This window comes from Pigmentiphaga sp. GD03639 (assembly GCF_029845405.1).
In the GTDB taxonomy this organism is placed as follows: domain Bacteria; phylum Pseudomonadota; class Gammaproteobacteria; order Burkholderiales; family Burkholderiaceae_B; genus Pigmentiphaga; species Pigmentiphaga daeguensis.
Map to the genome: position 1 here is coordinate 53,874 of NZ_JAOCLR010000013.1, position 56,093 is coordinate 109,966.

53 protein-coding genes (2 of these 53 cut by a window edge) are annotated in these 56,093 nt (G+C 68.2%); 13 read left to right on the plus strand and 40 right to left on the minus strand.

What is annotated here, in order from left to right:
* The 4 genes from N5K27_RS15435 to N5K27_RS15450 all read right to left on the minus strand — a co-directional run.
* Positions 1-39: the 5' portion of a TRAP transporter large permease gene (locus tag N5K27_RS15435; protein WP_243724428.1), read on the minus strand. It extends 1,275 nt beyond the left edge of the window; 39 of the gene's 1,314 nt are visible here — the first part of the coding sequence; its start codon is at positions 37-39; its stop codon lies beyond the left edge, outside the window.
* The gene (locus N5K27_RS15440) at positions 36-608 is read right to left on the minus strand and encodes a TRAP transporter small permease (RefSeq protein WP_279817414.1); all 573 of its coding nucleotides are present in this window, start codon (positions 606-608) and stop codon (positions 36-38) included. Before N5K27_RS15440 ends, N5K27_RS15435 begins: the two co-directional genes overlap by 4 nt.
* Before the next feature lie 20 nt (positions 609-628).
* Positions 629-1,684, minus strand: coding sequence for a C4-dicarboxylate TRAP transporter substrate-binding protein (locus N5K27_RS15445; RefSeq protein WP_087839578.1), 1,056 nt, complete (start codon positions 1,682-1,684; stop codon positions 629-631).
* Between the two features lie 71 nt (positions 1,685-1,755).
* On the minus strand, positions 1,756-2,454 hold the full coding sequence (locus N5K27_RS15450; RefSeq protein ID WP_087839579.1) for a TetR/AcrR family transcriptional regulator: 699 nt from the start codon (positions 2,452-2,454) through the stop codon (positions 1,756-1,758).
* A 457-nt stretch (positions 2,455-2,911) separates the two neighbouring features.
* Here N5K27_RS15450 and rpmB point away from each other — a divergent pair, with 457 nt between their 5' ends.
* Both rpmB and rpmG read left to right on the plus strand, forming a co-directional pair.
* Positions 2,912-3,148 carry a 50S ribosomal protein L28 gene (gene rpmB / locus N5K27_RS15455; protein ID WP_087839580.1) on the plus strand — a complete coding sequence of 79 codons (237 nt, stop codon included), beginning with the start codon at positions 2,912-2,914 and terminating at the stop codon, positions 3,146-3,148.
* Positions 3,149-3,172: 24 nt separating this feature from the next.
* Positions 3,173-3,343, plus strand: coding sequence for a 50S ribosomal protein L33 (gene rpmG / locus N5K27_RS15460; RefSeq protein ID WP_087839581.1), 171 nt, complete (start codon positions 3,173-3,175; stop codon positions 3,341-3,343).
* A 67-nt stretch (positions 3,344-3,410) separates the two neighbouring features.
* On the opposite strand, the gene N5K27_RS15465 is transcribed toward rpmG, so the two are convergent.
* The 7 genes from N5K27_RS15465 to N5K27_RS15495 form a co-directional block, all read right to left on the minus strand.
* Entirely contained in the window at positions 3,411-4,226 is an 816-nt protein-coding gene (locus N5K27_RS15465; RefSeq protein WP_279817415.1) for a CoA ester lyase, read from the minus strand.
* The gene (locus tag N5K27_RS15470; protein ID WP_165963074.1) at positions 4,223-5,176 is read right to left on the minus strand and encodes a fumarylacetoacetate hydrolase family protein; all 954 of its coding nucleotides are present in this window, start codon (positions 5,174-5,176) and stop codon (positions 4,223-4,225) included. Before N5K27_RS15470 ends, N5K27_RS15465 begins: the two co-directional genes overlap by 4 nt.
* A 23-nt stretch (positions 5,177-5,199) precedes the next feature.
* On the minus strand, positions 5,200-6,165 hold the full coding sequence (locus N5K27_RS15475; protein ID WP_279817416.1) for a tripartite tricarboxylate transporter substrate binding protein: 966 nt from the start codon (positions 6,163-6,165) through the stop codon (positions 5,200-5,202).
* A 210-nt stretch (positions 6,166-6,375) separates the two neighbouring features.
* Positions 6,376-7,599 (minus strand): CaiB/BaiF CoA-transferase family protein, encoded by a 1,224-nt coding sequence (locus N5K27_RS15480; RefSeq protein WP_279817417.1) that lies wholly within the window; start codon positions 7,597-7,599, stop codon positions 6,376-6,378.
* A gap of 77 nt (positions 7,600-7,676) precedes the next feature.
* Complete coding sequence (locus N5K27_RS15485; RefSeq protein WP_087839586.1) at positions 7,677-9,062, minus strand: MmgE/PrpD family protein; 1,386 nt, start codon at positions 9,060-9,062, stop codon at positions 7,677-7,679.
* Between the two features lie 9 nt (positions 9,063-9,071).
* A complete protein-coding gene (locus tag N5K27_RS15490) occupies positions 9,072-10,220 on the minus strand; it encodes an acyl-CoA dehydrogenase family protein (protein ID WP_087839587.1) in 1,149 nt (382 codons plus the stop codon).
* 51 nt (positions 10,221-10,271) lie between these two features.
* Complete coding sequence (locus N5K27_RS15495; RefSeq protein WP_279817418.1) at positions 10,272-11,114, minus strand: MaoC family dehydratase N-terminal domain-containing protein; 843 nt, start codon at positions 11,112-11,114, stop codon at positions 10,272-10,274.
* Positions 11,115-11,272: 158 nt separating this feature from the next.
* Between N5K27_RS15495 and N5K27_RS15500 the strand changes: the two genes are divergently transcribed.
* On the plus strand, positions 11,273-12,211 hold the full coding sequence (locus tag N5K27_RS15500) for a LysR family transcriptional regulator (RefSeq protein ID WP_087839589.1): 939 nt from the start codon (positions 11,273-11,275) through the stop codon (positions 12,209-12,211).
* A gap of 89 nt (positions 12,212-12,300) precedes the next feature.
* Positions 12,301-13,731, plus strand: a complete 1,431-nt coding sequence (locus tag N5K27_RS15505; RefSeq protein ID WP_132979313.1) for a DHA2 family efflux MFS transporter permease subunit — start codon at positions 12,301-12,303, stop codon at positions 13,729-13,731.
* A gap of 72 nt (positions 13,732-13,803) precedes the next feature.
* Here N5K27_RS15505 and N5K27_RS15510 read toward each other — a convergent pair whose 3' ends face one another.
* The 3 genes from N5K27_RS15510 to purN form a co-directional block, all read right to left on the minus strand.
* Positions 13,804-15,003 carry a fatty acid desaturase gene (locus N5K27_RS15510; RefSeq protein ID WP_087839591.1) on the minus strand — a complete coding sequence of 400 codons (1,200 nt, stop codon included), beginning with the start codon at positions 15,001-15,003 and terminating at the stop codon, positions 13,804-13,806.
* A 264-nt stretch (positions 15,004-15,267) separates the two neighbouring features.
* Positions 15,268-16,788 carry an RsmB/NOP family class I SAM-dependent RNA methyltransferase gene (locus N5K27_RS15515; RefSeq protein WP_132979314.1) on the minus strand — a complete coding sequence of 507 codons (1,521 nt, stop codon included), beginning with the start codon at positions 16,786-16,788 and terminating at the stop codon, positions 15,268-15,270.
* Complete coding sequence (purN, locus tag N5K27_RS15520; RefSeq protein ID WP_132979315.1) at positions 16,785-17,483, minus strand: phosphoribosylglycinamide formyltransferase; 699 nt, start codon at positions 17,481-17,483, stop codon at positions 16,785-16,787. Before purN ends, N5K27_RS15515 begins: the two co-directional genes overlap by 4 nt.
* A gap of 164 nt (positions 17,484-17,647) precedes the next feature.
* Between purN and N5K27_RS15525 the strand changes: the two genes are divergently transcribed.
* From N5K27_RS15525 to lspA, 3 genes are all read left to right on the plus strand, one after another.
* Positions 17,648-18,643: a bifunctional riboflavin kinase/FAD synthetase gene (locus N5K27_RS15525; protein ID WP_279817471.1), complete on the plus strand. Its 996-nt coding sequence runs from the start codon at positions 17,648-17,650 to the stop codon at positions 18,641-18,643.
* Between the two features lie 167 nt (positions 18,644-18,810).
* A complete protein-coding gene (gene ileS / locus N5K27_RS15530; RefSeq protein ID WP_279817422.1) occupies positions 18,811-21,627 on the plus strand; it encodes an isoleucine--tRNA ligase in 2,817 nt (938 codons plus the stop codon).
* A complete protein-coding gene (gene lspA / locus N5K27_RS15535) occupies positions 21,627-22,118 on the plus strand; it encodes a signal peptidase II (RefSeq protein ID WP_279817423.1) in 492 nt (163 codons plus the stop codon). The genes ileS and lspA overlap by 1 nt, the downstream gene beginning before the upstream one ends.
* An 8-nt stretch (positions 22,119-22,126) precedes the next feature.
* Here lspA and N5K27_RS15540 read toward each other — a convergent pair whose 3' ends face one another.
* Positions 22,127-22,441 carry a type II toxin-antitoxin system RelE/ParE family toxin gene (locus N5K27_RS15540; protein WP_087839596.1) on the minus strand — a complete coding sequence of 105 codons (315 nt, stop codon included), beginning with the start codon at positions 22,439-22,441 and terminating at the stop codon, positions 22,127-22,129.
* Positions 22,442-22,693, minus strand: coding sequence for a type II toxin-antitoxin system prevent-host-death family antitoxin (locus tag N5K27_RS15545; RefSeq protein WP_087839597.1), 252 nt, complete (start codon positions 22,691-22,693; stop codon positions 22,442-22,444).
* A gap of 179 nt (positions 22,694-22,872) precedes the next feature.
* On the opposite strand from N5K27_RS15545, the gene coaBC reads away from it, so the two are divergent.
* The 4 genes from coaBC to N5K27_RS15565 are packed head-to-tail and all read left to right on the plus strand — an operon-like array spanning position 22,873 to position 25,814.
* Entirely contained in the window at positions 22,873-24,063 is a 1,191-nt protein-coding gene (gene coaBC / locus N5K27_RS15550; protein ID WP_279817427.1) for a bifunctional phosphopantothenoylcysteine decarboxylase/phosphopantothenate--cysteine ligase CoaBC, read from the plus strand.
* Between the two features lie 20 nt (positions 24,064-24,083).
* Positions 24,084-24,641 carry a hypothetical protein gene (locus N5K27_RS15555; protein WP_087839599.1) on the plus strand — a complete coding sequence of 186 codons (558 nt, stop codon included), beginning with the start codon at positions 24,084-24,086 and terminating at the stop codon, positions 24,639-24,641.
* Positions 24,638-25,087 carry a dUTP diphosphatase gene (dut, locus tag N5K27_RS15560; RefSeq protein WP_087839600.1) on the plus strand — a complete coding sequence of 150 codons (450 nt, stop codon included), beginning with the start codon at positions 24,638-24,640 and terminating at the stop codon, positions 25,085-25,087. The genes N5K27_RS15555 and dut overlap by 4 nt, the downstream gene beginning before the upstream one ends.
* Positions 25,088-25,097: 10 nt before the next feature.
* A complete protein-coding gene (locus N5K27_RS15565; protein WP_087839601.1) occupies positions 25,098-25,814 on the plus strand; it encodes a GntR family transcriptional regulator in 717 nt (238 codons plus the stop codon).
* 13 nt (positions 25,815-25,827) lie between these two features.
* Here N5K27_RS15565 and N5K27_RS15570 read toward each other — a convergent pair whose 3' ends face one another.
* The 6 genes from N5K27_RS15570 to N5K27_RS15595 all read right to left on the minus strand — a co-directional run bounded on the left by N5K27_RS15570 (position 25,828) and on the right by N5K27_RS15595 (position 31,763).
* Positions 25,828-26,571 carry an SDR family oxidoreductase gene (locus N5K27_RS15570; RefSeq protein WP_132979318.1) on the minus strand — a complete coding sequence of 248 codons (744 nt, stop codon included), beginning with the start codon at positions 26,569-26,571 and terminating at the stop codon, positions 25,828-25,830.
* A gap of 4 nt (positions 26,572-26,575) precedes the next feature.
* A complete protein-coding gene (locus N5K27_RS15575) occupies positions 26,576-27,550 on the minus strand; it encodes a tripartite tricarboxylate transporter substrate binding protein (RefSeq protein WP_087839603.1) in 975 nt (324 codons plus the stop codon).
* 82 nt (positions 27,551-27,632) lie between these two features.
* Complete coding sequence (locus N5K27_RS15580) at positions 27,633-29,054, minus strand: MmgE/PrpD family protein (protein ID WP_279817432.1); 1,422 nt, start codon at positions 29,052-29,054, stop codon at positions 27,633-27,635.
* A 33-nt stretch (positions 29,055-29,087) separates the two neighbouring features.
* Positions 29,088-29,927, minus strand: a complete 840-nt coding sequence (locus N5K27_RS15585) for a fumarylacetoacetate hydrolase family protein (RefSeq protein WP_279817434.1) — start codon at positions 29,925-29,927, stop codon at positions 29,088-29,090.
* A gap of 19 nt (positions 29,928-29,946) precedes the next feature.
* Positions 29,947-30,429 carry an aromatic-ring-hydroxylating dioxygenase subunit beta gene (locus N5K27_RS15590; RefSeq protein WP_176400772.1) on the minus strand — a complete coding sequence of 161 codons (483 nt, stop codon included), beginning with the start codon at positions 30,427-30,429 and terminating at the stop codon, positions 29,947-29,949.
* Positions 30,430-30,455: 26 nt separating this feature from the next.
* Entirely contained in the window at positions 30,456-31,763 is a 1,308-nt protein-coding gene (locus tag N5K27_RS15595) for a Rieske 2Fe-2S domain-containing protein (RefSeq protein WP_087839607.1), read from the minus strand.
* 131 nt (positions 31,764-31,894) lie between these two features.
* Here N5K27_RS15595 and N5K27_RS15600 point away from each other — a divergent pair, with 131 nt between their 5' ends.
* Both N5K27_RS15600 and N5K27_RS15605 read left to right on the plus strand, forming a co-directional pair.
* Positions 31,895-32,683, plus strand: coding sequence for an aldolase/citrate lyase family protein (locus N5K27_RS15600; RefSeq protein ID WP_165963076.1), 789 nt, complete (start codon positions 31,895-31,897; stop codon positions 32,681-32,683).
* Between the two features lie 108 nt (positions 32,684-32,791).
* On the plus strand, positions 32,792-33,391 hold the full coding sequence (locus N5K27_RS15605; RefSeq protein WP_279817438.1) for a DUF2239 family protein: 600 nt from the start codon (positions 32,792-32,794) through the stop codon (positions 33,389-33,391).
* Here the strand turns inward: N5K27_RS15605 and N5K27_RS15610 are convergent.
* The 18 genes from N5K27_RS15610 to clpA form a co-directional block, all read right to left on the minus strand.
* Positions 33,378-33,599 carry an acetyl-CoA carboxylase biotin carboxyl carrier protein subunit gene (locus tag N5K27_RS15610; RefSeq protein ID WP_087783379.1) on the minus strand — a complete coding sequence of 74 codons (222 nt, stop codon included), beginning with the start codon at positions 33,597-33,599 and terminating at the stop codon, positions 33,378-33,380. The genes N5K27_RS15605 and N5K27_RS15610 overlap by 14 nt on opposite strands.
* Before the next feature lie 30 nt (positions 33,600-33,629).
* The gene (locus tag N5K27_RS15615; protein ID WP_087839610.1) at positions 33,630-35,003 is read right to left on the minus strand and encodes a biotin carboxylase N-terminal domain-containing protein; all 1,374 of its coding nucleotides are present in this window, start codon (positions 35,001-35,003) and stop codon (positions 33,630-33,632) included.
* A gap of 12 nt (positions 35,004-35,015) precedes the next feature.
* Positions 35,016-36,254, minus strand: coding sequence for a CaiB/BaiF CoA-transferase family protein (locus tag N5K27_RS15620; protein ID WP_279817439.1), 1,239 nt, complete (start codon positions 36,252-36,254; stop codon positions 35,016-35,018).
* Positions 36,251-37,273: a tripartite tricarboxylate transporter substrate binding protein gene (locus N5K27_RS15625; RefSeq protein WP_176400773.1), complete on the minus strand. Its 1,023-nt coding sequence runs from the start codon at positions 37,271-37,273 to the stop codon at positions 36,251-36,253. The genes N5K27_RS15620 and N5K27_RS15625 overlap by 4 nt, the downstream gene beginning before the upstream one ends.
* Positions 37,274-37,298: 25 nt before the next feature.
* Positions 37,299-38,069, minus strand: a complete 771-nt coding sequence (locus N5K27_RS15630) for a GntR family transcriptional regulator (protein WP_165963078.1) — start codon at positions 38,067-38,069, stop codon at positions 37,299-37,301.
* Complete coding sequence (locus tag N5K27_RS15635; protein ID WP_087839614.1) at positions 38,066-39,631, minus strand: carboxyl transferase domain-containing protein; 1,566 nt, start codon at positions 39,629-39,631, stop codon at positions 38,066-38,068. Before N5K27_RS15635 ends, N5K27_RS15630 begins: the two co-directional genes overlap by 4 nt.
* A 114-nt stretch (positions 39,632-39,745) precedes the next feature.
* Entirely contained in the window at positions 39,746-40,915 is a 1,170-nt protein-coding gene (locus N5K27_RS15640; RefSeq protein ID WP_279817442.1) for an ABC transporter substrate-binding protein, read from the minus strand.
* Between the two features lie 104 nt (positions 40,916-41,019).
* Positions 41,020-42,240, minus strand: a complete 1,221-nt coding sequence (locus N5K27_RS15645) for a TolC family protein (RefSeq protein ID WP_087839616.1) — start codon at positions 42,238-42,240, stop codon at positions 41,020-41,022.
* On the minus strand, positions 42,233-45,352 hold the full coding sequence (locus N5K27_RS15650) for a CusA/CzcA family heavy metal efflux RND transporter (protein WP_087839617.1): 3,120 nt from the start codon (positions 45,350-45,352) through the stop codon (positions 42,233-42,235). The genes N5K27_RS15645 and N5K27_RS15650 overlap by 8 nt, the downstream gene beginning before the upstream one ends.
* A gap of 9 nt (positions 45,353-45,361) precedes the next feature.
* Entirely contained in the window at positions 45,362-46,474 is a 1,113-nt protein-coding gene (locus tag N5K27_RS15655; protein WP_087839618.1) for an efflux RND transporter periplasmic adaptor subunit, read from the minus strand.
* Positions 46,475-46,596: 122 nt separating this feature from the next.
* Positions 46,597-48,021, minus strand: coding sequence for a HAMP domain-containing sensor histidine kinase (locus N5K27_RS15660; protein ID WP_243724431.1), 1,425 nt, complete (start codon positions 48,019-48,021; stop codon positions 46,597-46,599).
* Positions 48,018-48,701: a response regulator transcription factor gene (locus N5K27_RS15665; protein WP_087839619.1), complete on the minus strand. Its 684-nt coding sequence runs from the start codon at positions 48,699-48,701 to the stop codon at positions 48,018-48,020. The genes N5K27_RS15660 and N5K27_RS15665 overlap by 4 nt, the downstream gene beginning before the upstream one ends.
* Positions 48,702-48,798: 97 nt before the next feature.
* Positions 48,799-49,569, minus strand: coding sequence for an ectoine/hydroxyectoine ABC transporter ATP-binding protein EhuA (gene ehuA / locus N5K27_RS15670; protein ID WP_132979325.1), 771 nt, complete (start codon positions 49,567-49,569; stop codon positions 48,799-48,801).
* 27 nt (positions 49,570-49,596) lie between these two features.
* Positions 49,597-50,265, minus strand: coding sequence for an ectoine/hydroxyectoine ABC transporter permease subunit EhuD (gene ehuD, locus N5K27_RS15675; RefSeq protein WP_132979326.1), 669 nt, complete (start codon positions 50,263-50,265; stop codon positions 49,597-49,599).
* Positions 50,262-50,915: an ectoine/hydroxyectoine ABC transporter permease subunit EhuC gene (gene ehuC / locus N5K27_RS15680; RefSeq protein ID WP_132979327.1), complete on the minus strand. Its 654-nt coding sequence runs from the start codon at positions 50,913-50,915 to the stop codon at positions 50,262-50,264. The genes ehuD and ehuC overlap by 4 nt, the downstream gene beginning before the upstream one ends.
* On the minus strand, positions 50,912-51,844 hold the full coding sequence (gene ehuB, locus N5K27_RS15685) for an ectoine/hydroxyectoine ABC transporter substrate-binding protein EhuB (RefSeq protein WP_132979328.1): 933 nt from the start codon (positions 51,842-51,844) through the stop codon (positions 50,912-50,914). The genes ehuC and ehuB overlap by 4 nt, the downstream gene beginning before the upstream one ends.
* 194 nt (positions 51,845-52,038) lie before the next feature.
* Positions 52,039-53,604, minus strand: coding sequence for a DEAD/DEAH box helicase (locus tag N5K27_RS15690; RefSeq protein WP_279817447.1), 1,566 nt, complete (start codon positions 53,602-53,604; stop codon positions 52,039-52,041).
* A 660-nt stretch (positions 53,605-54,264) separates the two neighbouring features.
* Positions 54,265-56,093: the 3' portion of an ATP-dependent Clp protease ATP-binding subunit ClpA gene (gene clpA / locus N5K27_RS15695; RefSeq protein WP_087839625.1), read on the minus strand. 463 nt of this gene lie beyond the right edge of the window; 1,829 of the gene's 2,292 nt are visible here — the last part of the coding sequence; its start codon lies off the right edge, out of view; its stop codon occupies positions 54,265-54,267.

A 56,093-nucleotide genomic window follows, 5' to 3' on the forward strand; every position in this document is an offset into this window, starting at 1 on the left:
GAACAGCGCCAGCGCGCCGATGACCAGATCGCTCATCATGCCCCCGCCTGCACGGCCCGGCCGTGCGTCGTCGCGGCCGCGCACAGCGCGCGCACCGCCCTGGCCAGGAACTGCAGGCCCAGCGCCACCGTCCCCACCAGCATGATCAGCCGCACCGGCCAGATCGGCGCGGTGAAGTCGCCGATCGCGCCTACGAACAGATCCCGGGTCCAGGCGCGCTCGAACAGCGGCACGAGGCCGTTGAACAGCACCGCGCAGAACGCGGCGCCGATCAGGCAGTACAAGGCCTCCAGCCCGGCCCGCCCGCGCGGCGCAAGCTTGTCCAGCAGCACCTCCGCCCGCGTCAGCCCGCCCAGCCGCAGCGAATGGGCCACCTGCAGGAAGACGATAGCGACGATGGACATGCTGACCATCTCGGGCACGCCCGAGATGGGATGGCCGAAGAACGCGCGGCCGACGATGTCGGAGTTGATGGCGACCATCACGCCCACGATCAGCAGCGTGCCGACCGCGTTCAGGGCCGCGGTGCAGGCATCCAGGATGCGCAGCAAGGGATGGTCGGACGGAGGGAGGAAATCTCCCTCGCCGGTGATGGGGACTTCAGACATGGATGACCTCGCCGCCCGGTTCAGTTCCGATCCCAGTCGCGCACCGGCTTGGCGCCGGCCGCCCGCACTTCCTTCATGTAGGCGTCCAGCACCTGCTTGGCCGGCAGCTTCTGCTTTTGCAGCTCGGCGACCCAGCCCTTGGTCGGGTCCTCGAGCGCCTTGGCATAGGCGCCCCGCAGGCTGGCCGAATCCGGATTGAGCTTGCCGCCCTTGGCGACCAGTTCGTCCAGCGCGGCGCGGGTGGCCTTGCGCAGGTCGTCGGTATACGCCTTCTCGAAGGCGTCGGCGCCGGCCTTCAATGCCTTCTTCAAGGCTTCCGGCTGGGCGTCGTACCAGTCCTTGTTGGCCGCGATGCCGCCCGAGTACTGAGCGCCGTAGCCGATCTGCGTGATGTAGGGCGCGACCTCCTGGATCTTGGCCGGCAGGGCCGCGGTGGCGAAGGTGACCACGCCGTCGTACAGGCCGGTCTGCAGCGAGTTGTAGTACTCGGTCAGGTTGCCCGCGACGCCCACCGCGCCCGTGCCCTTCATCCAGTTGATCGACGTGCCCGGCGTGCCGATCTTGCGGCCCTTGAGGTCGGCCATGCCCTTGACCGGAAACTTCGTGAACAACAGGTAGTCGTCCAGCCCGAAACCGCCGCCGATGTAGACGACGTCGTTCGCCTCCCAGGCCTTCATCATCGCCGGGATCTTGCGCTGCACGTCCTGTACCGCCTGCGTCACCAGGCCGGGATCGTCCGATACGAAGGGCGTGTAATAGGTGACGTTCTGCAGCGGCAACTTGGCCGGCTCGAAGATCGTGGGAACCAGCGCGATGTCGGCCACGCCGTCCTGGGCCGCTTCCAGCTCCTCGCCCACCTTGGCCAGCGAGCCGCCGTACTGCTGCTTCCATTCGAGCTTGATGTCCGTCCCCTCCAGCGCCTTGTTCACTGCCGGCACGAAGGACTCCTGCAGATGCTTGACCCAGCGGAACACCGGCGGATGGCCGTTGACCAGCGTCACGGTGATGGTCTTGGCCTGTGCCGCCATCGTGGCGGTGGCCAGCAAGGCCGCCAATGCGGCCGGCAGAATACGCATGCATGTCTCCTTGTCAGGGGGCCGGGCTCGTGGCGGCCCGGTTCTTGCGGCCGGGGCATGGCCCCGGGGAATCAACCGGCTCCGGAACCGGAGCGCGGGGAAAGAACGTGGGGACGGCCCGTGCGGCCGGCGGCACGGTCGGCCGCCAGCGCCTCGATGCCGGCGCTGATGAAAGGCACCAGGCGGGCCATGACGGCATCGACGTCGCTGTCGTCGCAGGCGCCGTCCGACAGGCGTCCTGCCCGCCCGGTGGCGGCCATCATGGTCATGCCCACGCCGATGGCGAACATGTAGGACCACACGGCATCGTCCTGCTCCAACTGCGGCAGGACACGGCGGAAGGCGGCGATGAAACGGCGGGCGATCGCGTCGTAGTGGGCGCCGATCAGCGTGCGCGAACGCTCGTCCTCGGCGTTGGCGGTGGCGGCCAGCACCCGCGAGAACAGATTGCCCGCCGGCCCCTCGTGGCCGAACTCCACCGTTGGCCGGAACAAGGCTTCCAGCAGGTCGCCCAGGGTGGGCCGCCCCTGCCCGTCCGGTCCGAACAGCCGGTCCAGCGCGGCCGCGCGGACGGCGTTGATGGCGTCGGAGCGGCGGGCGAACATGGCCTCGTACAGTTTTTCCTTGGTGCCGAAGTGGTAGTGCAGCAATGCCTGGGCCACGCCGGCTTCGTTGGCGATCTGCCGCATGCTGGTGCCATCGAAGCCGTGGGCGGCGAAAACCCCTTCGGCGGCGTCGAGGATGGCGGTCCGGGCGTTCTGGTCGGTCAAGGCGCGCTTCCTGGATAAGGATGCGCTAGCCTAGGCCCTGACTGATCGATCAGTCAACATAGGGTTAGCGAGCAGCCGGCTCCGGTGCCTGGCAGCCCGATGCCGTAGAATCCCGTACCCGTCCCGTGGGGAAACAAGCTGCGTCGCAAACAACGAGTTGAAAAAACGGCGGGTTTCGTGCTATTCTTGCGAGCTTTACGGCGTTGTCTTTGGCCCGCGAGAGCTCTCGCCCCGGGGAAAGCCCTTCGCAAGCGCGCTTTCCGGGCGCGGATGAAGCTGGCTTTCGGCGCACGTTTTCAACGCATTCTGGATTTTGCGCCGGGATGCCTTGAGAACCCGTGCGAACCGGGTCGGCATCCATCCTGCCAAACCGCGCCAGAAATTCGGGGCACAGTCCGGTATCGCCGGCCCCCGGATCCGTCTCCCGAATTCACGAAATAGCAGAAGAGGTGTCGCCATGGCACGAGTATGTCAAGTAACCGGTAAGGGTCCGATCACGGGCAACAACGTTTCTCACGCCAACAACAAGACCAAGCGCCGTTTCCTGCCGAACCTGCAATACCGCAAGTTCTGGGTGGAAAGCGAAAACCGCTGGGTTCGCCTGCGCGTCAGCACCAACGCCCTGCGCACCATCGACAAGAACGGCATCGAAGCCGTCCTGGCCGATCTGCGCGCTCGCGGCGAAGCCGTTTAATCACCGGATCCACAGGAGCACACCATGGCCGCCAAGGGTATTCGCGAAAAGATCAAGCTCGAGTCCACCGCCGGAACCGGGCATTTCTACACCACGACCAAGAACAAGCGCACCACCCCGGAAAAGATGCTGATCAAGAAGTTCGATCCGGTCGCGCGCAAGCACGTGGACTACAAGGAAACCAAGCTGAAGTAATCGGCTCGGTTTGCGAACAAACCCCGCCCAGGCGGGGTTTTTCTTTGCCCGCGGCAAACATCCGCCGCTATGCCCTGCCCGCGGCTTCCATCATCCGCCGGGCGCGCGCCAGCACCGGCGCATCCACCATCCGCCCTTCCAGCCGGAACGCGCCCCGCTGCCCCGCCGCCGCCTCGACGACGCGGCGGGCCCAAGCCAGTTCCGCGTCCGAAGGACTGAAGGCCTCGTTGATGGCGGCGACCTGCACGGGGTGCACGCACAGCATGCCGCCCATGCCCGCCCCGCGCGCCCGCGCGGCTTCGGCGCGCAGGCCGTCGATGTCGTCCAGTTGCGGGTGTACGCCGTCGAGCGGCGCGGGCAGGTCCGCGCCGCGCGCGTGAAGCAGCATGCGGTGCCGGGCATCGTCCAGGACCGCCCGGCCCGCCGCCGACACCGGGTCCAGGTCGAGGTCCAGCGCGAAATCCAGGCTCCCGAACACCAGCCGCTCCACCCCCGGCGCATCGGCGATGGCCGCCAGCGCCAGCACGCCGCGCGCGCTTTCGATCAGCGGCCACACGGGCCGGCCAGCCGGCGCCGCGCGCGCCATATCCGCCGCCGACTCCGACTTGGGCAGCATCACCGCGGCCACCGCGGGACTGGCGGCGCACAGCGCAATGTCCTCGTCGAAATAGATCGTCTGGATCGCATTGACGCGCACCACCACCGATCGGTCCGCGCAAGCTTTCAGGGATGCCGCCACGGCCACGCGCGCGGCCGCCTTGGCGCCGGGTTCGACCGCGTCCTCCAGGTCCACGATGACGGCATCGGCGCCGCTGGCCAGCGCCTTGGGCAGCCGCTCGGGCCGGTCCCCCGGCACGAACAGGGCGGAGCGCACGCGCTTCATGCGCCCGCCACCCGATTGCGCAGCCTGCCGATGCCATCGACTTCGCATTCGATCAGATCGCCAGGCCTCAAATAGCCCGAGGCGGGAACGATGCCGTTGCCTCCCGACCATTTGCCGCCGAGCTCCTTGTCGGTGGACCAGGCCGTACCGCTGGGCGTGCCCGTGATGATCACCATGCCCGGCCGCAGCGTCAGGTTGATCGAAAACACATGGACAAGTTCGGCCACGCTCCAGATCATCTGTGCGGTATTGCTATTCTGCCGCAGCTCGCCATTGACCCAGGAACGGATGCCCAGGCCTTGCGGATCGGGGATCTCTTCGGCGCCGACAATGTACGGGCCCAGCGGAGCGCTGGTATCGAATACCTTACCGCGGCCCAGCTCGTACCAGCTACTGCCGTCCGGCCGAAAGCGCACCTGGCGATCGCGAGCCGTGACGTCGTTGACGATGGTATAGCCGAACACATGCTCCAGCGCCCGTTCGCGTGGAATGTGCCGCCCCGGCTTGCCGATGACCACGCCCAGCTCGACCTCGCCGTCCAGTTTGCGCGTCAGCACCGGATCGTGGACGATCTCGTCGTGCGGGCCGACGACGCAGTCGGCGGTCTTGAGGAAGAACTCCGGCTCTTTGCCGCTTGTGTCGGAGCCGGCCTTTTCGGCGTTGTGGCTCAGGTAGTTGCTGCCCGCGCACAGGATGGTGGAAGGCAGCATGGGGGCGCAGAGCTGCACGTCATCTAGCGCCACGCGTCCCACACCCCGCTCGGCGGCGAGCGCCACCGCCCGCGCACCGAGTTCCCGGGACTGCGGGGCATGGCGGATCACCTCGGTCATGTCGGCAAACCAGCTCACTTGCGGCCCCAGCCCGCCAACGGCTTGTTCGAGCGCTTGCGGATCAACCAGGTACGCGCCGTCGAGGATGGCCACGCGCTTGACGCCGTCACGGCGATACATTGCATATTTCATGGATTCCCTTTTTATTCGAGTTTGCCGATGCTGTTGATGATCTGCGTCTGATGCCGCTCGTCGGCTCGCCAGAAGGCCTCGAATTCCGGCGCATCCAGATACTGGACGGGCGTCCCCATTCCTGTCATGGCCTTGACGAAAGCCGGATCGGCCGCTGCTTCCTTGACGACGGTGCGCAGCTTCGCCATGACGGGCTCGGGCAGGCCCGTCGGCGCGAATAGTCCGGCCCAAAGATAGTATTCAGCGTCGTAGCCGAGCTCTTTCAGCGTCGGCACATCGGGCAGGCTGGCCAGGCGCTCGGCGCTCTGAACCGCCAGCGGCTTGAACTTGCCGCTCTTGATATGGCCGGAAATGTTGCCATAGGTCTGCGTCGAGGCCTGGACATGTCCACCTAACAGCGCCGTCACTTGTTCGCCGCCGCCGCCATACGGCACGTGCAGCAGCTTGATTCCCGCGGCGTGGGCAAAACGCTCCATCGCTACATGCGTAGTGCCGTAGATTCCGGATGAACTGAAGCTGATCGTGCCGGGCTTGACCTTGGCCGCCTCCACCAGCTCACGCACGGACTTCCAGGGCGCATCGTCGCGCACCACCAGCACGGTGGGATCGGCCGATATGCGAGCGATGGCGGCAAATTGCGAGGTGGAATATGAAGGTGTCTTGCCCGTCAGCTTGTCGGCGGGGGGAATTGCCGAAATACTGGCCAACGCCATCATGAGCGTATAGCCATCTGGAGCCGCCTTGGCCACATGAGCCATTCCCACTCCACCCCCTGCTCCTGGCCGGTTCTCGACGATGACCGGTTGCCCCAGACGCTTGGCCATGACAGGCGCCAGCGGACGCGCCGTGGTGTCCGACACGCCACCCGGCGAGAACGGCACGACCAACGTAATGGGACGGGAAGGGTAGTTGTCCGCCGCGAGCGCGGCGAGTGGACACAATAAAGCGACGGCGAAGCACGCAAGGCCTCGATTCATTGGTAGTCTCCTGAGTCGTTTTTTGCTTTCGTTTTGGCGCGTGCCGCTGGCGGCCACGCAGTGCCTACACTATCACGCGTGGCACGATTTTTTCTGCCGAAGACGCCCCTCTGCCAGCCGACGGCCCGGCATTTCCTGCCGCGCACCGGAGATCCTCTGATCGAAAATATCAGGGCACCAGGCACGATTCTCGCAGCCGACTCGCCCGCATCATGACGCTACTACATGCCGCGCACGCAGCGCGGCGATCTCGGCTTCGCCATAGCCGAGTTCGGCCAGGATGGACAAGGTATCTTCACCCAGGGCCGGTATCCGGTCCATGCGGGCCGCATAGGCGCCGCCCGCTCCTGGCGGCAGCAACACGGGCAACATGCCGGCCGGGCTTGCCACCTCGGTCCAGCGCTGGCGGGCCGCCAGCTGCGGGTGGGACCAGACGCCTGCCATGTCGTTGACGCGGGCGTTGGCGATCTGGGCGTCGTCCAGCGCCGCCATGACCTGTTCGGTGTTCATGCCGGCGAAGACCTCCACGATGATGTCGCGCAGCGCCGCCCGGTTTTCGGTGCGCCGCGAATTGGCATCGAAACGGGGGTCGCCGGCCAGTTCCGGCCGCGCCAGCACCCGTTCGCAGAACACGCGCCATTCGCGCTCGTTCTGCAGGCCGAGCATCACGGTGCCGCCATCGCCGGCGGGAAACGGGCCGTAGGGGTAGATGGTCGCGTGCGAGGCGCCCGAGCGCGGCGGCGGGGGCGCGCCGTCGAACGCGTAGTACATGGGGTAGCCCATCCACTCGACCATGCTCTCGAGCATGGAGACGTCGATGCGGCTGCCCTTCCCCGTCGTGGCCCGCAGCAGCAGCGCGGCCAGGATGTTGGAATAGGCGTACATGCCGGCGGCGATGTCGGCCACCGAGGCCCCGGCCTTGGACGGTTCTTCGGGCGTGCCCGTGACCGACAGGAAACCTCCTTCGCTTTGGATCAGCAGGTCGTAGGCCTTCTTGTCGCGATACGGGCCGCTGTCGCCGTAGCCGGAGATGTCGCAGACGATCAGCCTGGGATGGCGCGCGTGCAGCGCCTCGAACGACAGCCCCAGCCGATCGGCGGCGCCGGGCGCCAGGTTTTGCACCAGGACGTCGACGCGCGGCAGCAGCCGCTCCAGCACCTCGCGCGCGCCGTCCTGCTTCAGGTCCAGCGCCAGGCTTTCCTTCGACCGGTTGGTCCAGACGAAGTGGGACGACAGCCCGCGGACGCGCTCGTCGTAGCCGCGCGCGAAGTCCCCCGTCCCCGGGCGTTCGATCTTGATCACGCGGGCGCCCAGGTCGGCCAGTTGCCGGGTGCAGAACGGCGCCGCGATGGCGTGCTCGAGGCTCAGCACGGTGACGCCGTCCAGCGGACGCGGCGGGGTCGGTAGAAGAGAGGCGGTCACCGGCGTGCTCACTGGACTACCCTCCTGTCGCTGCGCGACATCCTCTCCGAGGGAGGTCGCGCGCCCTTCGGGCGGTCGGGCGGGCGCGCTCATGCAAGCTCCGGCATGAAATCGGACAGCTCGCGCGCGTGCCGCAGGCTCCACAGGCGGGGAATCCAGGCATCGATCTCCGCCGGCGTCGCCGCGCCGGAGAAAGCCGCCAGGCGCCTCAGCTTGGATTCCAGCTCGGGGCGCGACAAGGTGTTGTCCGGGTCGCCCTTGGGGCTGTCGATGGCGGCGGACAGGCGCCGGCCATCGCGCGTCTCCACCTCGACCCGTCCCAGCCAGCGGGCGGGATAGGCGCGGTCGACCTCGTCGTCCATCACCATGGTCGTGCGCCGGCGGACGTCCGCCACCGCGGGATCGGTCAGCGCATGGTCGCGGAATTCCTCCAGGCCGGCGCGGCCGTGGACCGCGATCAGGCCCAGCACCGTCCCCATCGAGAACTTCGCCTGATGCACGGTGCTGGGTTCGTCCACGTTGCCCAGCACATCGATCGCGGCGCGGTGCACCCGGGCGCGGATCGAAGCGATGTCGCCGTGGGCGATGCCTTCGGTACGCATCAGCTGCAACAGCGCATCGGCGGCCGGATGGGTATGGCGGCACGAGGCATGGAACTTGAACGATGTCTCCAGCGTGGCCCAGCGCCGGCCCAGGCGATCGTTCAGCCGGGCCGGATCCGCGTCCGAGGACATGCCCGCCGCCATGCCCTGCCGGCCTTCGAGCACGCCGTGCGCGCCGGTCAGGCCATCCTGTGCCAGGTAGGCGGCCAGGAGCCCGTTCGCGGCCGCCTGGCCAGTATGGAGCTGCTTGGAATCGGCGGCCTCGCGCAGGAATTCCCACAGGCCCGAGGCTTGCGTGCCGGCCGACCCCAGCGTGTGCGCCAGCGTCCGCGCATCCTGCCCCATCAGCCTGGCCACGCCGGCCGCGGCCGCCAGCGTGCCCACGGTGCCGGTCGTATGGAAGATGCGGTAGTGCGACCGACCCAGGAATTCGCCGATGCGCACGCCGGCCTCATAGCCGGCCACCGCCGCCACGAGCATCTCGCTACCCGACTTGCCCAGGTCCTGCGCCGCGGCGAACACGGCCGGAAACACCACCGTGGCCGGATGCAGCACCGAGCTGTTGTGCAGGTCGTCCTGCTCGACCAGGTGCGAGGCGGCGCCGTTGACCAGCGCGGCGAAATGCGCCGACGTGGTCCGCCGGTTGGTCAGGATCGCGCAGCGCCCCGCTTCGGGCCCCATCGCCGCGGCATAGCGCTCGAACAGCGGCACCGGATGCCCGCCCTTCCCGGCCAGGGCCGATGCCACCCAGTCCAGGAACAGGTCTTCGATCCGGTCCGCCACCGGCGCGGGCAGGTCCTTGAAACGCAGTGCCGCCAGGAATTCGCACAGGGAGGCGGTGGCGCCGTCCCGCGCCAGGCTGGTCTTGTCCATGGACGCGCCTCAGAAGGAACGCGGCAGCCCCAGCAGGTGCTCGGCCACGTAGGAAAGGATGAGGTTGGTCGAGATCGGCGCCACCTGGTAGAGGCGCGTTTCGCGGAACTTGCGCTCGACGTCGTATTCGCAGGCGAAGCCGAAGCCGCCGTGCGTCTGCAGGCAGACGTTGGCCGCTTCCCACGAGGCCTTGGCGGCCAGGTACTTGGCCATGTTGGCGCTGGCGCCCGCCGCGACGCCGGCGTCGTATTCGCGGCAGGCGCGCCAGCGCATCAGGTCCGCGGCCTCGACCTCGATGTGGGCCTCGGCGATGGGAAACTGCACGCCCTGGTTCTGCCCGATCGGACGACCGAACACCTGCCGCTCGCCGGCGTAGCTGCGCGCGCGCTCGACGAACCAGCGGCCATCGCCGATGCACTCGGCGGCGATCAGCGTGCGTTCGGCGTTCAGCCCGTCCAGGATGTAGCGAAAGCCCTTGCCTTCCTCGCCGATCAGGCTGTCGGCCGGCAGCTCCAGGTTGTCGAAGAAAAGTTCGTTGGTCTCATGGTTGACCATGTTGGCGATGGGGCGCACCTCCATGCCATGGCCGATCGCCTCGCGCAGGTCGACCAGGAAGATGGACATGCCCTCGGTCTTCCTGGCGACCTCGGCCAGGGGCGTGGTGCGGGCCAGCAGGATCATCAGGTCGGAGTGCTGCACGCGCGAGATCCAGACCTTCTGTCCGTTGACCACATAGCGGTCGCCGCGCCGCACGGCGGTGGTCTTGATCCGGGTCGTATCGGTGCCCGTGGTCGGCTCCGTCACGCCCATGGACTGCAGGCGCAGCTCGCCGCTGGCCAGGCGCGGCAGGAAATGATCCTTCTGCGCCTGCGACCCGTGGCGCACCAGTGTGAACAGGTTGTACATCTGCCCGTGCACGGTGCCCGAGTTGCCGCCGCAGCGGTTGACCTCCTCCAGGATCACCGATGCCTCGGACAGCCCCAGGCCCGATCCGCCGTACTCGGCGGGAATCATCGCCCCCAGCCATCCGGCCTCGGTCAGCGCGCGCACGAACGCCTCGGGGAATCCCCGGGCCTCGTCCACCCCGCGCCAATAGGCGGCGTCATAGTGGGCGCACAGGGCGCGCACGCCCTGGCGGATGTCGTCGTACTCTTCCATGCCATCTCCGGTGACAAACAGCCGTTCGCGCCTCCGCGCGGGCCGCCGTTGCTATCTCTGCTCGTAGCGCAGTTCGCCGCGCTGGATCGCGCCCTGCGCATTGCCGGCCCAGACCCGGGCCACGCCGTCGTCCGCCATCCGCCCCGCCGCCTCGAAGGGCGTGGGCGCGATCAGCGGCCGTACACCCCGATACGAGAAATGCGTCGGCCGCAGCGACGAATGAGCACGCACGAAGGCGCCCACCAGCAATGTCGCGATCAGCGGGCCGTGCACCACCAGGCCGGCATAGCCTTCCTCGTCCGTGGCATAGGGCCAGTCGTAGTGGATGCGGTGGCCGTTGAAGGTGACCGCCGAATAGCGGAACAGCATGGTGGAGGTCGGCACGATGGTCTCCGACCATCCGGCTTGCGGCACGGGCTCCGGATCGGCGGTACGCGGCGGGGACGGCTCGCGGTAGACGATGTCCTGTTCCTCGCGCACGGCCAGGCCGCCGCGCTGTTCGTAGTCGTGGCGCACGGTCACGAACAGCAGGGAACCGGTGCGCCCCGCCTTCTCCTGCACCGACAGGATGGTCGAATGGCGCGTGGCGTCCTCGCCCACCACCAGCGGCCGATGGAACGCCAGCCGGCCACCGGCCCACATGCGATTGCGCCGGTCGGCCGGCGGCAGGAAGCCGCCGCGGGCGGGATGACCGTCGGCGCCCAGTCCGGCCGCGTCCACCGGCTCCTGGAAATACGCCCAATGCCACAGCTCGGGCAACGCGCTGCCCGGCTCGGGCGCCGCCTGCCCCAGGGTGGCGGCGATGCGCCGCGCCAGGTTGCCGGTGATCTGGTCGGACGAGGTTTCTGTGCGCCCGATCCAGTCGCGCGGGGATGGAGCCTGGTCCTGGCTCATGCTTGCTCCTTGCGGGCCGCCCATGGGCGCCGCCTTGCGTGAAATGCCGCCAGCATGCACCCGCGCCAGCCTTCTGTAAATTTTGATTTTCCTCATCCAGTCTTCGCCAAAACGGAAGGGATCAGGTAAGGTGAATGCTTTCCCCCACACGTGCCGCCATGCATCTCGACCTGGCCGACCTCAGGCTTTTCATCCACGTGGCCGAAGCGCCCAGCCTGACGCAGGGCGCGCGGCGCGCCCATCTTTCGCTGACCGCCGCCAGCACCCGCATCAAGTCGCTGGAAACCCGGCTCGACGCCCGCCTGCTGTACCGGAACAGCCGCGGGGTAGAGCTGACGCCCGCCGGCCGGCGGCTGCTGGAGCACGCCCGGCAGGTCATGCGGCAGGTCGATTCGCTCAAGAACGATTTCGCCGATGGCAGCACCGGCACCACGGGCCATATCCGCATCTTCGCCAACACCACCGCCGTCACCGAGTTCATGCCCGAGATCCTGGCGCGTTTCCTGGCCGGGCGGCCCGGCGTGACGGTGGACCTGCAGGAACGGCTGACCCGCGACATCATCCGCGGGGTGATGGATGGCTCGACCGACCTGGGCATCACCGCCGGCCCCATCAACGCCCCCGGCCTGGAGCGCCTGCACTTCAGCACCGACCGGCTGGTACTGGCCGTCCCGACCGTCCATCCGCTGGCCGCGCGGGGCCGGGTTACCCTGGACGACACCTTGCGCTATCCCCACATCAGCCTGCACGAGGGCAGCACCATGCTGACCTTCCTGCGTGAACAGGTCGAAAACCGGGGCGCGGGGCTCATCCTGCGCATCCAGGTCTCGAGCTTCGAGGCCATCTGCCGGATGGTGGAGGCGGGCGTCGGCATAGGCGTGATCCCCGAGTCGGCGGCGCGCCGCCACCGGCGCACGATGGAGCTGTCCATCGTGGAGCTGGACGAGCCGTGGGCCGTGCGCGAACGCGACCTGCTGGTGCGCGAGCTCGAGGCCCTGCCCGCCTGCGTGCGGGCGCTGGTCGACGCGGTCCGGGCCTACGGGGAACAGACCGCCGCGCACGCGGCAGGCGGCGCGGCCTCGCCCGCGAAGGACTAAAATCGCGGGCTTGCACGGCCACGGCCGCGTCCTTCCCCGCCGGCCCGCCGCGCGGGCGTTCCACCCATCGCACAAGAGACCACGGCTTCATGGGTCATGCCACGTCCCGCCAGGGCAGCTACCGGATCATCGCGCTGATCGTCGCCAGCGCGTTCTTCATGGAGCAACTGGACTCCACCATCATCTCGACCGCGCTGCCGGCCATGGCGCAGTCCCTGGGCACCGACCCGGTCCGCATGAACTTCGCCATGACGGCGTACCTGCTCAGCCTGGCGGCCTTCATCCCGATCAGCGGCAAGATCGCCGACCGCTTCGGCACGCGCAACACCTTCCGCGGCGCGATCACGCTGTTCGTCGTCAGCTCCGTGCTGTGCGGCCTGGCGCAGAACCTGCCGTGGCTGATCGGCGCGCGGCTGCTCCAGGGGGCGAGCGGCGCCATGATGGTGCCGGTGGGCCGGCTGGTGCTACTGCGCACGGTGGAAAAGTCCCAGCTGGTCTCGGCCATGTCCTGGGTGCTGTTTCCCGCGATGATAGGCCCGGCCGTCGGGCCCCTGATCGGCGGCTTCCTGACCACCTACCTGTCCTGGCACTGGATCTTCTTCATCAACGTGCCGATCGGGCTGGCCGGCATCGCGCTCGCCACCACCTACATCCCCGATATCCGCAGCGACGCGCCGCCCTCGTCGTTCGACTACGTGGGCTTCGCCCTGGCCGCCGCCACGCTGGCCAGCCTGATCGTCGGGCTGGAAGGACTGGGCCACGGCGGCCTGTCCCCGACCGCGCTGCTCCTGCTGGGCGCCGCGGCCGCCTGCGCGCTGGCCTACGCCTGGCACAGCCGCCGGCATACCGACCCCGTGCTGGACTTCAGCCTGATGCGCATCCCCACCTTTCGCGTGGCGATGCGCGGCGGCTTCCTGTATCGGGTGGCCTACGGCTCCTTCCCCTTCCTGATGCCGCTGATGCTGCAACTGGGCTTCGGCCTGTCGGCCGCCGAAAGCGGCGCCATCACCTTCGCCGGGGCCGTGGGCGGCCTGGTCATGAAGGCGATCTCGGTGCGCTTTTTGCGGGCCTTCGGCTATCGCCGGGTCATGATCTGGAACGGCCTGCTGTCTGCGGTGTTGCTGGGCCTGTGCGGTGCGTTCCGGCCGGAATGGCCGCTGGCGGCGATCTACCTGCTGCTGCTCCTGGGCGGCCTGGCGCGCTCGTTGCAATTCAACGCCTACGGCACCATCGTCTACGCCGACGTGCCGCAGCCCCGCATGAGCGCGGCGACCAGCCTGGCCAGCACCAACCAGCAGATGACGGCGGCGCTGGGCATCGGCCTGGCCGCGCTGGTGCTCGACACCTCGAGGCATGCGCTGGGCCATGCGGCCGTGCAACTGACGGACTTCACCCTGGCCTTCGCCGCCATGGGTCTCCTGGGCGTGCTGGCCGTCACCCAGTGCCGCGAACTGCCGGCCAACGCCGGCGCCGAACTGAGCGGCCACCGCCGGCGGGACGGTGAACCGGCGCGCGGCTGACCCCTATCGCCGCGCGGCCCCAAAAGAAAAAAGGAGCCGAGGCTCCTTTTTTCTTGTTTCCGACCAGCAGGCTCAGGTCGCGTAGCTGCGCAGCCTGGCCGAGAACTCCTCGAGCCGCGCGATGCCGCTTTGCTGGGCGCGGTTGCACCAATCCTGCAGATCGCGCAGCAGCTGTTCGCTGGAGGCGCTGGACCGCTCCCAGATGGCGGCCAGTTCGCGCCGCATCTCGACCAGGATGGCCAGCGAGCGGTGGTCCGCCAGCACGGTATTGATCGCGGAACGGTGCGAATCGGGAAGCGACTCGTCGTCGGCGCGGTGCAGCAGGGCCTTCGCCCGCCGCAGCAGCTTCCACTGCAGATGGGATTCCTTGGCGGCCTTCAGCCGGGCGATCTCGTCGCGGCAGGCATGCTTGAGCAGGTCGGCATAGCGCGCCATGATTTCGTAGCGATGCGTGATCACGGCCTGCAGGGTCTCCAGGTCGACCGGCTTGCCGTGCGCCAGCCGCACCTTGGGCGCGACCTTCTTGACCTTGGCCAGGCGCAGGATCTCCAGGGCACGGATATAGCCCCAGCCGATGTCGAACTCGTACCACTTGGTGGAGAACCGCGCCGACGAGGCATAGGCGTGGTGGTTGTTGTGCAGTTCCTCGCCGCCGATGACGATGCCCCACGGGAAGACGTTGCGGCTGGCATCCGGGCTGGCGTAGTTGCGGTAGCCCCAGAAATGGCCGATGCCGTTGACCACGCCGGCCGCCCAGAACGGGATCCAGATCATCTGTACCGCCCAGACGGTCAGGCCGATCGCACCGAACAGCGCGACGTCGATCACCATCATCAGCCCCACGCCCTGCCAGCCGAAGCGCGAATAGACATTGCGCTCGACCCAGTCATCGGGGGTGCCGTGGCCGAACTTGTCCAGCGTCTCGCGGTTGGTCGCCTCGTCGCGATACAGTTCGGCGCCCTGGAAGAACACCTTGCCGATGCCGTACACCATGGGCGAATGGGGATCCCCTTCACGCTCGCAGCGGGCGTGGTGCTTGCGGTGGATCGCCACCCACTCCTTGGTGACCATGCCGGTGGTCAGCCACAGCCAGAACCGGAAGAAATGCGCGATGGCCGGATGCAGGTCCAGCCCGCGGTGCGCCTGGCTGCGATGCAGGTAGATCGTGACGCCGAGAATGGTGATATGGGTGACTACCAGGGTGAAGGCGACGATCTGCCACCATGACGCGCCAAGCAGACCATCGGACAAGAACGAAAGCACAAAATCCATATCACCTCACAGACAGGCCGGCGGCAGTGCCGGCGCGGGAGGCGCCTCGCGCCTCGAAGAAACTCAACTCGTCGACCCTGGTCACCGATGGCGGGACCAAGGTCTTGGAAAGCGGACGGCGGCGGCGGTTCCCCAGGGGAAACCCGCGGCCGGACGGCGGAAAGGCCGGAATCCGGCGCGCCGCCATGCGCCCGACACGATAACGCGAATCTTGGGGCGGGACGACCCCTTTCAAAGAGGGGGATAACCCTAGCTCAAACAGGGTTATCGATCCTCTTGGCCACGGCTCGGCGCCGATCCGGTCGCCTCGTCCTGGGTAGGCTGGCCGTCCGGGCCCTCGATTTCATCGCCCAGGCCCGCCACTTCCGCATCCGGCTCGGGCAGTTCGGCCTGCGCCGCTGCAACCTGGACGGCTGCCGGACCGTGGCGCCGTTGAAACACCGCGGCAAAGAAACCATCGGTGCCGTGCACGTCGGGACGCAGTTTCAGATAGGGCCCGGGCAGCGACAGCGCCCCTGCCCGATCGGCCAGCAGCTCGGGGGCCGACAGCAGCTCGAATTCGGGGTGGGCGGCCAGGAACGCCTCGACCTGCCCTTCGTTCTCGACGCGCAGGATGCTGCAGGTCGCATAGACCAGCCGGCCGCCGGGGGCCACGCAGCGCGCGGCCGACGCCAGGATGCTGCGCTGGAGCGCGCACAGGTCGGACACGCTCTCGGGGCTCTGGCGCCATTTCAGGTCGGGATTGCGCCGCAGCGTCCCGGTGCCGCTGCACGGTGCATCCACCAGCACCCGGTGCGCCTTGCGCGCCAGGCGCTTGACGCGGGCGTCGTTCTCGTTGGCGATCACCACCGGCACGACGTTGGACAACCCGCTGCGCGCCAGGCGAGGCTTGAAGCGCGCCAGCCGGGTGTGCGAGACGTCCAGGGCATACAGCCGCCCGGTCGACCGCATCAGCGCCCCCAGCAACAGCGTCTTGCCGCCGGCGCCGGCGCAGAAGTCGATCACCATTTCCCCGCGCCGGGGAGCGACCAGCAGCGCGAGCAACTGGCTGCCCTCGTCCTGGACCTCGATGCTGCCGTCCTCGAAGCGCCCCCACCGGGTCAGCGCCGGCCGGCCCTGCAGCCGGATGCCGAACGGCGAATACGGCGTCGGCTCGGCCATCTCGGAAGCCACGCCCGCCCGCAATTCGGCCAGGATGGTTTCGCGATCGGCCTTCATCGGGTTGACGCGGATGTCCAGCGGCGCGGCGCGATTGAGCGCGGCCAGCAGGCTGTCGCTGTCCGGTTCGATGGCCAGCGCCTCGGACAGCCAGTCGGGAATGCTCAGGCGGATCTCGCGCGGCAGTGCCGCCTGGTCGATGGCGGACACGCGGCGCAGCCAATCCGCCTCATCGGCATCGAGGGCCGGCAGGATTCCGTCGCGGCCCAGCGTGGACGCCAGCCCCAGGATGGCCAGGCGGCGCGTGGCCGCGCCCCGCCCGCCCTCGGCCACGTGGCGGTAGCGCCGCAGGTGGCGCAGCACGTCGTAGACCGCCTCGGCCACCGTGCCGCGATCGCGCCCGCCCAGCTTGGGGTGGTCGCGGAACCAGCGGGACAGCACCTGGTCGGCCGGGCCGGACCATTGCAGGATCTCGCCCAGCGCGGAGCGCACCTGCTCGATGCGCTGCGCAACGGGATTGGCGCCCGCCGTGGCGGCGCGCCGCGCGCCGGGCCGTGCCTGCTGGCCACCGGGGCGCCGCCCGCCCTGGGCCTGCCGCGCTGAAGAACTCGAACGCTCGGATGTCATGCCTCGTCTCCCCGCGAAACTGCCGCCGCCCGCGGCGCCAGGCCGAACGCGCGGTCGGCCACGCCGTCCACCGTGACCTTGCCGTCTTCCAGCCCCACCCGCCCATGCGCCAGCCAGGACGCCACGGCCGGATAGACCACGTGCTCGATGGACAGCACGCGCTCGGCCAGGGCGTCTTCGGTATCGCCCTCGCACACCGGTACCACGCCCTGCGCGATCATGGGGCCATGGTCCAGCACCGGCGTGACGAAATGCACGGTGCAGCCGTGGACCCGCACCCCCGCTTCCAGGGCCTGACGGTGGGTGGCCAGGCCCGGAAACAGCGGCAGCAGCGACGGGTGGATGTTGACCAGCCTGCCGGCATAATGCCGCACGAAATCATCGGTGAGTATGCGCATGAAACCGGCCAGCAGCACGTAGTCGGGCTCGAAGGCGTCGATCTCGCGGGCCAGCGCGGCATCGAACGAGGCACGATCGGGATGGTCGCGATGGGGCACCACCCGCGTGGGGATGCCCATTGCGGCGGCCCATTCAAGACCGGAGGCCTGTTCGCGGTTGGCGATCACGGCGGCCACCTCGGCGGGCCAGCCCTGGTCGCGGCAGGCCTGCGTGATGGATTGCATGTTGCTGCCGCGGCCGGAAATCAGGATGACGAAACGGCACCGGCGGGCCGGGGAAAAATGAGAGGCTTTCACCGGAGGATTGTAGCATCGGGGCCGACTCGACCCGGCGTCTCCAGCGGCCCGATGGCGACGCGCCTATAATCAAGGACCTGCCCCCCGGCAGCTAGAATTCGACTCCCAGCTACCGCTTTGTCACCGGCTTGAATCCGTCCGCCCCATCCGCTTCGCCGTCCGCCCTGCGTATATTCCGGGGCCTGCCGCCGCCTTCGCTGCGCCGTCCGTGCGCGCTGGCGATCGGCAACTTCGACGGCGTGCACCGTGGCCACCAGGCCATCTTGGCCCGGGTGCGCGAGGCGGCCCAGACCCGGGACCTCGTGCCGACGGTCATGACCTTCGAGCCCCACCCCCGGGAATTCTTCGCCGAACTGCACAAGCGCCCCGAACTGGCACCCACCCGCATCGCCGGATTGCGCGACGAACTGTGTGCCCTGGCCCGCTACGGCATGCGGCACGTGGTGGTGGAACGCTTCAATGAACGCCTGGCCTCCATGCCCGCCCAGGCCTTCATCGACCGGCTGCTGATCGAGGGCCTGCACGTGAAATGGCTGCTGGTGGGGGACGACTTCCGCTTCGGCGCCCACCGCACCGGCGACATCGCGCTGCTGCGCGCCAACGCCGCGCGCCATGGCTTCGAGGTCGAGTCCATGGAGTCGGTCACCGACCAGGGCCAGCGCATTTCCAGTTCCGCCATCCGCACGGCGCTGGCGGTCGGCGACCTGGACCGCGCCGCCGAGCTGCTGGGCCACCCCTACAGCGTCAGCGGCCACGTCATCCACGGCCAGAAACTGGGCCGCACGCTGGGCTTTCCCACGCTGAACCTGCGCGTCTCGCGCCGCTGCCCGGCCTTGTCCGGCATCTTCGTCGTGCAGGTGCACGGGCTGGCCTCCCGGCCGTTGCCCGGCGTGGCCAGCCTGGGGGTACGCCCCACGGTCGACGACAGCGGGCGTGTCCTGCTGGAAGTCCACGTGTTCGATTTCAGCGGCAACGCTTACGGTAAACTCGTACAGGTGGAATTCCTGAAAAAGCTGCGCGACGAAGAAAAATTCGTCGATCTGCCGACGCTGAAAGCGGCGATCGAGGACGACGCGCGCCAGGCCCGGGCCTATTTCGCGTCCAGCCACCTGGGCCAGGCCGATCTGGCCACTTCCGCGACCGATCGAATTAGTAGTTAGGCCCCCCCCTACGCGCTGACGCGCGCCCCCCAGGGGGCGATGCGGGTGGACCGGCGGAGCCGGATCCACCGCATCCTGGGCGCTGCCAAGCTGGCGGCGCGGCCCACGATATTTGTGAAGCTTGCCTGCCCCGCGGACGGGGCCGATGTGCAAAATCCTGTTTTTCCATGGACTATAAGAAAACTCTCAACCTTCCCGACACTCCGTTCCCCATGCGCGGCGATCTCGCCAAGCGCGAGCCCGGCTGGGTCGCGACCTGGGAAGAGAAGCACCTGTACCAGGCCATCCGCGCGGCCAGCGCCGGACGGCCGCGTTTCGTGCTGCATGACGGTCCGCCCTACGCCAACGGCGACATCCACCTGGGGCACGCGGTCAACAAGATCCTGAAGGACATCATCGTCAAGAGCCGCACGCTGGCCGGCTTCGATGCGCCCTACGTGCCGGGCTGGGACTGCCACGGCATGCCCATCGAGATCCAGATCGAGAAGAAATACGGCAAGGGGCTGCCGGTGGCCGAGGTACAGTCCAAGGCGCGCGCCTACGCGACCGAGCAGATCGACCGCCAGCGCAAGGACTTCAAGCGCCTGGGCGTGCTGGGCGACTGGGATCACCCCTACCTGACCATGAACCCGCGCAACGAAGCCGACGAGCTGCGCGCGCTGGGCACCATCCTGGAAAAAGGCTTCGTCTTCCGCGGCCTGAAGCCGGTGAACTGGTGTTTCGACTGCGGCTCGGCGCTGGCCGAGGCCGAGGTCGAGTACGCCGACCGCACCGACCCCGCCATCGACGTGGCCTTTCCCTTCGCCGATCGCCCCGCGCTGGCCAAGGCCTTCGGGCTGCCCGCGATCGACGAGGAAGGCGCCATCGTCATCTGGACCACGACGCCGTGGACCATCCCCTCCAACCAGGCGCTGAACGTCCACCCCGAGATCGACTACGCGCTGGTGCGCGTGAAGACGCCGCAGGCGTGGGGCACGCTGCTGGTCCTCGCCCGCGAGCGCGTCGAGACCTGCCTGCAGGCCTGGGACCTGGAAGGCGAGATCGTCGCCACCTGCAAGGGCCTGGCCCTGGACCACATCGCCTTCCACCATCCGCTGGCCCGCAAGGACCCGGGCTACGACCGGCTCTCGCCCATCTACCTGGGCGACTACGTGACCCTGGACACCGGTACCGGCATCGTGCATTCGGCGCCGGCCTACGGCATCGAGGACTTCATCTCCTGCAAGAACAACGGCATGCCCGATGCCGACATCATCAGCCCCGTCATGGGCGATGGCCGCTATGCCTCGACGTTGCCGCTGTTCGGCGGCCTGACCATCTGGGATGCCAACCCGAAGATCGTCGCCGCGCTGGAGGAAGCCGGCACGCTGCTCAAGGTCGAGAAGCTGCGCCACAGCTACATGCACTGCTGGCGCCACAAGACGCCCATCATCTACCGCGCCACCAGCCAATGGTTCGCGGGCATGGACATCCTGCCCGCCGAAGGCGGCGGCACGCTGCGCGAACGCGCGCTGGAGGGCATCGAGGCCACCCGCTTCTATCCGTCCTGGGGCAAGGCCCGGCTGCATGCCATGATCGCCAACCGGCCCGACTGGACGCTGTCGCGCCAGCGCCAATGGGGCGTTCCCATGGCCTTCTTCGTGCACCGCGAAACGGGCGAGCTGCACCCCCGCACGCCCGAGCTCATCGAACAGGTCGCACAACGCATCGAGCAGGGCGGCATCGAGGCCTGGCAATCGCTGGATCCGCGCGAACTGCTGGGCGACGAGGCCGATCTGTACGAGAAGAATCGCGACACGCTGGACGTGTGGTTCGATTCCGGCACCACCCACCAGACCGTGCTGCGCGGCTCGCATGCCGCCGACGGCGCCTGGCCGGCCGACCTGTACCTGGAAGGTTCGGACCAGCACCGCGGCTGGTTCCACTCGTCGCTGCTGACCAGCTGCATGCTGAACGGCACGCCGCCCTACAAAGCCCTGCTCACCCACGGCTTCACCGTGGACGGACAAGGCCGCAAGATGAGCAAGTCGCTGGGCAACACGCTGGCGCCGCAGAAGATCTCCGACACGCTGGGCGCCGAGATCCTGCGCCTGTGGATCGCCAGCACCGACTACTCGGGCGAGCTGTCGATCTCGGACGAGATCCTCAAGCGTGTGGTGGAATCGTATCGCCGCATCCGCAACACGCTGCGCTTCCTGCTGGCCAACCTGAGCGACTTCGATATCGCCACCCAGGCCGTGCCCGACGCGCAGATGTTCGAGATCGACCGCTACGCGCTGGCCATGACGGCCCGCCTGCAGGAAGAAATCACGGCGCTGTACGACCGCTATGAATTCCACCCGGCCACGGCGCGGCTGCAGACCTTCTGCTCGGAAGACCTGGGCGCGTTCTACCTCGACATCCTGAAGGACCGCCTCTACACCACCGCCCCTGCCAGCGTGGCGCGGCGGTCGGCGCAGACGGCGCTCTGGCACGTCACGCAGGCGCTGCTCAAGCTGATGGCGCCCATCCTCTCGTTCACCGCCGAGGAAGCCTGGGCGCTGGTCAAGCAGGGATCGCTCACCATCTTCACGGAAACCTTCCATGCGGTGCCGGCCCAGCCGGACGCCGGGGCCCTGCTCGAGAAATGGGGCCGCCTGCGCCACTTGCGCGGGGAAGTCACCAAGAAGCTGGAGGAAGTTCGTGCGGCGGGCGGCATCGGCTCCTCGTTGCAGGCCGAGATCGACATCCACGCGCCGGCATCCGACTACGCGCTGCTTTCCAGCCTGGGCGAGGACCTGCGCTTCGTGCTGATCGTCTCGCGCGTGGGCGTGCATGCCGCCGAGGGTGAACTGCGGATCGACGTCGCGCCGTCCGGCCACAAGAAGTGCGAGCGTTGCTGGCACTGGCGCGAGGACGTGGGCGTCGATCCCGAACAGCCCGAGATCTGCGGCCGCTGCGTCGCCAATCTCGAGGGCACGGGCGAACCGCGCGAGTTCGCCTGATGGGCGCGCCCGTCCCGCGTTCCCGGCTGGCCGCCTGGCTGGCCGTCGCCGCGCTCATCATCGTCGCCGACCAGGTCACCAAGGTCGCGGTGGACAAGCTGTTCGCCTACGGCGAGCGGCTGCCGCTGCTGCCGGTGCTGGACCTCACCCTGCTGTACAACCGCGGCGCGGCCTTCAGTTTCCTGGCCGGCGCCGACGGCTGGCAGCGCTGGTTCTTCACCATCCTGGCGCTGGCGGTGTCCGGCTTCATCGTCTGGATGCTGTCCCGCCACGGCCACCAGCGGCTGTTCTCGTGGGCCCTGACCCTGATCCTGGGCGGTGCCCTGGGCAACGTGATCGACCGCTTCATCCACGGCCACGTCATCGACTTCGTGCTGGTGCACTACGGCGACTGGTTCTTCCCCGCGTTCAACCTGGCGGATTCGGCCATCACGGTCGGCGCGGTGCTGTTGATCATCGATGAAGTAAGGAAGAAACCTTCCTCTGCATAATAGAGCAGCTACTTGTCCACGTTGCGGCCGGACTCCAGCATTTCGGCCGCGGCTTCGTAGATCCCACCATCTCGGCGCCCCACAACCAGAACGACAATGTCTGGTGGGGTCGCCTCGTCCCGCACCAAATAGACCAATCTGTAGCCGACGCCGCGTAGCTTGATCTTGTAGCAATCGACCAAGGGCGGGCGAAGTTGTGAGCCTGGTAGCCGTGGAGTCTCCAGCCGTTTTTTCAACGCGGCTTTGAACAGGGTCCTGAGAGAACCATCCAACCCATCCCACTCTTGCCGAGCCTCAGGCAGGAAGAATAGTTTGTACGACATTTACAGGTCGTCGAGGCTGACTTCGACGGCCTGGTCGAGGGACTTCAGGCGCGAGCGCACCAATGGTTCGAGTTGGCGTTCGTCGTACAACTCGGCCATTTGCGCCATGAGCTCCGGGGAGACGGTGTAGAAGGCAGGGCGATTATGGTTGAGCACGGCTACCGGCTGCCCATGGGCCTCCTCGACCACCTTGCCAGGGTTCTGCTTGAACTCGGAGATGCTGACGGTCAGCAAGCTATGGATCTCTTCCATGCAGCCTCCTAAATAGGGCTAAATTTAGCCCTATTTTGCCAGGGGAGGCGTGTAGTGTCCAGGTTCAAGTAAAGAGCCCGTTCACGCTAAAAGGAACCTCGCAGGCTCCTGCGCGCAGGGGAAGGCGCGGCGAAGTGGCGCCGTATAATGAACCATTCCAATTTCCCCGGCCCGGCCTCATGTCCGACCTCGCCAACAAGCGCTTCGTCCTCGGTATGACCGGCGGCATCGCCTGCTACAAGATCTGCGAGCTGGTGCGGCGCCTGACCGAGCGCGGCGCGACGGTGGACGTGGTCATGACCGAGGCCGCGACGCACTTCGTCACGCCGGTCACGATGCAGGCGCTGTCGGGCCGGCCGGTCTACGTGGACCAGTGGGATGCGCGCATGCCCAACAACATGGCGCACATCAACCTGACGCGCGGGGCGGACGCGGTATTGATCGCGCCTGCCAGCACCGATTTCCTGGCCAAGCTGGCGCACGGCATGGCGGACGACCTGTTGTCCACGCTGTGCGTGGCCCGCGCCTGCCCGCTGCTGGTGGTGCCGGCGATGAACCGCGAGATGTGGGCCAATCCGGCCACCCAGCGCAACGCCGCGCAGCTGCGCGCGGACGGCGTCACGCTGCTGGGCCCGGCCGAAGGCGATCAGGCCTGCGGCGAAGTCGGTTCCGGCCGCATGCTGGAACCGCACGAGATCCTCGAGGACCTGATCGCCCACTTCCAGCCCAAGGTGCTGGCCGGCAAGCGGGTGCTGGTCACGGCCGGCCCCACGTCCGAACCCATCGACCCGGTACGAGTGCTGACCAATGTTTCCTCGGGCAAGATGGGCTATGCCATCGCGCGCGCGGCACGCGAGGCGGGCGCCGAGGTCACGCTGGTGTCCGGCCCCACCGCACTGGCCGCGCCACGCGGGGTGCGCCGGGTGGACGTGACGACCGCGCGCGACATGCTCGATGCCGTGATGGCTGGCGTGCCGGATGCCGACATCTTCGTGGCCGTCGCGGCGGTGGCCGACTGGCGGGTCAAGGAGCTCAGCGCCAGCAAGCTGAAGAAAACCGACGGCCGGCCGCCGGCCCTGGAGTTCGTGCAGAACCCCGACATCCTGGGCACCGTGGCGGCCCTGCCGCGCCCGCCCTATTGCGTGGGCTTCGCCGCCGAGACCGAGGACCTGGCCCGCCATGCCGCCGAGAAGCGCGCGCGCAAGCGCGTGCCGCTGCTGGTGGGCAACCTGGCCCAGGACGTGCTGGGCCGCGACGACACCACCCTGGTACTGTACGACGACGCCGGCGAACATCCGCTGGCCCGCCTGTCCAAGCTCGCGGCCGCGCGGCAGCTGGTGGCAGAAATCGGCCGGCGCGCCGGCTCGTGAACGATCCGAGGAGGACCGTCATGCCCTTCGACGCGGAACCCCCCAACGGCGACTACGCCGCCTATATCGACAAGATGGTCAATCGCGGTGCCGGCACGCCGGGCGCGCAGGGCCTGCTCAAGACCGGCACGGGCGGCTTCCGGCCGGCGCTGCGGCTGCCGGGCGCGCAGAAGGACACGCGCAGCCCCGGCCAGCAATACACCGCGGGCACCGGCATCCCGTCCGCGCCCACGGCGCCCTCTGCACCCTCGGCCAACATGCCGGCCGGCGTCAGCGAGCCGGCCTCGCGCGCCACGCTGGCGGCCCAGGGCAACAGCGCGGTCAAGGGCACCGTCCAGATCCTGCTGGGCGTGCTGTTCGGCTTCCTGACCATTGGCAGCATCGCCGCGGCGCTCATGGACCACGACCCGCTCGAACCCTTCAACATCGTCCGCACCCTCATCCTGTTCTTCGTCGCGCGCTCGCTGTTCCGCCGGGGCCGCCAGACGCTGCGCGGCGCTCAGGGCATACCCGGCACGACGCTGCCGCCCTTCGTGCCTCCCAACCGCAATCAACGCTCCTCCCATCGCAACGCATGAAATCCGTAGACCTGAAGATCCTCGACGCGCGCATGCGCGACTACCTGCCCGCCTACGCCACCCCCGGTTCCGCCGGCCTGGACCTGCGCGCCTGCCTGGATGCGCCGCAGACGATCCAGCCCGGCCAGACCGTGCTGGTGCCGACGGGCCTGGCCGTCCACATCGCCGATCCCGGCTACGCCGCGATGATCCTGCCGCGCTCGGGCCTGGGCCACAAGCACGGCATCGTGCTGGGCAACCTGGTCGGTCTGATCGATTCCGACTACCAGGGGCAGTTGATGGTGTCCACCTGGAACCGTGGCCAGGAAGCGTTCGTGCTCCAGCCCATGGAGCGCCTGGCGCAGATGATCATTGTGCCGGTGGCCCAGGTGAGCTTCAACGTGGTGGACGATTTCACGGAATCCGACCGCGGCGCGGGCGGGTTCGGAAGCACCGGCAAGCATTGACCGCGCGTCCATGGCGAAGACCGACGGCGCGGGCGCCGAGACCGACCTCGAGGCAGTGCGCATCTACGAAGCGCTGCGCAAATGCATTTTCCAGGGCGAGTTCCAACCCGGCCACGAGCTGAACCAGGTCCATATTTCCCAGAAATATGGCGTCAGCCGCACGCCGGTGCGCGAGGCGCTGCGCATGCTCCAGGCCGACGGGCTGGCCGAGGCGCGGTTCAAGTACCGGATGACGGTCACCCAGCTCACGGCCGAGGAAGTCGACCAGATCTACGGCCTGTGGATCGCCTGCCAGGCCATCGCCACCCAGGTTTCCATGGGGCGGCTGAGCCGCGCCGAACTGGCCGCCTGCAAGAAGGTGGTGGACAGGATGTCGCGCCAGGGCGACGAGCAGTCCAGCCACTGGCGCGACCTGCACCTGGATTTCCACCGTCGCCTGAACCGGCCGGCGGGCAGGATGTACATCGACAAGATGGACGAGTACTGGCACCGGACCGAGCGCGCGCGCTACTCGCTCGAACAGACCTCGCCCTCGCTTTTCGCCGACGACCACGGCGACCATGCCGGCCTGCTGCACGCCTACGAAACCGAAGACCTCCAGGCGGCGCAGCGCATCCAGACCCTGCAGCTCGTGCGCTCGGCCACCGCTTCGATCAAGCTGATCGACCCCGACTACACGCCGGTATTCATGCAGAACGCGGTGGCGGTCCTGCGCGTGCGCCTGTAGTCCGGGGCGAGGTTCAATCCATGAAGCGCCCGCCGGACATGTTCAGCGTTTCCCCCGTGATGTAGCCGGACAGGCGCGAGGCAAGGAACAGGGCGGCCGCGGCGGCCTCCTGCGAGCGTCCCACGCGTCCGACCGGAATGCCCTTGAGCACGTGCTCCAGGTCCTCCCCCGTCTTGGTCACCTGGACGTCGAACAGCGCCGTGGCGATGGCGTTGACCGTGACGCCCTGCGGCGCCAGTTCCGCCGCCAGCGAGCGGGTGAACGCGATCAGGCCGCCCTTGGCCGCGGCATAGGGGCTGACCCCCGGGTGGGCGCCGGTCTTGCCCGACATCGAGCAGAACGACAGCAGGCGCCCGAAGCCGCGCTGCGCCATCCGGGCCGCGGCATCGCGCAGCAACAGCACGGGCAGCACCAGTTCGTCACGCGCGACCTGGGCATACAGCGCCGGATCGATGTCCAGCGCCTTGCCCACCGATACCGGCGGCGAGACGAAGACCAGGGCATCGAGCGGCCCATTGGCGGCTTCCACCCGATCCAGGAAATCGCCGATCGCGGCCGGCTCCGCATGCACCGGCACGCGGTCGCCGGGCATGTCCGCGACGCCGCCGGGCGACAGGTATCCTGCATGGACCCTGGCCCCATGCGCATCGAAGCCGTCGACCACGGCGGGCCCGACGCCGCCCTCCGCTCCCACCACGAGCACCGACATGCCAGTGACGTCGATCACCGCGGGAAACTGCTGCGCCCCTGTCCGCATCGCCCTACTCCTCCGCCTTGATGTTGTATTGCGCGATGACTTCGCCGTAGCGCCGGAATTCCTTGCCGACGAACTCGCGCATCTCGGCGGTCGTGGACGGCCGCATCGTCAGCCCGAACTTGTCGAGCTGGCCGCGGACGGGTTCGTTGCTGACGATCGCATGGATGTCGCGGTACAGCTTCTCGGCAACCGGCGCGGGCACGCCGGTCGGCAGCATGAAGCCGTACCACGCTTCGGTCGAGAAATCCTTCACGCCCAGTTCGGCGAAGGAAGGAATGTCGGGCGCATGGGAGTTGCGCTGCTCGGCCCCCACGCCCAGCGCCTTCAACTGGCCCGAGGCGAGATAGGGCTTGACGGTATGAGTGGCGATGAAGAACGCCTCGACCTGGCCGCCGATCAGATCGGTCACGGCCGGGGCCGTGCCCTTGTACGGCACGTGCAGGAATTCGGTGCCCGTCTTCTGCTGCAACTGGGCGATGAAGATGTGCGAAGGCGAGCCTATGCCGGCGCTGGCGAACGCCACCTTGCCGCGATTGGCCTTGGCGTAGTCCAGGAACTCCGTCAGCGTGTTGAAGCGCGACTTGCCCGAGACCACCAGCGTCATGTCGCCATAGCCCGCGATGATCAGCGGCTGCAGGTCGCGCATGGGCACGAAGGTATCGGACTTCATCAGGTGCGCGGTGACCGAGATGTTGCTGCCCATGACGCCGACGGTATAGCCGTCGGGCTGCGACTGGGCCAGGACCTGGGCGCCGACGTGGCCCGACGCCCCGAGCCGGTTCTCCACCACCACCGGGACCTTCCAGACCTTCGCCAGCTCTTCCCCGACCAGGCGGGCCAGGCGGTCAGGTCCGGTACCTTGCGAGAAGGGCACGATGAAGCGCACGGCCTTGTTGGGGAAGTCGTCGGCCAGCGCCAGGGACGAACTCGCGGCACAGCACAGGACAAGCAGGAATTTCCAGACTGAACGGGTAAGCATGGCAAGGCCCTCTCATAGAAGCTCTACACGGCACATCCACCGCCAAGCACGCTGCCTGCGCGGCATCCAGAGGCGATGGCTTTCAGGCCACCGTCTCGTCCACCAGTTTCCGTACGTCGACGCAAGCATCGAGATTCGCCACGGCCGAGATCAATGCCTCGGCCTGCGCGGCCCGGCCTGCGCCCAGGTTTTCCTTGAACTTCTCGACCAGGGTGTCGAACGAGATCGGCACGCCGGCCGACCCGGGCGCGGCCTCCCGGCCGCCGCTCCAGCGATTGCCGGCCTCGTCCTCGATCACCACTTCCGACAACAGGTTGGACGGCGAAGCCTGCTCGGCCTGCACCAACCGGACGCGGCCATCCAGCAGCCGGCGCAGCTCGGGCGATTCGCGCAGCGGCGCCTCGAAGCTGGCGGGGCCGATGCCGCCCTGCACCAGCGCGGCCGCGACGATGTAGGGCAGGGAATGGTCGGCGGCCTCGCGCGTGCGGGGCGCGAACGGATCGACGCGGATCTCGTACAGGTGGCGATATACCCCGGGGTCGGCATGCACGGTCACCTTGGCGATCGTGCCGGACGACCGGCCGGCTTCCTGCCATGCGGCACGCGCGCGCAGGGCCGACTGGATGGCGCTCTGCGCGCGCGATCCGACCGGCCAGCGCTTGAAGCTTCCGCGGTCGATGCCTTCGAAGCGCTCGATGCCTTCGAAGCGCCGCATGGCCTGTTCCGCCTCGTCGGGGGTAACCTGCAGCTTGGCGAGATAGCCGAACTTCCCTTCGAAGGGGCGAACCACGCCCTCCACGCCGCACTTGGCCAGGTGGCAGGCGTAGATCGAGTGCCGAACCCCGTCGCCGCCGTTGAAGCGTTTCCACATGGTCAGCTCGCCATGCGCGTCGAACTCGGAAGACTCCGCTTCCAGCGACGGATAGTTCGCATTCACGGTGATCGAGAACGCCTGCCGGAACTGCGCATGATCGAGCTCCAGCATGTCGCCGACCGCGGCCGTGGCGCCCAGCGCGGTCAGGCACGGGTAGTCCCAGCCGGCACGGTCGGGATCGATGTAGTCGCTCATGGCGACGATCATCTCGTAGCCCAGGCACAAGGCCCGCGTCACCTCCCGGCCCCCCGCGCCGGCCGACTCGGCCACCGCGATCACGCCCGTCAGGATGTCGCTGGGATGGGCGCCGCCCAGGCGGCCGAGATAGAAATCGTTGAAGTCGTAGGCGCGCAGCGGCGGACTGTTGAGCAGGGCCGCATGCTCGATGCCGACGCGCTCGCCGGTTCCCCACAGCCGGGCCCCGCCCGCGGGCACCGGAAAGCAGGCGGCAAACTTGCGCGCGCACCGGGCGGCGCGATGGTCCAGCGCACCCAGCACCACGCCGAACGAGTCCAGCACGATCTTCCTGACGGCCTCGCGACAGGCGGCATCGATCTCGAAGCGGCGGGAACGGATGCAGAACGCGGCCAGGCGATCAAGAAATGCATCGTTGGGAGAGACGGCGTGCATGCGGGATTCCTGTGGAAAACGGTTGACGGGGGATCAGCGGGTGATGCGGTACTTCTGCGTGCCCAGGCCGGCGATGCCCAGTTCGATCAGCTCGCCGCCCCGCAGGTAGCGCGGAGGCTTCATGCCCAGGCCGACGCCCGCCGGCGTGCCGGTGATGACCAGGTCGCCGGGCTCCAGCGTCATGCACTGGCTCAGGTAGCTGACGATGGCCGGGCAGTTGAAAATCATCTGGCGGGTGTTGCTTTGCTGCACGCGCTCGCCGTTCACCGAGAGCCAGATGTCGAGCGCGTGCACGTCGGCGATCTCGTCCCGGGTCACGAGATAGGGACCGACGGGACAGAAACGGTCGAAGCTCTTGCCCTTGTCCCACTGGCCGCCGCGATCGAGCTGGAAGGCCCGGTCGGACAGGTCGTTCGCCAGCACGTAGCCGAAGATGTTGCCGGCCGCATCACGCTCGGACACGTCGCGGCAGGACTTGCCGATGACGATGCCCAGCTCGACCTCCCAGTCCATCTTCTCGGCCTTCGCCGGCTTCGGTACGTCGTCATACGGTCCCGACAAGGTCGACGGCGCTTTCATGAACACCACGGGTTCGGCCGGAATCGCCATGCCGGATTCCTTGGCATGGTCGACGTAGTTCAGGCCGATGGCGATGATCTTTCCCGGCCGCGCCAGCGGCGGTCCCAGGCGGGGTGTTCCATCGATCCGCGGCAGCCTCTCGGCATCGACCGCGCCCAGGCTGTCCTGGAGGCCGCGCACCATGGCCTGCGGATCGATGTCCCGCAGCAGCCCGGACAAGTCCCTCAGCCCGCCCTGCCCGTCCAGCATGCCCGGCCGCTCGCATCCTTCGGCGCCGTACCTGACCAGCTTCATGTGCTGTGCTCCCTGAGTATCAATAAATGAAGGCGAGATTGCCTTGCCACCCGGCGCGGTCGAGCAGGTGGACGCGTTTCTCGTGGATCCGGAATCCGCCGTCGGCCCGGCGCAGCAGATAGTCGACGCGGGCCACGATGGCGTTCTTCTCGCCCAGGCCGACCTGGGTCCAGTCGCCGCCGCGGATCTCGTGGATCAACTGGCTGCTCGATACGGACCAGAGACCGCCGCGTTCGCCGGCTACGACGTTCGAGACGAAGTGCAGCGTGCGCGACGGCGGCTGCTGCGCCGGAAACCAGTGATTGACCAGGTGATACACGCGCTCTTCGCGGGCCATCCTGTCGTCATTGACGATGGCGGCCTGCCGGCCGGGCTGCGCCTGGTCCACCAGCGGCACGATGTAGAGCCCGTCGTCGTCGAACAAGCCGAGCCAGTCGTCGAACTGCCTGTCGTCCAGCAATCGGGCTTCGCGATAAATGAACTGGGTGATGTCTTGCAACATTGCGCTTTCCATGCTCGGTTCCCGCCTCAAGCGTGCTTCGATGCCTGCTGCATCATTTTTTTCCAGGCCCGCCAGAGAGCGCGCTGCGGCGCTTCGCTGGACGGCAGGCCCCGGTAGTCGCCGCTCTCGGTCCGCTCATCGCTGTCCATGCCGCGGTCGAACACCAGCCATTCCACGCTGCTGGCGCGCAGGCCCTGCGTCACGCGCGCGAATATCTCGGTGTCGTCGGTCATGCCGAACCCCGACGGCCCATAGAACCGCTCCTGGCTGCGCAGCATGCCGGCGTTGAATGCCTCGGGCGCGCCTTCGATCTCGTACGGGTAGATCAGCACCTCGGTCTCGTCGACCGAGATCGGGCGCCAGACCCGGATCTGCTGGTGGATCATGCCCATGCTGGGGAATACGGTGGAGGTCGCCTTGGAGGTGATGCCCGCGAAGGCCGCTTCGCCATGCCTATCCAGTAGCTCGCGATACATGCGTCCGAACTCGCCGTCCAGCAGATAGCCGGGATCGGCCGCCGGCACGCGCGCGAAGCCATGCCCTTGCCGGCAGGACCAGGTCTCGCCGCGAAAGCGCTGCTCCCGCATCTCGCGCGAACTGCGTCCCTTGTGCACGCCGAAGTCGCCGGTACTGTCGCCGTATTTCGCCTGCAGCTTCACGAAGGCGCCGTGGGTGTGCATGAAGTGATAGGCATCGACGATGTTCTCGGTCTGCAGCTTCCAGTTGCCCCGGTATCGGCAGACATAGGGCTTGGAGGCGATCGCGATGCGGCCCACGGGCGAGAGGTCGAGCTTGGCGTCGATGACGGTCTTGAGTTCGCCCAGGTAGGAAGCCAGCGGCTGGATGTCCGCATCGAGCGACACGAACAAGAGGCCGCGATAGCTTTCCAGCCGCGGCACGCGCAGCAGGCCTTCCGGTTCGATGAAGTTGGCGCCATAGCCGCCCGGGTCCCCCCGTTCGGACACCAGCCGCGTCCTGCCCGCGAGGTCGAAGATCCAGCCGTGGTACGGGCACCGCATTTCCTGCACGGTCCCCTGGTGCTCGCGCAGCAGCGTCGCGCCGCGATGCACGCAGCGGTTGAAGAAGGCGCCGATCTTTCCTTCCTTGTCGCGGATCACGACGATGGGCTGGCGGCCGACGTATGCCGTCTTGAAACTGCCGGCCGATGGAAACTCGGTCTCGTGTCCGACGTAGATCCAGGTCCGCTCGAAGATGTGCTTCATCTCCAGCTCGAAGACTTCCTCGTCCGTGTACGCCTCGGTGCGAACGAGGAATTGCTGCCCGGGTATCTCGCGGACGTAGTCCCCAACATCGATCTCTGGTGTCCTGCTCATGCTTGCCTTTGACACTATCTCTGTCGTGAAAAAGTGGATACACTTTTAGTCTGTTGGCAGCCAGAATCTTTGTCAATCACTTTTCGTACGAATCCACGCCCATGCGTGAAAACCCCCAACGGGAGGCAGTCATGTCGAAAGTCCTGCGCCTAGCGATCGCCGAGAAGCGAACCGTGTTCGGCGGATGGTGTGCCCTACCTTGCGCGTTCGGCGCGGAACTCCTGGCCGCGGAAGGACTGGACTACGTCTGCGTGGACCAGCAGCACGGCCTGATCGACTATGCCGAGGTCACGCCCATGTTCACCGCCATCGAACGCGCCGGCGGCATTCCCGTGACGCGCGTGCCGGCCGCGACGGACTGGATGATCGCCAAGGCGCTGGACGCCGGCGCGCAAGCCGTGATCGTGCCGATGTGCGAGACGCCTGCGCAGGCGGCCGCGGCCGTCGCGGCCTGCCGCTATCCGCCCGCCGGCATCCGTTCCTACGGCCCCATCCGCTCGGCCCTGGTGCGGCAGGCGCGCGATACGGCCACGCTGGGCGACGAGCCCATGTGCTTCGTAATGATCGAAAGCCGCCGGGGGCTCGACAACCTGGAGGCAATCGTCGCCACGCCGGGCCTGGACGGCATCTATGTCGGTCCCGCCGACCTGGCGCTGGGCCTGGGACTGGAGCCTGACCTGGACAAGCCGGAAAAGGAACACGCCGACGCGGTGGCGGCCATTCTCGAGGCCTGCCGCCGCCATGGCCGCGTGGCCGGCATCCAGTGCTCGGGAGGCGCCTCGGGACGCCGGTATGCCGACCAGGGATTCGGCTTCGTCACCATCGCCAAGGACAGCGCGCTGCTCCAGGCCGGCACGCGGCAGGAACTGGCGCGGGCGCGCGGCGACGCGGCCAATCCCGCGGCATCGGGCTATACCTGAAGCGATCGTTGCGGATCGTCGACATGCCAATAAATTTACCCGGGTGATATTGCAATTTCATTTTTACCCGGGTAAATTATCGCCACATTCTTTCTTGTGGTGAATGCCATGCCTGCCCTTACCTGCACCGCCTTCGGCGGCCACCGCCTGCTCGCGAGCGGCCCCTTGCGCGACGTCGCGCTGGCCGTGCGGCGTGCCGCGCGCGCGCCGGACCACGCGCCGATTCTCATCTTCGACGACGCGACCGGCAAAGCCTTCGACATCGACACGCGCGGCTCGGAACGCGAGGTGCTGGCGCGCCTGGGCCCGCCGCCGTCGGCCGCCTCCGACGAAGCCAGCGCCGCCGGCGAGCCCGCGGCCCCGCGCGGCAAGGGCCGCCCCAAACTGGGCGTGGTCGCGCGCGAGATCACCTTGCTGCCCCGCCACTGGGAATGGTTGAATGCCCAGCCCGGCGGCGCCTCGGTGGCGCTGCGCAAGCTGGTGGAGGAAGCACGCCGCGCCCACGCGGGCCAGGACGAGCAGAGGCGCGCGCGTGAAGCGGCCTACCATTTCATGTCCGCCATGGCGGGCGACCTGCCCGGCTTCGAGGAAGCCGCCCGCGCCCTCTTCGCGGGCGACGGCGAGCGCTTCGCGGCGCTGCTGCGCGACTGGCCGGCGGACGTGCGCGACTACGCGCTGCGCCTGGCGGCGGACGCTACCCCTCGATGACGGCCACGACCTGGCCTTCCTCGACCGGGTCGCCCTCGCCCACGCGCAGCTCCAGCACCGTCCCGGCGACAGGCGCCGGGACGGGGATCTCCATCTTCATGGATTCGACGATCAGCAGCGCCGCTTCCGCATCCACGTTCGCCCCCACGGAAGTCTCCACCTTCCATACGGTGCCGGTGATCTCGGATTGCACTTCGATACGCGCCATGGCGCCCTCCCCTGTCGATGTTCCGCGGGCTCACGCAGCGTTCGCCGCGGCAGCCGCCTTCATGTCCCGCACGACCTCGGCCGCCAGGCCGGTGTCGATATCCGCGTTGACGAACCGTTCGTTGCGCAGCAGCGCGAGCACGAACGGAATATTGGTCTTGACCCCTTCGACCACCGTGGCGCGCAGGGCCTCTTCCAACGCGGCGAGCGCGCGCGGGCGATCCTCCGCATGCACGATGAGCTTGGCGATCATGGGGTCGTAGTACGGCGTGACGCGGCAGCCCTGGGTGTAGCCGGTCTCCACCCGTATGCCGGCACCGGACGGCCATTCCAGCCTGGCCAGCGGTCCTGGCGAAGGCAGGAAGCGCAGCGGGTCCTCGGCATAGATGCGCGCCTCGATCGCGTGGCCGTTCAGGCCGATCGAGGGCGGCAGCACCGCATCCAGCCGCTCGCCGAAGGCCAGCCGCACCTGGGCCTGCACGAGATCGATGCCGGTGACCTCCTCGGTGACCGCGTGCTCCACCTGCAGCCGCGTGTTCATCTCCAGGAAATTGAAGCCGCCCTCGCCGTCGTACAGGGTCTCGACCGTGCCGATCACGTCATAGCGCATGTCGGCCAGGATGCGGGTGAGGCGATCGGCCGCGGCGGCCAGCGCGGCGCGCGGCAGGCCGGGCGCCGACGCTTCTTCCACGACCTTCTGGTGGCGCCGCTGGACCGAGCATTCCCGTTCGTACAGATGCCGCACGTTGCCGTGCCGGTCGGCCAGCACCTGGAACTCGATGTGCCTAGGCCGCTCGACCAGCCGCTCCAGGTAGAGGTCTGCGCAGCCGAAGCTGCGCTGGGACAGCGAACGCGCCTGCGCGACGGCGGCCAGCAGTTGCGCGTCGTCGTGCGCGGCCAGCATCCCTATGCCGCCCCCGCCGCCGGCGGGCTTGACCAATACCGGATAGCCGATGCGCCGCGCGGCCGCGAGGGTCGCTTCGGCATCCTCGTCCAGCAGCCCGGAACTGGGCCCCAGCGGCATGCCGCGCGCGGCCATCAGGTCGCGGGCCCGGGTCTTGTGGCCCATGGCCTCGATCCAGTCCGCGCCGGGCCCGATGAAGGTCGCCCCCTGGGCCGCCACGCGGCGCGCGAAGCCGGCATTCTCGGACAGGAATCCATAGCCGGGATGCAGGCCGTCGGCCCCCGTCTCGGCCAGCACCGCGAGCAGCGCATCCTGGTTCAGGTAGCTGGCGCGCGCATCGGCCGGACCGATCGCTCGGGTCTCGTCGGCCCACGCCAGGTAAGGCAGATCGCGGTCCGCCTCGGAATACACGGCAACGGTACGGATGCCGAGCTGCTTGAGCGCGCGCAGCACGCGGGCCGCGACCGCGCCGCGATTGGCCACCAGCACCTTATGGAACATGGCGCTCGCTCCTCATGCCGCCTCCTTGGGTTCGCCGCAGGCCACGATGCCGCGCTCGACCAGCGCGTCGATCTCGTCGGGCGACAGTTGCAGTTCATCGGCCAACACCTGCCGCGTATCCTGGCCCAGGTCCGGCCCGGTGTGCATGATCCGCCCGGGGGTGTCGCTCAGCCTGGGCACGATGCCGGGATGATGCAGCGAGCCCAGTTCGGGGTGCGGGATTTCCGGCAGCATGCCGCGCGCGGCGAACTGCGGATCCTCGAAGATGTCGGCCATCGTGTAGACCCTCGACACGGGCACTTCCGCCTCGAGCAGCATGCGCTCGATCTCGCTGCCGTCGTGCTGCAGCGTCCATTCGCTGACGACGCTGTTGCAATAGGGGATGTTCGATCCGCGCGCGCGGATCGAGCTCATGCGCGGGTCCTCGATCAGTTCCGGCCGGCCCATGACCGCGATCAGCCGCTCGAAGGTGGGATTGCTGTTGGCCGCGATCAGTACATAGCCGCCGTCGCGGGTGGGATACAGGCTGTTGGGTGCCATGTTGGGCAGGTTGGGCCCCACCCGCTTGGGGATCAGGTTCAGGGTCTTGAAGGCGGGCACGTAGACTTCCATCTGCGTGAAGGCCGTCTCGTACAGGGCCACGTCCACCACCTGCCCCTTGCCGGTGCGGGTCCGGTTCAACAGCGCCGACACCGTGCCGAACGCGGCATAGACCGCCGACAGATAGTCGGTCGTGGCCACCGCCACGCGCGCCGGCGGCCGGTCGGGATCGCCGGTCAGGTGGCGCACGCCGGCCATGGCCTCGCAGATCGCGCCGTAGCCGGGCCGCATCCGGTAGGGACCGGTCTGGCCATAGCCGCTGATGCGCACCATGACCAGGCCCGGGTTGTCGCGCGACAGGTCCTCGTAGCCCAGGCCCAGCCGCTCCATCACACCGGGCCGGTAGTTCTCGACCAGCACGTCGGTCTTGGCCGCCAGCCGGCGCACCAGGTCCCGGCCTTCCGCGGTCTTCAGGTCGATGACCATCGCGCGCTTGTTGCGCAGTGCCGTGGCGGCGTACAGCGACACGTCGCCCACGTGCTTGCCCATGTTGCGTAGCGGATCGCCGCTGGGCGGTTCGATCTTGATGACGTCCGCGCCGAAATCCGCCAGGATGCGCCCGCACGCGGGGCCGGCCACCGTGGAGCAGATCTCGATCGCCTTGTAGCCGCTCAGCGGGCCGGGATGCCCGGTCAGCCTGGCATTGCTCATTTGCCCGCCCCCAGCAATCCCAGCTTGGCGACGATCTCGCGCATGCTCTGGTACTCCTCTTCGTAGAACCGCGCCGCGTCGCGGTGTCCCATGAAATTGGGCCGGCTCTGGTTGGTCTCGGCCAGTTGCTCCCACATCGGCGACTGGCTCATGCGCCGGCACATGTCTTCCCAAAACTGGATCTGGTCCTCAGAGATGCCCTTGGCGGCGACGATGCCCATGGCCGAGCTGAAGGTCGAATCGATGCCCTGCTCCTTCCAGGTCGGCACGTCGGCGAACTGGCCGCCCAGCCGCTGGCCGGCACTGACCGCGAGCACGCGGATCTTGCCGGCCTTCTTCAGCGCGATCACGTTGGGCGTGGTCGCGGCCACCACGTCCAGGTGGCCGCCGACCAGCGCGACCATGGACTCGGCCGAGGACTTGAACGGCGCCACCACGAGCTTGCGCACGTCCACGCCTGCCGCGCCCAGGGCCTTGGCGGTGCCGATGTGGATGTGGTTTCCGATGCTGGTGGCCACGCCTATGCGCTGGCTGGCGGGATCCCTGCGCAGCCGCTCGGCCAGGTCGGCGGCGGACTGTATGGGCGACTCCGTGCGCACCGCCGCCACCACGAACTCGTCCTGGATCACGGCGATGGGGGTCAGGTCCCGATGCGGCAGGATGTCGAGGTTGCCCGTCAGGTAGCTCGAGATGTAGCCGTGGGAATTGATCGACAGGTAGTGCGGATCGGCCCGTTTCTGCAACAGTACCTCGAAGGCGATCTTGCCGTTCGCGCCTGGCTTGTTGGTGACCAGGAAGGTCTTGCCGCCCGGCACGTGGCTCTCGTCGTAGAACTGCTTCATCGCGCGGCCGGTCTGGTCCAGCGCGCCGCCCGGCCCGGCCGGCACGACGAACTCCACGTTCTGGTCGGGCCGCCACGCACCCCACGCCGGCCGTGCGGCCGCGCCCAGCAGCAATCCTCCCATGCCCGTCCCCAGCGCGGCGATCACGCGGCGGCGGCCTTGATAGATAGTCTCCATGCTTCCCTCCTGACGGGAATGTGTTCTACGCTGGCACTTCGGTCTCCAACAAACGGCGGATCTCCCGCCAGTTCTCTTCCAGGCGACTGGCGAAAAACTGTTCGGCGGCGTCGGCATCGCCGCGCCGGATGGCATCGATGGCGCCGCGCCACAGGACGAGGGAACGGCGGCGCCGCTCACACGACCGCAGCCCCAGGCTGGTGTAGCGCAGCATCTGCATGGACAGCGAGGCGATCAGCGGGAACAGGCGGTCGTTGCCGCACAGCGCCGCGCACAGCAGGGTCATCTGCGCCGCGGTCTCGCCGTAGCGGCGCGCGGTGGCCGGGTCGTCGGCCGTCTCGCCCAGGGTGCAGAAACCGATCTCCAGCAGTTCGAGCAGCCGCTCGGGGCGGTGCTCGGCGGCACGGCGCCCGACCAGGCGCACCAGGCTGGCGCGCACCTCGAACAGGTCCTGGATTTCCTTCTGCGCCAGGAAGGTCGCGCGGGCGCCCCGCCTGGCGTGTATGCGCACCACGCCCTCGCGCTCCAGCAGGCGCATGGCCTCGCGCACCGGACTGCGGCTGACGCCGAACTGCTGGCCGATCTCCTGTTCGCGTATCCATTCGCCCGGTGCGATGGCATGCGAGATGATGCGGTCGCCGACGCTGGCCGCGATCTGCTCGGGCAGCGTCAGCGTATTGGACGGCCCGGCGAACACCCACCAGAACGCGATGGGCGTGCCGCGGTCCTCTTCGAAGGCCTGCAGGAACGCCGCGGCGCGGCTGGTGTCGGGCGGCGCGGGCCGTGCCGGTGTCACGGGCGCACTCCCGCGCGCAGCTTGGGGCCCAGCGTGGTCCGCAGCCGGCCCTGCGCCGCATCGATGAACTGGCACAGGTAGGGCCGCGTCTCGCGGGGGTCGATCAGGTCCTCCACCGCGAAGGCCTCGGCGGTGCGGAATGGCGAGGACAGCGCCCGCAGCTCGGCCTCGATCTCGGCTTCGCGCGCGGCCGGGTCCGCGGCGCCCTGGATGTCGGCACGGTAGGCCGCCTTGACGCCCCCTTCGATGGGCAGCGAACCCCAGCTGGCGGACGGCCAGGCGATCTTGAAGTTCAGCCCCGAGCGGTCGATCACGCTGCCGCCCGCGACCCCGAAGCACTTGCGCACCAGCACCGTGTAGATCGGCACCGTGGCCTGCGCCAGCACGTAGCGCTGCTGGATGCCGAAGCGCATGATGGCCTCGGATTCGGACTCGACCCCGATCAGGAGACCGGGCACGTCGACGAAGAAGATCAGCGGAATGTTGAAGGCATCGCACAGATCGATGAAATGCGTCTGCTTGCGCGCCGCCTTCACGTCTACGATGCCGCCGAACATGGGGTTGTTCGCCACCACCCCCACGACCTTGCCGTTCATGCGCGCCAGCATCGTGATGACGGCCCGGCCGAAGCCCGGCTGGATCTCGAACTCCGACCCGCGGTCAACGACCATGCCCACCAGCTTCTTCATGTTGTAGGCCTGCCGCTCGGACCGGGGCACGATGTCCACCAGCGCGTCCTCGCAGCGGTCCACGGGGTCGCCCGACATGAGCACGGGCGGCAGCTCCCAGGCGTTCTGCGGCATGTACGACAGGAAGCGCCGGATCTGCGCCAGGCAGGTTTCCTCGTCCGGCGCCACGTTGTCGATCGTGCCGGCGGTGTCGGCGGCGATCTTGGCGCCGCCCAGGTCGTTCTTGTGCAGCTTGACGCCGAAGGCGCGCTCGACCACCGGCGGGCCGGCGGCGAAGATCTGGCTGCTGTCGCGCACCATGACGGTCCAGTGGGCCAGCATGGCGCGCCCCGCCGGGCCGCCCGCCACCGTTCCCATGACCGCGCTCACCACGGGCACCATGCCCATCAGCGACACCGAACGCTCGAAGCCGTCCTGGCCGTAGCCTGGCGTGACCGAGTAGCCCTTGCGCTTGACCGTGTTGACGGTGCCGCCGGTGCCGTCGATCAGGTTGACCAGCGGAATGCGGTAGTGGAAGGCCAGGTCCTCGACGAAGCCGCCCTGCCCGCCCTTGCGGCGGTCGCTGCCGAAGCCGGTGCCGGCGCGGATGGTGTAGTCCTCGCCCCCCACCGCCACGGGCCGGTCGGAGATGCGGCCCAGTCCCATCACATAGGGCGCGGGCTCGAAACCGGTCAGCTTGCCCTCCGTATAAACGGCCCGGCCGGCCAGTTGCCCGACCTCCTGGAACGACCCGGCGTCCAGCAGCTTGTCGATGCGTTCGCGCACCGTCAGCTTGCCGGCCGCGTGCTGGCGTGCCACCGATGTTTCGCCGCCGCATGCCCGCGCCAGTTCCCGCCTGCGCCGGATCTCGTCCGCTTCCGCCCGCCAGCTCATGCCGTCTCCTCGGACCGGTGAATGTCTGTCCCACTATAATTGCCTTCTTTATTATTGTCGACAATTTTATTGAACAACAAAAAGGGCGCCCCCCTGGGGCGCCCCGTACCGTGCTTACCTGCTCTTGCCTTCGCCCTCGTAGGCGAACTTGCCGTCGCGCACGATGCCCATGACGCGCGAGCGTTCGTCGAACCCCTGGTGGTCGCTGGCCGAGATGTTCAATACTCCGTTGGGTACGGTCAGGTTGGTGGTCGATTCGATCGCGTCGCGCAGCGCGGCGCGGAACTCCGGCGTGCCGGGCTTGGCGCCCTTCTTCAGCGCGCGTCCCACCGCATCGTCCAGCAGCATCCAGGCTCCCCAGGCGTCGCCCGCGAACTGGGTGACCGAACCGGCGCCGAACTTGGCCTCATAGCGGTCGACGAACTCGGTGGCCACCTTCTTGACCGGGTGCGAGGCCGGCAGGCCGTGCGCCACCACGCCGGGGCCGGTCGGGAACAGCGTGCCTTCCACCGCCTTGCCGCCCAGGCGCAGGAACTCGGGCGTGGCGATGCCGTGGGTCTGGTAGAGCTTGCCCCGGTAGCCGCGGTCCACCAGCGTCTTCTGCGGCAGCAGCGCCGGGGTGGACGAGGCGGCCACCAGGATGGCGTCGGGCTTGGCCACCATCAGCTTGAGCACCTGTCCGGTCACCGAGGTATCGGTACGGTTGTAGCGCTCGTTGGCGACGACCTTGATGCCGGCCTTCTGCGCCAGCGGCGAAAACTCGTTCCACCAGCTCTCGCCATAGGAATCGTTGAAGCCGATGAAGCCGACCGTCTTCACCCCGGCGCGGGCCATGTGTCCGACGATGGCGCTGGCCATGAGCGAATCGTTCTGGGGCATCTTGAAGGCCCATCTGCGCTTGGCGTCGGCATGGGGCTCGATGATGGAGGCATTGGCCGCCAGGGCCACCATGGGCGTCCTGCTTTCGGCGATCACGTCCAGCACCGCCAGCGCGGCCGGCGTGGTGTTGGGGCCGACCAGGACGTCGATGCGCTGCTCGGAAGTGAGCTTGCGCACGTTGGTGACGGTGTTGGTCGGGTCGGACCCGTCGTCCAGGATGATGTAGTTGGCTTTCTCGCCGCCCAGCGTGGGCGGCCACATCATGACCACGTTCTTGGAGGGAATGCCGATCGCCGCCGCCGGGCCGGTGGTGGCGAGATCGATGCCGACGGTGATGTCCGCTTTCGCGGCCGTTGCCAGCGCCAGCCCGGCCAGCAGGAAGCCGCGCAATGCCCATGATTTCATTTGAACCCCCGGAATGAGAACCGGCCGGAAAAAACCCCCGCGATGGGGCCGGCCATGTCCGCTAGTTTACGCCGCCGGGGGGCCGGCGGGCGGCCGCTTCCGGGTCATTCGAGCAGGTCGGCCCCCAGTTCCCCCGAGGCGATGCGCACATCCACCTCGGCCTGCATCACCGCCTCGAGCAAGTCCAGGTAGGTGTTCTTTTTCTCGGCCACGGCCTGGATCGCATCGACCAGGTCGAGGATGCTGCCCCGGCCCAGCGTGTAGGAATCCTGCGCCATCTGCCGCAGGCGCGGGATCATGGACAGGCCTTCCTTCTCGAAGCGGTCGGCCAGCTGCTGGCGACGGTTGAGCTGCTCGGTGGCGCGGCGCAGTTCGCTTTCCGCGGCCACGACGATGGCCCGGCTGCGCAGGCGCATGCCGTCGGCCTCGGCGGCCGCGCGCGCGATGGGCCCCTGGTTGCGGTCGAACAGCGGAATGGCCACCGACACGCCGTACTCGGTGCTGCGGCCCTCGTTGTTGTTCAGCCGGCCGACCATGAAAGTGGGCGTGGGATAGGCCTGGCGCCGCTCGGCCTCCAGCTGCTTCTCGGCGAAGGCTTGCTGGGCCAGCGCCGCGCGCACCGCGGGCAGGCGGTTCTGCGCCTGCGGCCAGATGGCGTCGAAACTCAGGGCATTCCAGTGCGAGACGATGGAACCGGCCGCGCGCGGCCGCCACGCCGGCGCGCCGACACTGGCCGCCACCCGGGCGGATGCCTGCAGCGTCTCGGCCTGGGCCTGGGCCAGTTGCGCATCCAGCGAGGCGCGCTCCACCTCGAGCCGGGTCAGATCGTAGCGGCTGCGCGCCCCCGCCTGGACCTGGCCTTGCACGATGCGGAAGGCACCTTCCAGGTCGTCCTTGGCGTCCAGCCAGCGCTTCTCGCGCTCCTGCGATACCAGCAGCGACATGAAGTCCCGGGCCGCATCCTGCAGGGCCTGGGCATAGACCAGCCGCAGTTGTGCCCGGGCCGCCTCGACGCCGCTCTTGGCGCTCTCGATGCGGGCGCCGCGCTGGCCGAAGATCGGAATGTCCTGCGAGATGGTGGTTTCCTTCTCGCCCCGCTTGTGGGTATAGGCCACGCTGGGGTTGGAGAAGGTCTGGGCCGTCATCAGGTCGGCCTCGGCCATCGCCACCTGCGTGCGCTCGGCCTGCAGCGCGGGGCTGGAGGTCTTGACCAGTTCCAGCAGCTGGGGCAGCGACACTTCGGTGCCCAGCGCCGGGGGCAGATCGGCCGCGCGCGCCGCCGGCAGACACAGCGCGACCAGCAGGATACCTAGATACTTACGCATTTTCGTTGTCCATAGATGCCGCGTCGCGCTCCTCGGCGGTCAGCATGCGCCTGGGTCCCAGCCAGGCATACAGCACGGGCAGCACGAACAGCGCCACCAGCGGCAGCACCGCCATGCCTCCCACCACCACGGAAGCGAACGGACGCTGGGTCTCGCTGCCCACGCCGGTGGACAAGGCCATGGGCAACAGGCCGATCAGGCCCAGCAGCGCCACCATCAGGATGGAGCGCATGCGCTCGGCGGCCCCCTCGATCAGCGCGGGAACCAGCGCCACGCCCTCGCGCCGCAGGTTCTCGACCGCGCTCAGGACCAGCAGGCCGGCCAGCGCCACCTGCCCCAAGAGGGCGATGAAGCCGATCGCCGCGCTGATGGACAGATCGATGCCGGTCAGGTGCAGCGCGACGATGCCGCCTATCATGGCGAACGGCGCGGTCAGCAGGATGATGGACGCGCTGCGCGCGCTGCCCAGCGCGCTGAAGAGCAGGACGAACACCACCAGCAGCGACAGCGGCACGACGATCTTCAGGCGGGCCGAGGCGCGCTGCTGGTTCTCCCACTGGCCGCCCCACTGGGCGATGTAGCCCTCGGGCATCTTCACGTCCTTCTTGAAGGCGGCGATGGCCTCTTTCACGACCGAGCCCATGTCGCGCCCCTGGACGTTGAACTTCAGCGCCATGTAGCGGGCGTTGCCCTCGCGGAAGATCGAGGAGTTGCCCACCTTGAAGCTGATGCTGGCCAGGGCGTGCAGCGGCACGTAGGTGCCGTCGGGCGCCGAGACCTGGATCTCGCGTATGCGTGCCTCGTCCATCCGGTCCACGTAGGGCAGGCGCACCCGCACGGGCACGCTGCGCTCGCCTTCCCAGGCGGTGGTGACCACCTTGCCCGCCAGCGCGGTCTCGACGGCGGTGTCGGCCACTTCCATGGAAATGCCGTAGCGCGCCAGCGCGTCGCGGTTGAACTCGATGTGCAGTTGCGGGGCCGGCGCGTCGCGGTACAGGTCCAGGTCGACCACGCCATCGATGTGGCTGACGGCCTCCTTGGTCTGCTGCAGGATGCCGCGCATGGTCTCGATCTCGCTGCCGAACACCTTCAGCACCACGTGGCCGCGCGCGCCCGAGGTCGATTCCTCGACGCTGTCGCGGATGGGCTGGGCGAAGTTGAACTGCACGCCAGGGATGTCCGCCAGGGACTGGCGCATCTGGGCCACCAGTTCGTCCTTGGTCAGGCCCTTGCGCCACTGGGCGCGTTCCTTCAGGCGCACCAGCACCTTGGCGACGTTGATGGTCTCGTTGTCGGTGCCGTCTTCCGGCCGCCCCTGCTCGCTGGTGACGGAGATCGCCTCGGGCACCTCCTTGAGCCGCATGCGTATGGTGCGCAGCAGCTCCTGCCCCTTCTCCAGCGAGATCGACGGCGGCATCTGCACCAGCACGTAGGCGTCGCCCTCGTCCAGTTCGGGCAGGAACTCGGTCCCCAGTTGCGAACCCGCGTACAGCGCCAGCAACAGCGCGACGACGGCCACGGCGAACACGTTGCGCCGGTTGCGGCGGCTTTCCAGCACGCGCGCGATCCATCCCGAATAGGCATGGTGCATGCGCAGGAACACCGCCGGCTCGGGCGCCACCACGTCCTTGGGACGCAGCAGCAGCGCGCACAGCGCGGGCACCAGCGTCAGCGCGAACACCAGCGCGCCGACCAGCGCGAAAGTGTAGGTCATGGCCAGCGGGCGGAAGATGCGGCCTTCGATGCTTTCCAGCGAAAACACGGGGATCAGGGCCGCGATCACGATGGCCATCGCGAACAGCGTCGGCTTGGCCACCGACATGGCGGCCTCGATGATCAACTCGAACATGTCGCGGCGCGAGGCGGGTTTTCGCAGCCTGGCCTTGTGGATGATGGCCTCGGTCAGCACCACCGCGCCGTCGACGATGATGCCGAAGTCGATGGCGCCCATGGAGATGAGGTTGGCCGGCATGCCCAGGAAATGCAGGCCGACGAACGCCACCAGCAGCGACAGCGGGATGACCACCGCGACGATCAGCGAACCGCGCAGGCTGCGCAGGAACAGCCACAGCACGCCCACGATCAGCGTCGCGCCGAACAGCAGGTTGTGATAGACGGTATGCAGCGTATGGCCGACCAGGTGCGAGCGGTCATAGCTGGGCTCGATGCGCATGCCCGTGGGCAGCATGTGCGCGTTGATGTCGTCCACCTTGGCGTGGACCTGGTCCAGCACCTTGCTGGGATTCTCGTCGCGCTTGAGCAGCACGATGCCTTCGACGATGTCGTCCTCGTCGTTCATCCCCACCGAGCCCTGGCGCGGCGTGTAGGACTGCACCACGCGGGCCACGTCCTTGACGCGCACGGGGGTGTTGTTGTGCACGTCCAGCACGATGGTCTCGATGTCGCGCGGCGTGCGCAAGAGGCCGATGCCGCGGATGATCAGCGATTGCTCGCCGCGGCGCAGCAGCCCGCCGCCCACGTTCTGGTTGGACTTCGAGACGGCCTCGACCACCTGGTCCAGCGTCAGGTTGTGCGCCATCAGCTTGGCCGGATCCACCTCGATGTGGAACTCCTTGACGAAGCCGCCCATGCTGACCACATCGGCCACGCCCTGGATCTGCTTGAGGACCCGGGCCACGGTCCATTCCTGCTCGGAGCGCAGCTGGGCCAGCGTGTGGCGGTCGCTGTTGAGCCGGTAATAGAAGATCTTGCCCAGCGGCGTGTTGTCGGGCGCCATCTCCGGCGTCACGCCGTCGGGCAGGTCGGCCGACGGCAGCCGCTGGGTGACCTGCACCCGCGCGTCGAAGCTCTTGGTCTTGTCGTCGAAGACCATGGTGATCATCGACAGGCCGAAATAGCTCTCGGACCGCAGCGACACCAGCCCGGGCGTGCCGTTCAGCGCCCGCTCGAGGGGAAACGTCACCTGCCGCTCGACCTCTTCCGGCGCCAGGCCGGGGGCGAGCGAGATGACGCCCACCTGGACGTTGGTGACGTCGGGATAGGCCTCGATGGCGGTGTTCAGGAAGGCGTAGACGCCGTAGATGGCGACGATCAGCGTCGCGGTCAGCGCCACCAGGCGGCGATGAACCACCAGCGCAATGAGTGAACGCATGGCGGATCCTTACAGCAGTTGGTTGGCGGCGCCGTCGAGCAGCAAGCCGCCCTTGGTGACCACCTTGTCGCCCGGCTCGATGCCCGACAATACGGGGATGTAGCCGTTGGACGGTTGGCCCAGCGACACGGTACGCGCCTCGAACACGTTGTCCGAGACCTGGACGAATACGATGGAGCGCTGGCCGTCCTTGATCAGCACCGAGGTGACGGGCACCGACAACCCCTCGGCGGCGCGGCTCTGGATGCCGGCCCGGGCCAGCATGCCCGCGCGCAGGTTGGGATTGGAGTCGTCCAGCGTGATGAACACCTGCCCGCGGCGGGTCTGGGCGTTCAGGGCCGAGCCCACGCGCAGCACCTTGCCCGTCAGGGGCCGGTCCAGCGAGGCCACCACGATCTGCACCGGCGCCCCCTGGGCGATCGTGCTGAGGTCGCTTTCGAAGACGTCGGCGTTGATCCACAGCGCGGTCGGATCGCCCACGGTGAACAGCGATCCGGAATCGGGTCCCACCGACGCGCCGGGCGTGGTGTTGCGGTTGATGACCACGCCGGCGCGCGGCGCGCGCAGCAGCAGCGTGTCGCTGCCGCCGCCGCCCAGGAAGCTGGCGGCCCGCGACGCCACGTCGGCGTTGTGCTGGGCCTCCTGCAGCTTGGCCTCGGCCACGACCAGTTCGGCCTCGATGCCGATGCCCTTCTCCATCATCAGGCGCTGGCGCTTGGCCTCGGCCTGGGCCACCCGCAGTTCGACCTGGGCATTGGCGTAGTCGGCCCGCACGCGCGAGGCGTCGGGGCTGGACAGCGTCGCCAGCGGCGTTCCGGCCTTGACCACGTCGCCCACCTGGGCCTGGACCTGGAGGATGCGGCCGGATGCCGGCGCCACCACCTCGGCCACCTGTTCCTCGCGGAAAGCCACCCGGGCCGGCGCCCACACCACGTGCACCGCGCCCTGGGTCCCCATTTCCTGGATTTCCATGTACTTGAGCGAGGCCGGCTTGACGCGGACCTGCCCGGGCGCGAGCGGCGCGGCGTTTTCGGTGGGAGCCGGAGGAGCCTCTTGCTTGTCCGAGCAGGCCGCCAGGGCAAGCAGACAGGTGACGACGACAAAATGGGCAAAACGCGGCATGAGCGACCTTTGACGATTTTACGGCTCGGATCGGTCGTCGACGCGTCCCACGGCGCGAGGCACTCCTGATCCGGATCGCGTGATGTTAGCGACCGGCTGAAAGGGAAAGCATGGCCGAAACATTACCGTTTTGTCATTTTTCCCAGCCTGGGCAGCGTGATACGGGCCACCAGGCCGGGGCCGGCGTCGTCCAGGTCCAACGAAGCGTTGTGGAGGCTGGCGATGGCCGTCACGCTGGCCAGGCCCAGGCCGTAGCCCGGTACGCGGCGGTTGAGCCGGAAGAACCGGGTCCCGACCTTGGAGCGCTCGATGGCCTGGATGCCGGGCCCGTTGTCCTGCACCACCAGCGACACCGTGTCGCTTTCTCGCTGCGTGCTGACCGTGACGCGGGCGGGGCTGCCGGCGTATTTGATCGCGTTGTCCAGCAGGTTGGCCACGGCGCTGGCCAGCAGGTCCTTGTCGCCCGCCGCCATGACGTCTTCGTCCATGCGCACGCGCAGCTCCACGCCCTTTTCCTCGGCCACCGGCTCGTACAGTTCCACCACGTCGGCCACGATGTCGTTCAGCGATACCGGTTGGAAAGCCTGGCGCCGAGCGCCCGACTCCGCCTCGGCGATCTGCAGCAGCTTGTCGAAGACGATGGTGAGTTCCTCGATCTCGCGGATGGCGAAGGTCGTGGCCTGCGCCACCTGCGCCGGGTCCGTGCCCGGACGGCTGGCCACTTCCAGCTTGGCGCGGATCCGCGACAGCGGCGTGCGCAGATTGTGGGCGATGGTGTTGGAGACGTGCCGCACGCCGTCCATCAGGATCTCGATCCGGTCCAGCATCAGGTTGATGTCGTGGCTCAGGCGCGCGAACTCGTCGTCCTTGCCGGACACCGGGATGCGCTGCGTCAGGTCGCCGGCCTCGATCTGGGCGGCGGTGCGGCGGATCGCGCCGACCCGGCTCTCGAGCTGGTCGCGGAACACGATGGCGCCGATGATGGCCAGCAGCACCGAGACCACCGCCGCCGCCATCAGCGCGTTGCCGACCAGTTGCTCGAGGTCCTTCTGGTCGCGCATGTCGCGGCCGACCAGCAGGACGGACCCGTCGGCCAGCAGTTCCGTGCGGAACCGGCTGTAGGAGATGCGCCCGTCCCGCAGCACCTGCTTTTCGACGATCCCGAAGGTGGGCTTGAGCAGGTCGCGGGAAACGGCGATGTTGCCCGCCATTTTCTTGCCCGCCGCTGTGGCCAGCAGGTAGACCTCGGTATCGGAGTTGACGCCGTCGGTCAGGGTCTCGGTGATGTCGTCGGCCAGCCGCTCGGGCCCGTAGGCCTCGAAATGGCTGACCATCCGGTGGCTGGCCGACACCAGTTGCCGGTCGATGCGATTCTGCAGCACGCCGATGGTCTGCACGTACAGCACCGACAGCAGCACCATCATGAACAGCACCACCGACACGCCATAGCCCAGCGCGAGCCGGAACGCGACCGACTGCCACAGGCGCCGGACGAAGGCCAGCGGCCCGGTCTGGCGGCCGGGATAATCGTCGTAGGCCGTGCTCAACGCGGCGCCGCCGAGATCATGTACCCCACCCCGCGCACCGTATGGATCAGGGGAGGCGCGAAGCCGTTGTCGATCTTGTTGCGCAGGCGGCTGATCTGCACATCGATCACGTTGGTCTGCGGATCGAAGCGATAGTCCCAGACCGCCTCGAGCAGCATGGTGCGGGTCACGACCTGTTCCTGGTTCAACAGCAGGTAGACCAGCAGGCGGAACTCGCGCGGCTGCAGCGTGATGGTCTTGCCGTCGCGCTCGACGGTGCGCTTGGTCAGGTCGGCCCGGAGATTGGCGATGCGCAGTTCGCGCACATCGTCGCGGGCACGGGCCCTGCGGTACAGGGCCTCGACCCGCGCCGCCAGCTCGGAGAACGCGAACGGCTTGGTGAGGTAGTCGTCGCAGCCGCCGCGCAGCCCCCTGACCCGCTCGTCCAGCCCCGCCAGCGCGCTCAGGATCAGCACGGGCGTCGTCTTGCCTATGCCTCGCAGCGTGGTCAGGATGGACAGGCCGTCCACGTCGTTGGGCAGCATGCGGTCCAGGATGATGACGTCCCAGGCCTCGGTCATGGCGCGATTGAGCCCGTCGGCGCTGTCGCGGCAGGCCGCCACCTCGTGGCCGGCCTCCTTCAGACCGTTGCAGATATAGCGCGAAGTATCGACTTCGTCTTCGATGACCAGGCAGCGCATGGCGGCTAACGATTCCCGACTGATGAAGATCCGGCGCGCGTGGATGGCGCCGGGCTCCTAATAGTCTACCCTCGTTGCCGCGACCGGGACGGCCGCCTCAGGCCTCGATGACGGCTTCCAGGAACTGGCGCGTGCGCGCGCGGGCCGGATGGCCGAAGACCTGGGCGGACGGTCCGTCCTCGACGATGCGGCCGCCGTCGAAGAACAGGGTGCGGTCCGAGCTGCGCTCGGCGAACTTCATCTGGTGCGTCACGACGATCATCGTCATGGTGCGCCGCGCCGACAGCTCCCGCATGATCTCCAGCACGCCGCCCACCAATTCCGGGTCCAGCGCCGAGGTCACCTCGTCGAACAGCATGACTTCCGGCCGCATGGCCAGCGCGCGGGCAATGCCGACCCGTTGCTTCTGGCCGCCGGAAAGATTGGCGGGATACCGATCCAGCTTGTCTCCCAGCCCCACCATGTCCAGGTATTCGCGCGCCCGCTGCTCGGCTTCGTCCCGGCCCAGCCCCAGCACGTGCCTGGGCGCCTCGGCCACATTGCGCAATGCCGTCATATGGGGGAACAGGTTGAAGTGCTGGAACACCATGCCTATCCGTCCCCGCACCCTGCGCAGATGCGCCGGCCGGGCCGGGACTTCCCGGCTGCCCCGCCGTTCGGTCCACATGGATTCGCCATCGATCAGGATGCGGCCGGCATCGGGCCGCTCCAGCGTCATCAGCAGGCGCAGCAGCGTCGACTTGCCGGACCCCGACGGACCGATCAGCGCGACCGTCTGGCCGGCCGGAATGTGCAGGTCCAGGCCCCGCAGCACCTCGACCTCGCCGTAGCGCTTGCAGACATTCTCCAGCGTGACACTGGCGCTCATGCGTCCTCCTTCATGTCGTCGTCCGGCTCAGCGCAGCCTGGCTCCCACGCGCCTCACTCCCCAGGCCGCGGCCAGGCTCAGCGCCAGGAAGATCAGCCCCACCAGCGTGAGCGGCTCGGTATAGCGGAACGTGGCCGAACCGGCGATCTTGCTGGCCTGGAGCAGTTCCACCACGGTGATGGCCGACAGCAGCGGCGTATCCTTGAACATGGCGACGAAGTAGTTCCCCAGCGCCGGCACGATGGGCGGGATCGCCTGCGGCAGGATGACGTCCCGCAGCGTCCGCCAGCGACCGAGATTGAGCGCCAGCGCCGCGTCCGACTGCCCGCGCGGCACGCTTTCCAGGCCGGCCCGGTACACCTCGGCGCAGTAGGCGGCGTAGTGCACCCCCAGTCCCAGTACGCCGGTGGTCAGCGGCGAGAACTGCACGCCCGTGACCGGCAGTACGTAGAACAGGAAGAACAGTTGCATCAGCAGCGGCGTGCTGCGCACGAACTCGATGACCAGCGCCGCGCCCCAGGCCAGCGGCCGCAGCGGCGCCCTTCGCATCAGCGCCAGCACCAGCCCCAGCGTCACGGCCAGCGCCATGCCCAGCAGCGTGGCCTGCACGGTGATCGCCAGGCCGTCCAGCAAGGTGGGCAGCACGGCGCGGGCATAGCCCCAGTCGAACAGCGGCTGGCTGGCGGCCGCGCTCATGTCCGCCCCCGGTGGCGGGCCGCACGCCGCTCCAGCAGCCGCATGCCGCCGTTCAGGACCTGGGCGGCGGCGAAATACATGAGCAGCGCGATGCTGAACACCTCCACGGTGCGGAAAGTCTCGCTGCGCAGCAGTTGCGCGCTGAAGGTCAGGTCGGTGATGGTGATCAGCGACACCAGGGCGGTGTTCTTGAGCAGTTCGATCAGGAGGTTGCCGGCCGGCGGCAGCATCAGCGGCACGGCCTGCGGCACCAGGATGCGCCACAGCGTGGCCGTCGGCGTCATGTTCAGCGCCACCGCGGCCTCGGCCTGCCCCTTGGGCACGTTGGCGATCGCGCCGCGCACGATCTCGGCTCCGTAGGCCCCGGTATGCAGGCCCAGCACCAGGATGCCCGCCCAGACCGCCGGCAGCCGCAGGCCCAGCAGAGGCAGCACGTAGTAGACCCAGAAAAGCTGCACCAGCGCGGACGTTCCGCGGAACACCTCCACGTAGCAGGCCGCGGGCCACGACAGGTAGGGCCGCCGCGACATGCGCCCCAGGCCGGACAGCAGCGCCGCCGGGATGGCCAGCGCCGCCGCGCCCGCGGTGAGCTGCAAGGTGACCCACAGGCCGCGCAGCAAGGGCGGCAACAGCTCGGGAAGGTCAGTCATGACGGATCGGAGGCCGGGGCGGGCGCGGCGGCGGGAGACTGCCCGCACAGCTGCGCCGACGTCGCGTCGCCCGGCAGTTCGTTCGCGGTGAAGCCGAAAGGCTCGACCAGGCGCTGGTGCTCGGGCGTCCCGATGAAATGCGCCAGCTCGCGGTCGAAGGCTTCGCGCAGCGCCACGTCCCCCTGGCGGAAGCCGAACGCGCCGTACCCGCGCACCGCTTCGCCGTTCTCGATAGGCTGGACGAACCGGGCCACCTTGTCGATCTGCCAGTCCGGCACCTTGGTCAGCACGTAGTTCAAAGTCAGCGCCGTCGCGGCATAGACGTCCGCCCGCCCCGCCACCACGCCCTCGACCGCGCTGACCACGTCGGGAAACACCACGACCTGCGACGGCGGCACGCCCGCGCGCGCGGCGTAGTCGTTCTGCACCGCCCCGACCACCACGCCCACGCGGGCGCCGGGGTCGGCGGCCACGTCGGCATAGCCATGCAATCGGCGCGGATTGTCCGTACGCTGGAGGAACCCGTCGCCCACGCCGTAGGTGGGATTGGAGAAGGCGATCTGGCGGCACCGGTCGGGCAGCACGTACATGCCGGCGGCGATCATGTCAAAACGGCCGGCCAGGAGGCCCGGGATCAGCGCGCCGAACTCGGTCAGCACGCCTTCGACCTCGCCTATGCCCAGCCGCCCCAGGATCACACGGGCGATTTCCGGGGCTTCGCCCGTCAATCGGCCCGCCCGGCTGTCCATGTAGGCGAACGGCGCCTCGTTCGCATAGCCGATGCGCAACCGGCCGGCCTGGACGGCGCGCTGCAGGCTGTCGGGCTGGGCCGCGGCCCCGGGAGTGGCGCCAGCGTCGGCCGCTCCCGCCGAAGGCGCGATGCCTGCCAGCCATACCGCCGTCCACGTCGCAAGAAGAAAACGAGTCATGAGTCGCCCGGGCAATACCAAGGCAAATCATATCTCCTAATAATATTTCAATTCAAATCAATTGAAGACGAATGATCTGGACGATGCGCGATGGCCGGACGTGAAAACGCCCCCGCGCGCGGCCTGGGGCCGCGGGTCGGGGGCGTCGGGCGCGGCGGCTGGCCGCCGCGCCGGGTTGGCCTTGCAGGATGCCGTCAGGCGGCGCGACGACGGGAATCGAAGCGGCGCACGGGCGCATCGCGGCGATCGCCTTCCGGACGGGCCGCGCGGGGACGATCGCCCCAGGTGCGCTCGCCCTGCGGACGGTCGCCACGCGGCCGGGCGGCGTAGCCCTGGCCTTCGGGCGAACGCTCGCGGCGATCGTCCTGGAAGCGCGGCTCGTACCGGCGCTCACCGTAGCCCTGGCGTTCGCCCTGGGACGGTTCGCCATGGCGGCGCTCGCCGCGCGGACGGTCGCCGAAAGCCGGACGCTCGTCGCGGTTGCGGTCGAAATGGCCACGGCCTTCGTACTGCCGCTGCCCGCCTTCACGATTCTGGTAGCCGCCACGGCCGCCCTGGCGCCAGCCCGGCTTGCCGCCGGGGCCGCCGCGGCGCGGACGGTCGGAGCCGGGCCGCGGCGCGCGCTGCGGCTCGAGTCCGGGGATCACCTGGACGGGGATGCTCTGGTCCGTATAACGCTCGATGGTGCGGATCTTGTGACGCTCGCCATGCGCGGCCAGCGTGAACGCCAGGCCGTCGCGGCCCGCGCGGCCGGTACGGCCGATGCGGTGCACGTAGTCCTCGGCCTGCATGGGCAGGTCGAAGTTGACGACGTGGCTGATGCCTTGCACGTCGATACCCCGCGCCGCCACGTCGGTGGCGACAAGGATCTGCACCCGGCCGCGCTGCATGTTGCCCAGGGTACGGGTACGCTGGCGCTGGTTCATGTCGCCATGCAACGCCTCGGCGGCGAAGCCCTGGTCGGCCAGCGTGTCGGCCAGATCGTCGGCCGCGCGCTTGGTCGAGGTGAAGACGATGGCCTGCTGGATGTTGACGTCGCGCAGCAGGTGGTCCAGCAGGCGCATCTTGTGCTCCATGTCATCCGCGTACAGCAGCGACTGGGTGATGTTGGCGTGCTTTTCCTTCTGGCTGGCGATCTCGATGCGCTGGGGGTCGCGCATCATCTTGGCAGCCATCCGGGCCACCGAGCCGTCCAGCGTGGCCGAGAACAGCAGCGTCTGCCGGGTGGCGGGCGTGCGCGCCACGATGGCCTCGATGTCGTCGATGAAACCCATGTCCAGCATGCGGTCGGCCTCGTCCAGCACCAGGACCTCGACTTCGGACAGGTTCACCTTGCCGGACTGGACGTGGTCCAGCAGACGGCCCGGGGTCGCGACCAGCACGTCGACCCGGCGCGACAGCGCCTTCAACTGGGCACCATAGGGCATGCCGCCGACGACCGTGGCCGTGCGCAGCCAGTTCAGCGCCTTGCCATAGGTGCGGGTGGCTTCCGACACCTGCTGGGCCAGCTCGCGCGTGGGGGTCAGCACCAGCACGCGCACGCCGGGCGTGCGCAGCGGCGAAGCCTGGACCTGCCGGTTCAGGGCCGGCAGCATGAAGGCCGCGGTCTTGCCGCTACCGGTCTGGGACGACACCATGAGGTCGTGCCCCTCCAGCGCCAGCGGGATGGCCCGGGCCTGGACCGGCGTCGGCTCGGTAAAGCCGGCTTCGGTCAGCGCGCCGACGATGGCGGGAGCAAGGCCGAGTTCAGTGAAAGACATATTCATTCCTTACGTTACGTATGGCGCAACGCAAGCCTTTCCCCACCGGACATACCCGGACGCGCGAAAAACGCGGCCATGGCCCCGCCAAGGACGGGGCCGGATTCATCGAGCCTGGAAAGCTGGCGCTACGCTGCGGAGACGGACACGGCCGCTCCGGACGGATCATCGGCGCCGACCGATATCACCGTGCGCGCAACGCAAAGGGAAAAACGAGGTCAGAGACGATGCAGTTTTCGGTCAACCCACTTGGTTACCGATCGTCTGCATGAAGGCCACACCGGTGCCCGACAGGGCGATGGCGTGATTTGTGCAGTACAGCAATATTACCCCAGATTTACCCTAATAGATACCCCACAAAACCACACACCTCAAAAAAATACCCCCACGCTTGCCGCTACGCGGCGGCGCTGCCCCCCGAGGGGGCGCTTTTTGCCTTGGGGCGGCCCTGCGGCAAAAAATATGCCCCCACGCTTGCCGCTACGCGGCGGCGCTGCCCCCCGAGGGGGCGCTTTTTGCCTTGGGGGCGGCCCGGCGGCAAAAAAACAGGCCGCCAACAACCGTCGACGGCCCCACACAGACCCAGGGCACAGCGGATCCGGCTCCGCCGGTCCGCCAGTGCCGCCCCCTGGGGGGCGCGCGTAAGCGCGTACGGGGGGGTCAGTCAGCCAGTTCCACCTCCGGCTGCGGCGCGGCCTTGGGTGGCGTATCGTCGAAGTTGAGCTTGATCTCGTCGTCGACCATGTCCACGGTCACCCGGCCGCCGCTGACCAGCTTGCCGAACAGCAGTTCGTCGGCCAGCGCGCGGCGGATGGTGTCCTGGATCAGGCGCTGCATGGGACGCGCGCCCATCAGCGGATCGAAGCCCTTCTTGCCCAGGTAGGCGCGCAGGGCATCGGTGAAGATGACCTCGACGCGCTTCTCGTGCAGTTGCTCTTCCAGCTGCATCAGGAACTTGTCGACCACGCGCAGGATGATCTCTTCGTTCAGGGCCTTGAACGAAATGATCGAGTCCAGGCGGTTGCGGAACTCCGGCGTGAACATGCGCTTGATTTCCGCCATCTCGTCGCCCTGCTCGCGCGCGCCGGAGAAGCCGATCACGTTCTTCTGCAGGGTTTCGGCACCGGCGTTGGTCGTCATGATGATGATGACGTTGCGGAAATCCGCCTTCCGGCCGTTGTTGTCCGTCAGCGTTCCGTGGTCCATGACCTGCAGAAGGATGTTGAAGACCTCGGGGTGGGCCTTCTCGATCTCGTCCAGCAGCAGCACGCAGTGCGGCTTCTTGGTGATGGCCTCGGTCAGGAGGCCGCCCTGGTCGAAGCCGACGTATCCCGGCGGCGCGCCGATCAGGCGCGAGACGGCATGGCGCTCCATGTACTCGGACATGTCGAAGCGCAGCAGCTCGATGCCCAGGATGAAGGCGAGCTGCTTGGCCACCTCGGTCTTGCCGACGCCGGTGGGACCGGAGAACAGGAACGCGCCGATGGGCTTGTCGGGCTTGCCCAGCCCCGAGCGCGCCATCTTGATGGACGCGGACAGCGCGTCGATGGCGGCGTCCTGGCCGAACACCACGGCCTTCAGGTCGCGCTCGAGCGTGGCCAGCTTGCTGCGGTCGTCGCTGGAGACCGATTGCGGCGGAATCCGGGCGATCTTGGACACGATGTCCTCGATCTCGGCCTTGCCGATGACCTTCTTCTGCCGCGACTTGGGCAGGATGCGCTGGGCCGCGCCGGCCTCGTCGATGACGTCGATGGCCTTGTCCGGCAGGTGGCGGTCGTTGATGAATTTGGCCGACAGTTCGGCGGCCGCCGACAGCGCCGCCGACGAGTACTTGACGCTGTGGTGGTCCTCGAACCGCTGCTTGAGGCCGCGCAGGATCTGCACGGTCTGCTCGACGCTGGGCTCGTTGACGTCGATCTTCTGGAAGCGCCGCGACAGGGCATGATCCTTCTCGAAGATGCCGCGGTATTCGGTGTACGTGGTCGCGCCTATGCACTTGAGCTGGCCCGAGGACAGGGCCGGCTTGAGCAGGTTGGAGGCATCCAGCGTACCGCCCGACGCGGCGCCGGCGCCGATGAGGGTGTGGATCTCGTCGATGAACAGCACCGCCTTGGGGCTTTCCTTGAGCTGCTTGAGCACCGCCTTCAGGCGCTGCTCGAAGTCGCCGCGGTACTTGGTGCCCGCCAGCAGCGCGCCCATGTCCAGGGAATAGACGCAGGCATCCGCCAGCACGTCGGGCACGGCGCCTTCGGTGATGCGCCAGGCCAGGCCCTCGGCGATGGCGGTCTTGCCCACGCCGGCCTCGCCCACCAGCAGCGGATTGTTCTTGCGGCGGCGGCACAGCACCTGGATGACCCGCTCGACCTCGCTGTCGCGGCCGATCAGCGGATCGATCTTGCCGGCCTTGGCGGCCACGTTCAGGTTCTGGGTGTACTGGTCCAGCGGCGACTGCTTGGCCTCGGCCTCGGCTTCCGCCTCGGGTTCCTTGG

Coding starts and splice junctions, on each gene's coding strand:
- N5K27_RS15640 (WP_279817442.1), bottom strand. CDS start 40,915: ATGAAATCATGGGCATTGCGCGGCTTCCTGCTGGCCGGGCTGGCGCTG.
- N5K27_RS15665 (WP_087839619.1), bottom strand. CDS start 48,701: ATGCGCTGCCTGGTCATCGAAGACGAAGTCGATACTTCGCGCTATATC.
- N5K27_RS15610 (WP_087783379.1), bottom strand. CDS start 33,599: ATGGCGCGTATCGAAGTGCAATCCGAGATCACCGGCACCGTATGGAAG.
- N5K27_RS15600 (WP_165963076.1), top strand. CDS start 31,895: ATGTCGAAAGTCCTGCGCCTAGCGATCGCCGAGAAGCGAACCGTGTTC.
- N5K27_RS15580 (WP_279817432.1), bottom strand. CDS start 29,054: ATGCACGCCGTCTCTCCCAACGATGCATTTCTTGATCGCCTGGCCGCG.
- N5K27_RS15635 (WP_087839614.1), bottom strand. CDS start 39,631: ATGAGCTGGCGGGCGGAAGCGGACGAGATCCGGCGCAGGCGGGAACTG.
- N5K27_RS15655 (WP_087839618.1), bottom strand. CDS start 46,474: ATGCCGCGTTTTGCCCATTTTGTCGTCGTCACCTGTCTGCTTGCCCTG.
- N5K27_RS15475 (WP_279817416.1), bottom strand. CDS start 6,165: ATGAATCGAGGCCTTGCGTGCTTCGCCGTCGCTTTATTGTGTCCACTC.
- ehuA (WP_132979325.1), bottom strand. CDS start 49,569: ATGAGCGCCAGTGTCACGCTGGAGAATGTCTGCAAGCGCTACGGCGAG.
- N5K27_RS15645 (WP_087839616.1), bottom strand. CDS start 42,240: ATGCGTAAGTATCTAGGTATCCTGCTGGTCGCGCTGTGTCTGCCGGCG.
- N5K27_RS15615 (WP_087839610.1), bottom strand. CDS start 35,003: ATGTTCCATAAGGTGCTGGTGGCCAATCGCGGCGCGGTCGCGGCCCGC.
- N5K27_RS15565 (WP_087839601.1), top strand. CDS start 25,098: ATGGCGAAGACCGACGGCGCGGGCGCCGAGACCGACCTCGAGGCAGTG.
- N5K27_RS15510 (WP_087839591.1), bottom strand. CDS start 15,003: ATGGATTTTGTGCTTTCGTTCTTGTCCGATGGTCTGCTTGGCGCGTCA.
- N5K27_RS15440 (WP_279817414.1), bottom strand. CDS start 608: ATGTCTGAAGTCCCCATCACCGGCGAGGGAGATTTCCTCCCTCCGTCC.
- N5K27_RS15620 (WP_279817439.1), bottom strand. CDS start 36,254: ATGAGCAATGCCAGGCTGACCGGGCATCCCGGCCCGCTGAGCGGCTAC.
- N5K27_RS15515 (WP_132979314.1), bottom strand. CDS start 16,788: ATGACATCCGAGCGTTCGAGTTCTTCAGCGCGGCAGGCCCAGGGCGGG.
- coaBC (WP_279817427.1), top strand. CDS start 22,873: ATGTCCGACCTCGCCAACAAGCGCTTCGTCCTCGGTATGACCGGCGGC.
- ileS (WP_279817422.1), top strand. CDS start 18,811: ATGGACTATAAGAAAACTCTCAACCTTCCCGACACTCCGTTCCCCATG.
- N5K27_RS15650 (WP_087839617.1), bottom strand. CDS start 45,352: ATGCGTTCACTCATTGCGCTGGTGGTTCATCGCCGCCTGGTGGCGCTG.
- N5K27_RS15485 (WP_087839586.1), bottom strand. CDS start 9,062: ATGGACAAGACCAGCCTGGCGCGGGACGGCGCCACCGCCTCCCTGTGC.
- N5K27_RS15470 (WP_165963074.1), bottom strand. CDS start 5,176: ATGTATCGCCGTGACGGCGTCAAGCGCGTGGCCATCCTCGACGGCGCG.
- N5K27_RS15500 (WP_087839589.1), top strand. CDS start 11,273: ATGCATCTCGACCTGGCCGACCTCAGGCTTTTCATCCACGTGGCCGAA.
- N5K27_RS15690 (WP_279817447.1), bottom strand. CDS start 53,604: ATGTCTTTCACTGAACTCGGCCTTGCTCCCGCCATCGTCGGCGCGCTG.
- dut (WP_087839600.1), top strand. CDS start 24,638: ATGAAATCCGTAGACCTGAAGATCCTCGACGCGCGCATGCGCGACTAC.
- N5K27_RS15575 (WP_087839603.1), bottom strand. CDS start 27,550: ATGCTTACCCGTTCAGTCTGGAAATTCCTGCTTGTCCTGTGCTGTGCC.
- N5K27_RS15540 (WP_087839596.1), bottom strand. CDS start 22,441: ATGTCGTACAAACTATTCTTCCTGCCTGAGGCTCGGCAAGAGTGGGAT.
- N5K27_RS15605 (WP_279817438.1), top strand. CDS start 32,792: ATGCCTGCCCTTACCTGCACCGCCTTCGGCGGCCACCGCCTGCTCGCG.
- lspA (WP_279817423.1), top strand. CDS start 21,627: ATGGGCGCGCCCGTCCCGCGTTCCCGGCTGGCCGCCTGGCTGGCCGTC.
- ehuC (WP_132979327.1), bottom strand. CDS start 50,915: ATGACTGACCTTCCCGAGCTGTTGCCGCCCTTGCTGCGCGGCCTGTGG.
- N5K27_RS15555 (WP_087839599.1), top strand. CDS start 24,084: ATGCCCTTCGACGCGGAACCCCCCAACGGCGACTACGCCGCCTATATC.
- N5K27_RS15505 (WP_132979313.1), top strand. CDS start 12,301: ATGGGTCATGCCACGTCCCGCCAGGGCAGCTACCGGATCATCGCGCTG.
- N5K27_RS15595 (WP_087839607.1), bottom strand. CDS start 31,763: ATGAGCAGGACACCAGAGATCGATGTTGGGGACTACGTCCGCGAGATA.
- ehuB (WP_132979328.1), bottom strand. CDS start 51,844: ATGACTCGTTTTCTTCTTGCGACGTGGACGGCGGTATGGCTGGCAGGC.
- N5K27_RS15590 (WP_176400772.1), bottom strand. CDS start 30,429: ATGTTGCAAGACATCACCCAGTTCATTTATCGCGAAGCCCGATTGCTG.
- ehuD (WP_132979326.1), bottom strand. CDS start 50,265: ATGAGCGCGGCCGCCAGCCAGCCGCTGTTCGACTGGGGCTATGCCCGC.
- N5K27_RS15495 (WP_279817418.1), bottom strand. CDS start 11,114: ATGAGCCAGGACCAGGCTCCATCCCCGCGCGACTGGATCGGGCGCACA.
- N5K27_RS15585 (WP_279817434.1), bottom strand. CDS start 29,927: ATGAAGCTGGTCAGGTACGGCGCCGAAGGATGCGAGCGGCCGGGCATG.
- N5K27_RS15625 (WP_176400773.1), bottom strand. CDS start 37,273: ATGGAGACTATCTATCAAGGCCGCCGCCGCGTGATCGCCGCGCTGGGG.
- N5K27_RS15490 (WP_087839587.1), bottom strand. CDS start 10,220: ATGGAAGAGTACGACGACATCCGCCAGGGCGTGCGCGCCCTGTGCGCC.
- rpmB (WP_087839580.1), top strand. CDS start 2,912: ATGGCACGAGTATGTCAAGTAACCGGTAAGGGTCCGATCACGGGCAAC.
- N5K27_RS15445 (WP_087839578.1), bottom strand. CDS start 1,684: ATGCGTATTCTGCCGGCCGCATTGGCGGCCTTGCTGGCCACCGCCACG.
- N5K27_RS15545 (WP_087839597.1), bottom strand. CDS start 22,693: ATGGAAGAGATCCATAGCTTGCTGACCGTCAGCATCTCCGAGTTCAAG.
- rpmG (WP_087839581.1), top strand. CDS start 3,173: ATGGCCGCCAAGGGTATTCGCGAAAAGATCAAGCTCGAGTCCACCGCC.
- N5K27_RS15465 (WP_279817415.1), bottom strand. CDS start 4,226: ATGAAGCGCGTGCGCTCCGCCCTGTTCGTGCCGGGGGACCGGCCCGAG.
- N5K27_RS15570 (WP_132979318.1), bottom strand. CDS start 26,571: ATGCGGACAGGGGCGCAGCAGTTTCCCGCGGTGATCGACGTCACTGGC.